Genomic DNA, 49,509 nt, shown 5'->3' on the forward strand with positions numbered 1-49,509 from the left:
CCGCTATGAGAAACGTGCCTACATCTACCTCGGCACCATCACCCTCGCGGCCCTCACCATCTGGCTCCGAACATGATCCGAGAAACAGTGCCTAGCCCTGCTGGCTTTGCAGCTCCCCGACGAGGTGGCCGCCCGCCATAGGGGCAATCACTTCGTCGGCGGTACCAACGCATTCGTCGCAGGCGGCTCCGTGGCGGGAGTTGCCTCGCCCATCTCGGCTGCATCGATGTCGACTTCGCAGCCTTCCGGGATCTTCTCGCTGGAAGTCGCGCAGGCTGAGGGGTCGGCATCGGGTGCGCCCCTGTTCGCCTTGCCCTGGCCCTTGCCCTGTTCGTCCGAGGTCGAGGTGCCGGAGGACGGATTGCCGTCCGAGGTCGACGAGCAGGCCGCCGAGCCCATCACCGTGCACAGGATCAAAACGGCCGAAGCCGCAGCAGTACGAGTACGCACGTAAGTCCCCCCAACACGGACGCGGAGTGTCCGGCCCGTCAATTGATCAACCATGCCACCTTGAGTCCTGCTGCTGGCGTGGCAGGTGTGAAGAGATTGCAGACCTGCTTAGCGGGTCATCTCGTTTGGAACCCTCCCGTGCCGGTGAGTGCCAGCACCTCACATGCCGCGGTCTGGGCCGTACCAAGGCTCGGGACGTTCGCCGGCAGACATCGGGAGGTGCTGAAGTTTCACAGGGCCTGGATAGAAAGCTGAGCTGTTGGGGCCGGTCATGTCATCGCCGACCAGGTAGCGATAGAGCCATTCGGTGAAGCCCATGCGGTGCTCTGCCCAGGTTTCGTCATAGCTGACCACGAGCCTGGTGGCATCGGCGGCCGCGCCGAGGAAGACCGTCTCTCCTCGGTCGGTGCTCGCGATCGGCCACAGACCGTTGAGGGTGCCGAAGCTCAGCTCCTCGAGTCCGAAGAGCTGGCGGGGATCCTCGTCCCCGTCGAGGTCGAGCTCCTCCCAGAACACTTCTGACCAAGCCAGACTGGTGTCCCGGATCCACTGGACCAGGTTCCAGCGCTCGGTCGCAGGGTGGGACAAGTACAGGTGGCCGTTGAGTTGAATCGGGGCGTATGCGTCGACGATCACCTGGTAGTCAGACGGCAGCTGTATGCCGAGATCGGCGTGGAGGCGGTCCCATGCCGACGGGTCTGCGTAGCGGTTTTGTGCCGGTCCGAGCATCGCCATGGTGGCAGCCAGGTAGTCGGTCATGGGATACCTCGTTGGTATGTATCGACGCTGAGCAACGGGCCAGCGGCAGGGCAGGATCGTCCGAATGCGTGTACGGATCATGCCAGCCTGCCGTATTCGCCGGACAGGCCACCATCCTGCGGTAGCAGATCAGGCCGACCACTTCCTGGCCTTCGCAGGCATCGCGGCACCCCTTGTCTGCTACAGCCGTCCGACCAAGGGGCGCAGAGCTCGCTAGCATCGCCGCTCATGATCGCAGTGGTCGTCACCATCGGGCTGGCGTTCGTCGGCTACATCGTCACCTACCTCAACGGCTTGCGCCTGTCGCAGCGCCAAGAACGTCTCGCCCGCGTGAATCGCCAGCTCAGCGACTTCTACGGGCCCTTGTTCGCCCTCACGGAAGCCAACAGCCGTGCCTTCGGCGCGTTCGTGGAACGTCACGCTCGCCCTGGTGGAATGTCGCCGTTCGCTCATGAGACTCCACCCACTACGGAAGAGCTCACCGAGTGGCGGCTGTGGGTGACTACCGTCTTTCTTCCGAATATCCAGGCCATGCGCGACCTGGTGACCAAACACGCGGACTTGTTGAGCGAACCAGAGATGCCGCCGCTTCTGCTCCAACTGTGCGCGCATGTGTCGGGCTACGAGATCACGGCCGCCCGGTGGGCGCAGGGAAACCACGACCAGCACCTCTCGGTGGTGTCGTTCCCCAGCGAGGAGCTCGCCGCCTACGCGCGCCAGGGATTCTCCGCGCTTAAGAAGAAACAAGCCCGCCTGCTGGGGCAACGGCAGGGCAGCTGACCAAGCACGACGACGTCTTCACGCGTACGCGGCTAAATCTGGCATCCGGCACAAGATCGCGTCCCGAACCTGTCGGGCGCTCACGTCATGGAGCGGAGCTGGAGATCGGGTGTGGAGCAGGGCGGCTCCACCGACGCCATCTTTTATGGTGCTCTCCACCGCCTCGCAACGGACGGGGCTGACGGCGCGCAAAGCGTTGCGTATGTCGCGCCGCTGCCAGATCGCGCGAGCCACGCGCGGGTGCTCGCCGCGTCGTCCACGTCCAGGCCGGGGACGGCGGCAGGGCTCGGGTCGGTGGTGGCGCAAAGAGGTGGCCGGACAGCTGGAGATCCCCGCCCGCCACTATGAGATCCTCGCCGTCGATGACCGGCTCTCCCGGCGTGATTCAGGGCTCGGCTGTGGGCGGGGACCGCACTGAGCAAGGACGGCCGGCACGACTAGGCGACGCGCGTCATGACCGCCGCGGCCCGCGACTTCGAAGACCTCACCGCACCGGACGACTGGTCGGTGGCCCACCAGGTTATCGCCCTCGCCCGCCGCGGCGCCGGCGACCTCACCGGGGCCCTGCACCTGATCGACATTGCCCGCAGCAGCGGCGTCACCGACTCCCCGATACAACGCGTGCGACTGGACACCGCTCACGGCCACATCCTGCTTACCGATGCGTCGAAGCGCGATGATGGGTTCCTCGTCCTCGACCGGGCCGCGAAGGTAGCTGCGCGGCACGGACTGGTGCATCAACTGCGCAGCATCGAGGGCGTCAAGGCCATGAGCGGCGGACCGCCCGGACCCCGGCAGCGGTGACCAGGGAAAAGATCGCGTGCCCAACGACCAGCAGACCATCACCGAGGACCAGTGGCACCGGGCCAAGCTGATCTGGAACTACCACAGATGCAGCACGAACTGCGACCCGTCGACGTGGCGATCGGGCTGGGCAGCCACGACCTCGGCGTCGCCGCGCATGCCGCCGAGCTGTATCGCTACGGGCTCTTCGCGGGCCTGGTGTCTACCGGCGGCAAGAGCCCCACCACCGCCAAGGTCTTCCCCCGTGGGGAGGCCGTCCACTTCCGTGAACATGCCATCAACCTTAGCGTCCCGACCGAGGGCTCCTCGGCGGGTGTGATGGCCATGCTGGCCGCCGTAGCGACCATCTTCCGGTGGTGTAGCGCCGGCCGGGGGCTCTCTGCCGGGTGCTCTTCCTACGGGTGCTGTTTCAGGCCGGGTCAGTCACCTGAGGGCGGGTGGCGCGCACGATGAGGGCGCCGGTGACCGCTAGGCTCGTCAGGATGATGGCGAAGAGGGTGGCGCCGTAGGTCAGCCCCACGGCGTCGCTGAGGTAGCCGGCTGAGACGGGCAGGATGCCGGCGAGGAGGTAGCCGCCCACGTTGAGCGCGGCGTTGGCCTCGGCCAGACGCTGGGGCGCCACGGTGGAGTTAAGCAGTGACAGGCCGCCGAGCTGGCCCATGCCCTGGCCGGCGCCGGCCAGCAGCGCGGACAGGACCAGGACGGCCACCGTCGAAGTGTGCACGGCAACGATCAAGGTGATCATGCTCAGCGTGGTGCTGGCCGCGCCGGCCGTGAGGATGGTGCGGCGGCTGTGGCGCTGCACGGCGAACTGCACGCCGGTGGCGGCCAGGAACATCACAAATGCCATGGCGCCCGCGAGGACCCGGCTGGTGGTGCCCAGCAGCCCCGACAACAGCGAGGGACCCAGGGAGAGCACGAAGGACGTGGCCGTGATGCCGGGAGCGAATACCGCGATCCCCAGCGTGAGGTGGCGCCCGTTGCCGGCGGGCACGCCGGGCACGCGCACCCAGGCGCCCGTGGTCCGCGCCGCAGGGCGGCGCACCGGCATCTGCAGCACCACGAGCAGGGCGGTGGCCAGGAGTACGGCTTCCACGATGAAAACGGTCACGGTCGGCGCGGGTGCCACCTCGGAGAGCACGCCGGCGAGCAGCGGGCCGACACCGGCCCCGAAGACCATCGCGCAGGAAGCAAGGAGGGCGGCGAGCCGTTTGCGTGCGGGCCCCGCGACATCGGTGACCGCGGCCATACCCGCGGAGACGACGGCGCCGACCGCGATCCCGGTGAACAGCCGGGCCACGATCAGTGCCATCACACTGCCGGCGGTCGCGAAGATCAGGCAGGCGGCCAGGGCGAGGGCGAGTGCGGGCACCAGGACCGGCTTGCGGCCGATGCGGTCGGACACCACGCCGCAGACGAGCAGTGAGCCGATGAGCCCGACGATGTAGAAGGCGAACACCACGGTCAGCGTGCCCTTGGAGAACCCGATGTCCCGCTGCCACAGCACATACAGCGGGGTCGCCGCATTGGAGAGCACGAAGACAGCCGTGACCGGCCAGGCGGCCAGCCAGACCCACCACAGCGGCGCGACAGGCCGCCGGCCGGCCTGCTCGCCGCCTTCAGATGGCCTTGCGTCAACGGCGTGGACGGTTGCGGCCTGGGTCTCGGACATGACAGTTCCTCCCGGTCATCCCTGCCGAACACCGACAGTACGAGTCGAGTCGAACTTAACATGCAGTACGATCAGAGTCGTACAGAGGAATCACGTGATGAGGTCCCGCCAATGCCCCAGCAGCAGACCGCCGCGCACCCGTTCAAGGTGCTCCCGGAACCGCCCGACCTGCCCGAACCCCTCCCGGAACCGGCCACGCAAGAACTCCGCCTGGAAACCGTCCTCGCCGCCCTCAGCGACCCCCTGCGCCTGACCATCGTCCGCAAACTGTTGCTCGAGTCCGAAGAGTTCGACCACACCTGCAGCTGGTTCGGCCTCGACCGCCCCAAGTCATCGCTGACCCACCACTTCAAGGCGCTACGCGAAGCCGGAATCACCCGACAGCGCCAATACGGCCTGGAACGCCGAAGCCACGTCCGCATCGACGACCTCAACGCCCGCTTCCCCGGCCTCCTGAACCTGGTCGCTGACTGGACACCCCAGGCCTGACACCTCTCCCACGGCCACGCAGCCCGGCGGTTTCCTCAGCCCCGCCCGAGCCTGACCGGCTCCCGCGCCCAGGCCGAGAAGGATGCGGCGCGCCAGCGCACCGCGGCACGATCGCGACGGCCCTCAAGCGCGTTACCCCGGCTGGCAGTTGCGCATCTTCGGCGTGCCCGCAAGGACGCCATGGCCCTGCGCGATCTTCTGACCAGCCGCGACTGCACCATCGACAAGATCGCCCAGCTCCTGCGCTCCTGCGCTCCTGGCCCACCTCCAGCTGACGACGCCACGGGCACGCCGCCGCCTACACCGCCCCGGCGTAGCCTCCAAACCAGGCACGCCCATCCGGCTCCTGCGCCGCACTACGTGGGCGTCGGCGCATTCCCGCAGCGTCGACGCCCACGAGCGGGACGTACCGGCCGTGGAGGGGAGCGCGTCACGGCGATACGCCCAAACTCCACCCTCCTCCATCAGTGGGGCGCAAAGCGGAACGGGGGTAGCGCATTTCGCCTACGCCAGGAGGCTCTCCGGCGCCCCTTCGAGACGCGTCCCAATCTTCCCAGGAGAGCGAATCCGTGCGCGGGCCCGAACTCTAGGGATATGTCCCGGCGTCGGTGCAGGTACCACCTCGCATCGTGGGCACCCGAACCATCACGGCCTGGCTCGCATCACGGTGAGGGCCACGGACGAGCAGATTGCTCTGGCCGTCGCTCACGGCTCATTGTCAGTCACAACACCACCAGCGTCTTCCAGCCCTGACGGGGGCCCGGTGAGGACGCTGTTCTCGTGTGCACGTACGGGGCCGCGGAGCCTTTGTCCGCATACTCCGAAACGGTCCGCCCCGACCAGCGAGTGACGGGCCGATGTGATCCAGCGGGCCAAGGCCGGGATCGCGATCCCGAGTGCCTTTCGGGAAGCGCCGTGGCGAAACCCGCCTGATCAGGTGCGGGTCTGGGTGGGAACCAGCGGATGGGCGACTGGGCCTGAAAATCTGCGGGTCGTCAGCACCTGCCTTGCACAACGTCGTCGGCGGCGTCGCAGAATCCGACGCCCGTCTGCTCCGATGACGGGAGGCGGCTGGTCTTCATGCCGGTCCTCGGCCGGGGCCCGTGCCTTGCGCCAGGACGCCTTCACGCCCCGGCCCCGCATCGTCATCGGCCGCAAACATGCCCGCGGCGTCCGGCGACCGCAACTGGCTCGACCAGATCGGCGCCGGCCTGTCGACGGTCGCCGCCGACCCGCCGAACGCGCCGCTGTACGGCAGAAACGGGATGTTGCGCACCGCCCCCGATACGCCGGCCCCCGGTCGCCCCAGATCACATCGCGCAACGTGCGCCGCGCACCGGCCACTGGGCACCGTATTGCGCATTGCGCAGCGTTCACCGTGTGTGGGTGCGTGTGATGGCCGTCAGGGCGCAGCGACCGTCTGGTGCGCAGTCATCGTACGGCCCGCTCTGGGTGGGTGCGCGGGGCGGCGGTTGTCTGCGCCGGTCGGTGTACGTGTGTGCTGCTGCGGTGAGTTGAGGGTGGTTGCGCAGTGGGCTGACCTGGGTGGTCGGGGTAGCGGCAATGGCGGTGGTCGGTATCTACCACTCGGCGGTTGCACGGGGCATCGCCTGCCAGGGGCGCGTTGCGCAGTGCGGCCGCGGGGTATCGCCCGTCGGCCGAGCGGCGGTGGCCGCGCACGGTGGGGGTGATTGCGCAGACCGTGGGGGATCGCTGCGCACCATGCCGACCAGGCCCCTCTCGCCGTCGTCGGACAGCGCCGACGCGCTGGCTCATCAGCGTACGGTGGCGTGTCGCACACCAGCCCATCGTTGTCACGGCCTCGTCGAAGGTCCGCGCGCGGCGGGGTCTGGTGGCGCTGGGTAGGGGGTGGTGGTCGGGTCCGACCACCGACGTCTGATGCGTTGTGACGTCATCGTTACCGTGGTCGGGGAGAAGTGGTCGACTAGGGCGTGTGTCGAAAGTGGATCTTGGGCTGTGAATGATGGCAGTTCATGGGTCGGGGAGATCTCACGGACGAGCAGTGGGTGGTGTTGGAGCCGTTGTTGCCGAAAGGGATGAAGGCGGGACGGCCGCCTGTCTGGCCTCGGCGGCAGTTGATCGACGGCATACGGTTCCGGGTCCGGACCGGTGTTCCGTGGCGGGACGTGCCCGTCGAGTACGGGCCGTGGGGCCGGATCTACGACTTGTTCCGTCGCTGGCAGCGGGACGGCACCTGGCACCGGGTCCTCGCCCGCCTCCAGTCCCTGGCCGACGCGAAGGGCGCGATCACGTGGCACCTGAGCGTCGACTCCACGGTATGCCGCGCCCATCAGCATGCAGCCGGGGCTCGCAAGCGGGGTGACCTGCAGAAGGAACCACCGGGCGGCGTTTTTGACGAGCCCCGCGATCACGGGCTGGGACGCTCGCGCGGCGGGTTCACCACCAAACTGCACCTGGCCGTCGAGCAAGGTCAGAAGCCTATGTCGATCGTGGTTACGGCAGGACAGCGCGGTGACTCTCCGCAGTTCGAACCCGTGCTGGAGAAAGTCCGCGTGCCCGCACCGGGCCGGGCCGACCACGCGTCCGCCCCGACCGCGTGCGGGCCGACAAGGCGTACGCCTCCCGCAAGAACCGCGCCTATCTGCGCCGCCGGGGAATCCGCTGCACCATCCCGGACAAGGCCGACCAAGTCTGCAACCGCAAGAAGCTGGGTTCCCGCGGCGGCCGTCCGCCGAAGTTCGACCCGGAGGATTACAAGGCCCGCCACGCGGTCGAGTGCGGAATTAATCGCCTCAAAAGGCACCGCGCTGTGGCCACGAGGTACGACAAGCTCGCGGTCCGTTACGAGGCGACCGTCCTCGTAGCAGCCATCAACGAGTGGCTGCGACCAGGGGCATAGGAAGTCGGCCAGGATGGCGCGTAGGCGTCAGGAACCCATCGCGGCTCGGTCGGACTCGCTGCGAAGAACGCAGAATTCATTTCCTTCGGGATCAGCAAGGACCGCCCAGCCAGAGCCATCGGGATTCCGGTGATCGGTGACAAGGGTGGCACCGAGACTGAGCAGCCGTTCCATCTCCTGCTCACGCGAGGTCTCGGGGCGCAAGCACAAATGGAACCGGTTCTTGATCGTCTTAGCCTCGGGCACCTGGTTGAAGTACAGCACAGGGCCCTCCGCCAGCAGCACCTCAGCAGTCCGGTCACCCGGTTTGTCCTCGGGATGCTGGGGACGGCCGGTCACCGCGCTCCAGAACCGGGCCAGCTCGTAGGCATCCGCACAGTCAATCGCCACGTTCTGCAATACCGAAACCATGCGCGCGAGCATTCCTCACTTCCACACCAGACGCCACCGAGTTGCGTTCAGCGTTCGCGCACACAGCTCAGGCGCAGAGCAGCACTTTCGATACACGCTCTAACTGAGCGTTTGGTCCTGTCTGTTGGCGACCTGGTGCGGTTTTCTGGCCCTGGAGTTCTGGGACTGGCGTGAGCGGTGAGGTGCCCGTCTAGCCGGTGACAGCAGAGGCTTGTTTCGCCCGAACTCCTCCAGTCTCGTCCCAACGCGCCCCGCCTCGCCTTCTTTTGACCGCTGGCCAGGGCGGCCATCGCGCAGTACATCCAAGACATGACCGGGCAGCGCGGCTACCCCAGCGACCTCTCCGACGCCCGCTGGGCACTGATCGAACCCGTCCTCACGGCCTGGCGGGTCCAACGTCGCCAGTACGCCCTGGACATCGGGCGCCCGCCCGAACACGACCTGCGGCAGATCCTGAACGCCATCCTGTATGTGGACCGCACCGGGATCCCCTGGCGCTATCTGCCGCACGACTTCCCGCCCCACCCAACGGTCTACGGCTACTTCGCACGGTGGCAGCAGGACGGAGTCTTCACGCAGCTCACCGGGCTGCTGCGAAGGCTCGCCCGCCAAGCCGAGGGCCGAGACGGCGAGCCGTCGGCCTGCGTGCTGGACTCCCAAACCATCAAGACCTCCGCCAACGTGCACCTGGCCGACCAGGGCACCGACGCCGGGAAACGGATCATCGGCCGCAAGCGCCACCTGGGCTGTGACACGCTGGGCCTGCTGCTGACGGTGCTGGTCACCGCCGCGAGCGTCTCGGACACCGCGGCCGGCGTGACGCTGCTGTCCCGCATCGCCGCCGCCCACCCGCGGGTGACCAAGGCCTGGGTAGACGCCGGTTATCGCACCACCGCCATCGAGCACGGCGCCCGCCTGGGCATCGACGTCCACCCGGTCCAACGTCCCCCGGGCGCCCGGGGGTTCATGGTCATTCCGAGACGCTGAACCATCGAGCGGAGCATCGGCTGGCTCATGCACCACCGCAGACTCGCCCGCGACTACGAAACCCACCCGCACCGATCCGAAGCCATGATCCACCTCGCGATGATCGACCTCATGACCCGTCGCCTCACCGGCGAAACCACGCTCAATTGGAGGGGCACCTAGCGTCAGCAGGCCAGAAGTTGATGGCATTCACTTGTTCGACGGGAGTGGCATGACAGATGAAGGGCCCCCGAGGGCGGGATTGGCGCCACACGAGGTGGCGCTGTGGCTGAGGGCGCAACTGATTCAAGGGGTCGCACTAGTGAGCGTCCGCAAGGTCAGGTTCCGGCGATCTGCCGCACTTATCAGGATATGCTCCCTGACCCTCTCGTCCGCCTCGACAGTACTGCTAGGACTTCAGGATCTCGGCCTGTGGGCGAACGTCGCTTTTGCGATGGTCGCCATCGCGACTGCGGTCAGTGCGGTTGAGGCCTTCTTCAACTGGCGGGCTCGCTGGCAGGCCATGGAAGAGGCCCAGTATCGACTGCTCGGGCTCCGAGACGAGCTGGACTTCCTCCTTGCCCGCACGCCACCGAACGATCTAGGCCAAGCCGACCTTGATCCCATCTTCACGCAGTGGCAAGCCGTGTGGAGTGATATCAACCGACAGTGGATGGCACTTAGACCGGGGGAAGAAGCAATCGGATACCCATCCTCCCCGTGAGTCCACGTGGTCGCCGAGAGCGCAAAACGGGTGGCCACCGCAAGTTCAGATGAAACGTGTCTTGGAGGACCAAACGCTCAGTAAGCGGTCGGGGGCAGCGGGGTGCCTTGGGGCATGGATCTCACGGACCGCGTGGCGTGGCGGCTGGCCTAGCACCAGGTCTTGACCGAAAGCGCGGAGAACAACGGGTCGCCATCGCCTCCAACGAGTCCTTTGACGGGTGGACCATGACCTTCACGGGTCCCCGCCTCTGCGCGGCCTCATCGACCGCCTCATCTTCAGCACCCTTATCGAGACCGGCCCCGTCTCCTGCCGCCTCGCCAACACCCGAGCGCGAGCCGAAGATCCAGCGACGGCCGGCTGACCACCGCAGGCTCATACCCGACGGCCCTCCGCCCTCAGTCCTCCGCCCTCCGGCGCGGAGAGTCGTCGCCGGTACGCACTTTCTGCGCTCGTGAGTCCCGGTCAGTCCTGGGCTCTTTGCCTCTACCAGGCATTCCAGAGCACACCATGACGGTGGCGAACCGGCGGTATATCCGCGTCGTCCAGGTCGTGGCCAGCGCGGTGCAGCCCGCGGATACGCTGGGCCTCGAGGCGCCCCTGGAGCCGGGCGCGGCCCTCAGCCGAAGCAATCTCACCGGTGAACGAGCCCTTCCTGCAGTACAGCACCATCCATTGCCAAGAGGTGATCTGGCGCAGCGTCTTCGCCGGGGCAGGGCGACGGCCTTCACGGGCTGCTTGGGCCAGTTCAGCGTTCGCGTAGCGCAGGTCATACAGGGACATGGCCTCCGACGTGCCCTCTCGGACGCGGAGCTGTCTGGGAGTCGTGCGGACGGTTCGGGACATCAGGAGCCTCCGTCAGGCCCTCTGGGCTTTCCAGAGGCGTCTACGGCGGGTGCGCAGGGGTCAGCACCACCCAGCTCCCTTCCTCGGGCGGGACGATCTACCAGCAACAGCACAGTAGTCGCGCGGAGATGTGGAAGCCGAGATTTTGCGCTCGCCCCTACTGCCGGGTCAAGCCGCTCCAAATTCCTTCACGGAACTGCGGTCAGACCCTCTGCCGGATGACGTCATCTCCCGTGAATGTTCACGGTGCTCAAGATCGTCATCTGCTGCCCAAGTGCTGACTAATCGCTGCTCCTCATGGGTTCTGGCTCAACTTCTGTGACGGACCTCCGTAAATGATCATCGGGTGTCCCTTCGCTCTGGGAAGCAGCAGCGTCCCTTGCCGCCGTTCGCGTGCGTCCTTGTGGTCTGCCAAGGCGTTGAGCGAGCAGGGAAACTTGGTGGTAGCCCTACAGGCCGTACGAGATGCTGCCAAAGTGATCGAACGAGAAGCAGCGGTTCAGACCGTTGAGGAAGAGCTCGAACGCAACTACCAGCGAGAGCTGTCGCTTGGGCTTGACCCGATACACCTGGCTGTGTCGCATGTAGAGCAGCATGAGCTGGTATGGATTGTTTCCTGGACATCTGAGGAGTATCTGTGCACCCGGAACCCGGACTTCGCGCTGGTCGGGAATGGGCCGTACCTTGTTGACCGCGTCGACGGAAGCCTGCACCAGATCGGTGTGGTCTCCGCAGTATCCAACGCATGGGAGACGGACTACCGAGTCCGCATTCGCGGGCAGGTCACACGGACCGCAGTGGACGATCTGCACGATGAGGTCCGGGCGGTGGCAGGCGCTCGTGGGAGGGTTCACGCGATGCACACGCTGCGCCAGAAAGTGCCAGCGCTCTCCCACGCTCAGATCATCGAGTACGTGAACGCCTTGCAGCATGGTGATGTTCCGGCGCGCCTTGTGGAGGTCTCCTCCAGGGAGCTGGTGTCGCCTATCGACCCGTTCTTGTCCGTGGTGACCATCCGCAGAGCCGCGAACCGTTCAGGTGCCTGACAGCATCAGTTGCCCTCACGCAGTGAGGAGAGCACCCAGTACGGCTTTGTCCCGTGGCGTCAATGTCGCCTACTGGGGCTCAGAGGCGTAGCAGAAGGGGCATGTGCGAGAAGCGAGAGAGACATGACTGAACTCAGTGCATTTATCTCGAATAGCACACCAATGATGATCATAGCGCTGATAGTCGGCGCGGTAGTCTTCATCTTGGTGACTGTACGTTCAAAGAGGAAATAGTAGTCCGAGATGTTCGCATCGGACCTGCAGAGCGTCGGCTGCCGAAATCTTCATCGAGCTCGTATTACGGCTCATCAATTTGCTTCATCGATCTCCAGGTCGGCCCCCTTTGCGAAGAGTTGACCCGCCAAGACGCTTTGGTGGCGGTCGGCCTTCGGGGTTCCGACCGCAAGACGGACAGCGAAGGTTCCACCCTCATCGCTTAGCAGCAGTGCGAGGTCCGTGCTCCGGCCGGGGCGGATGCCTCCCTCAGAGATGCTCCTGACAGCGCTCATCTCCCCGTTCCCCCCCGTGCGCGCCGTCACGAGCCGTGCGCGCCCTCACGAACCGGGAGAACCACATGAAGGTCGTCGTCAGACTCGCCCCCGAAGTGGAGACGCTGGTGGAGGGGGCCGTCACGGAGGCGCTTCGCGACGGGCGCGGCGAAGCGGTCCGCCTGTATGTCGCCGCCTGTGCGGAACGCATGGCGCCCCTGTTCGTCGGCCTGCGGGCGGGCGTACCGGGGCGGGAAGCCGACCTGGACCTCTATGTGGAGTCCGTGAGCGGTCTTTGGGTTGCCGACAAGCCACTCGCCGATGCCGCCGAGCGAGTGCGCTGGCTTGAGCGGTTTCCGGAGTTCCAGCCGGACGACGAGGAGATCAGCGGAGTCGCCGACACCTACGCGTTCTTCGCTGCCCTCTGCCTGCGCTATGCCCTGCTGGCCCACAACTCGGGCAACGCTGATGACGCGGTGTCCTGCGGCCATACGGCACTGACTGCGATGGGCATGCTTGACCAGAATGTGGCAGGTGCCAGCCTTCTGGCCGACGAGCAACGGCTCCAGTCCCTCTCGCTGAGCGGTGACGCCGCAGGTCTGTGGGACGCGAGCGTCACCGCAGGGCGAGAGAGGTTGCGTGCCGTGCTGGGTCGCCTGCCCCGATAGGCGTCCTCCTGATCGCTGCCTGTGCGATGTGGCCTCTGACTACGCGGCTGTGACCAGGTCGTCGGGTGGGCAACCGCTCCGCCTGGACGGCTGCGTTTGCCCGTGGGAGGGGTGCGGGGCCGGCTGGTCAAGGGCGTCGGTTGGTCGTCGCTATGGGGAGCGGGTGTAGGTCAGCCCGCGGTCGGTGCCGTCGTTGGTGCGGTGCAGCTTGTCTTCGCCCGTCAGGGTCAGTGTCGAGGCTTCGCCCGGCTTGCACGCCGTGGCCGGTTTTGCCGAGGCCACCGTCGACTCCCTCAGCCGGATGGCGCCGATGGTGACGGAGTCCAGCCGTGCCTCGAACACGCAGTGGTATGTCCCTCCTGTGTCCGACGGTCCGTCCGCCGTCAAGGTCATCACCGTGTCACCCACGTCGCCCTGTCGGATGACCATTCGCCGGGGGTTGTCGCCGAGGTCGTTGTGGATCGTCGCTTGCCAGGTGCCGAGGTAGCCCTCCGGCCATGCTTGCGTCGGGGGCTGCTCGTCCACGGAGGTTTCCTCGTGGTAGACATAGGCACCGATGGTGATGGCTGCCACGGCTGCGGCCGTGGCCAGGATGACTCCGCGGCGCGGGCGTTGACCGGGCGCAGGCCTGGGGGGCGTCCCGAGGGTCACCAGCGGGGACAGGGTGCAGGAAGCGATGTCGCCGGCACTCTTGGCTTCTGCTTCTGCTTTTGTTCCTTGTACCGGTGTGCCGGACTGTGCGGTGGTGGGCAGGCGGTGCACGCGGATGCCGATGACCGCGGCGGCGGCCCGGCGGACCAGCGTCCGGCCCGGTGCCCGGATCAGGACGCGAGCGCGGCTGGGCCGCTGGTCGACTCCGATCGTGGCTGCGGCGGCCCGGCGCAGTAGCGTGGGCCGGGTCATTCGGCGCCCCTGGGACCCGCGGCCGGCCGCGGGGGCCCGCCTTGTGCGTCCGGCAGCCCGGGCACCGGCGGTTGAGGGGCCTCAGGCGCGTTGGGATCGCCGATGACGGCCTCGGCCAGCCTGGAGTGCTTGAGCTGGACGAGGAGCACAGGCGCCGAGGCGCCGACGGCGAACGTCGCGAAGCCCCCGCTGATTTGACCCCAGGACGCCATGAGCAGGGCCACCCCGGCCCCCAGCGTGATGTGCACCACGGCTGCGATGCTTTCGCCTGCGACGTCATAGAAAGAACTGAACGCGGGCGGTTTCTCGGCCTCGGGCTGCTCGGCGATCCGGAATTCCTGCCGCCGCACGAGCCATTCGGACATGCAGTCGTATGCGTGCACGATTCCACGCACCGCTCCGCCTGCCGCGCCGATCAGAAGCAGACTCGCAGTGTCCACGTGTCCTCAGCTTATGCAGAAAGACTCAGACGGTCGGTACTTAAGGCTACGGACGTCCACTACGCGTGAGAAGAGGAGCACCCGAACCAAGCAGGTCAAAGACCTTTGCCCAGAGCTTTGCTGCCGGGCCTGCGTGAGGGCTGGTCGGCGCCCCGACGGTGCCAATGGACAGTTCGCCGCGCTGTTTCGTATCAGAGAGTTTCGCCCCTTCGGTCCGTGCGCGACAGCCTCGACCGCAGCGGCCAAGCCCAGGGCGGCGGCGGGAAACGGACGGCCGCCGCGGTGGTCCCGCCGCCCGCCCCGGTGCGGGCCGCTGGGCACGCACCGGGGGGGGCGCCCGCTCAACGCAGGGTGCGCACGAAGACATCCCCGATCAGATTGTTGTCGTCGGGCACCAGGCCGGGGTGGTAGGAGTCGAAGACGGCCGTCGACTCGTCCGCGCTCAGTGCCGCGCGGCCCACGGTGACGGGCTTGCCGTCCTGACCGGGCGAGAGCAACTCCTCGTGACCGGTGCGCGCCTCGCGCAGGATCAGACCCAGGGAGACGTAGTTCGCGTCGGCGGTGTTGAGGAGCAGCTTCGAGCCGTCCGCCGACAGGTCCGACACCAAGGTGACGTCGGTGGGGGAGTGGCCGTCGTAGCGCTGAAGTGTGCCGGTGCGCAGATCGCGGACGAAGGCGTTCCAGGACGTGCTTGTGTCTCCGTTGGGGTCGGTGCCCGGGACCAGGTTCGTGGCCACCGAGTTGAAGGCGACCTTGGTGCCGTCGGCGCTGAGCACCGGTGCCTGTGCCGACCTGTCGGCCGGTGTCCCGTCGTGGGTGACATCGGCCTGCACGGTCTTCCCGGTCACGCGGTCGTAGACCAGGATGTCGGCCTTGTCTTCGTCGGACGGCCCCGTATAACCGACCTGATAGGCCACCTTGCGGCCGTCGGCACTCAGGGAGATGTCCTGGCAGCCACGGGTCGTGGACGGTCCCGCCCGCCACAGCCGCTGACTTTGGCGGTCCAGGAGCATGATCCGGCAGCGGGTCACCCCGTCCTCGTCGGCGGCTGTCTTGGCCACGAAGGCGAGGTAGCGTCCGTTCGCGCTGAGCGGGGCCGGGCCCCCGTACGCGCGATAGCCTCCCGGGAGTGCGGGCGCGACGGGCTGGATGCGCCCCGTGCGCAGATCCATCACGTGCACGGAGTACTTCTGGCTCGCGGCGGACCACGAGGTGAACGTCAGATGCCGCCCCGACTCGGACACCCTGGGCATCATCGTCGATTCACCGGGCACCTCCACACGCTGGAGGGGCGCGCCGGGAGCCGTCCGGTAGAAGACGTTGTTGGGCATGTTCGTCCCGGGCAGCAGGTTGTTCGCCGAGGACATGAACGCGACGACTCGCCCGTCCGCGCTGACGGTCGGATCCACCGAGTGCCAGTTCCCGCCGGCGCCATCGGGTGCGACGCTGATCCGTTCGGTGCGCGGAGCCGGGTCGTCGCTCGCCGCCCCCGCGGGAGAGGCAAGACAGGTGAGGACGGCCGTGAGGCCGACGGACATGCAGATCCCTAACGCGGGTCTCATCAGGTGTCTCATCAGGTAATTCCCCCTTCGGCCCGAGCGCGGCCACCGCCGCCCTCCAGCCCTCGTGCCCGATGACAAAGGTCGCCCCGGCACTGTGGTGCGCGGGACTCACGCGATGAAAGCGCGGAGTGCGGAGCGGGTCAATGCATCCGCAGACGACTTTCCGATGCACGGGCTCCGGGCAACTTCCTCTGGTGGTGTACGCCGACGCCGCCCGCACCCGGGCGCGTCGGGTGCCCGGCACCGGCGCCAAGGCGGCCGTGCGATCCGGCAGGATGTGGGCATGTCCCACACCCCGATACGCCCCGCACAGCCCTGCGATGAGAAGTGGATCGCCCCGGCCCTCAACGGTTTCATCGAAGGTTCCGGACACTGGAGGCCTGGCACGCTCGCCGTGTTCAGTGAGGTCGGCGACTACTTGACCGGAAGCGGCGAGGCGGCGCCCGCGCGGTATTTGGGCTGGAACTGGTACCGGTTCATCGGCCGGTGCGGGGCTGTGGCCCTGCGGGCGAGTTCCTTTCACGTGCAGGACCATCTGCGCGCGGTCCAACTGGCGATGCTGGAAGTCTGGGCAGAAACCCCCTTTGCCGACCCGCAGGTTCGCAGCCGGATGCGTACGGGCGTCCTCGAACTCGCCGACACGGGCCGGCGTGCCGTTCGGACCGGTGAGGGTGCGGTGGTCGCTCTGCACGGGCTCGGCGCCGACCAAGACGGGCAGCGTTTCCTCGAGGTGCGTACCAGCACCGCGCAGCCGCCGGCCCCCGGTCGGATCACGGCCGCCGAGCCGGTGCCCGCGGCTGGTTGGGACACCCCCGAGCGGCTGCGGCGCCTGGTGCAGCTGGTACGGCAGAAGGGCCCCGCGCCCTGGGACCGTGCGGCGGCCGCGCTGCTCGCCGAGCGGACCGGGCTGAGCCGGGCCGGCGCCGCGCTGCTGCTCGCCGGGATCCCTGATGTGAAGTACGGGTACCAGGGCCTGGATGCCGAGGCGCGCAAGGTGATGGGGCTCAAGCAGGCCGAGGCGGAGGCCGGTGAGCGGGAGTTGGCGACCCTGCGGGTGGCCGAGCGCCTCGACCTGCTGGCTGACGTACTGCCCGCCGACCCCGAGCAGCTGTGGCTGGAGGGTGGGCAGTTGGCGCTCGCCGAGCGGATCGCCGAGGCCTGGCGCAGGCAACAGGGCCTGCGCCCCGCCGTGCCGGAGGCGACGCTCGCCGTCGCCGCCGAACACAGCGATATACGGATGGCCCCGGCAGCCGTGTGCGCCGTGTTCGCCGATCCCGGACGCGAGCCGCGGCTGACCCGCGACCCGGACACCCGGCTGCGGGTGAACAGCATCAGCGGCGGCGGCTGGGAGGGCGAGGAGGGGTTCCGGTTCAGGGAGCTGCTCGCCGTGGTCTGCGACGCCGTCGACTGGGTGTACGCCGAGCTTCCCGAAGGAGATCCCGTACGCCGGGGTGTCCCCGAGACCCTACGGCTGTTGCAACAACGCCTGGCCCAACCGGAGTTGCTGCTCTCCGCCCGCGGCCGCAGCCTGCGCGGGCGCACCGTGGCGGAACTGCTGCCGGCCTTCCCCGGCGCCCTGCCCTACCTGGACGCCGCCGAGCCGCTGGCCCATCCCACCCTCGATGACGGCCTGGTCGTCGTGTCCGAGGCCGGGTTCGACCGGCGCGGTGAGCGCGAGGCGCCCGGCGTGTACTTCCGGCCTGGCCGCTACGGGGCCGACGAGCGCTCGCGCCGCCTGGAAACCGTCGTCGACGCGGAGGACTCGCATCTGGCCTTGGTGAGACGGCTGCGCGGCCCGGAGTTCGAGCGGATCGTGCAGCGCATCACCGAGGGGTCTTTGCCGCCGGGCGGCTACGAAACCGATCCGCGGCTGTCCGCACCCTCGGTGGTGAAGGAGGCGGCCGCCGCCACCGGGCTGGATACAGACGCCGCCACTCTCTATCTGCAGCTGCTGGCCCTGCCCGTGCCCACCGATCGCCGTGTCCGCCGCTTCAACCGGTGGACTGCCGCGCACCACAAGGACGTTGTGGCCGCACTCCTTCAGACTGGTCTGGTCGTCGCCGACCGCAGGGCCCGGGCCGGGCGGGGGATATTCCTGCCCGGCGACTGGGCGAGCGGGGACAAGTTCTACCCTCCGATGGAGACCTGGAAGGCCGGGCTGCTCGGTGTCCGGATCATCGGGAGCAAGGTCTGCTCCCGACCCAACGCAGGCCCCCTGCCCGAACTCTTCGCCCGGGCCTGGCGGACGCATTCCCACTGACTGGGTGTTTGGTCCGCCTGACTGGGGTGTTTGGTCCGCAGATCTGCGTTTGGTGACGGGTTGTGCGGTGAATCCACATCCATGCGCAATTCGGTGATCCGTAAGGGTTGTCAATGCGCGTTCGGCGCCACTTGGTGCGCGGCCTGGCGTTGTCTGACTAAGGCCTCATCACTGCCGAGCGAGGAGCAGCAATTGCTGGATACCGCGGACCACGTCACCGACCTGCTGATCAGGATGTACCGGCTTTCGCCCACCTCCGTGGTTCCTGAGGTGCCGCTGCACCAGCTGCGCATCGACTCTCTCGCTCTGGAGGAGTTGCGGCTGGTGCTGGAGGACGAACTGGACATCGACCTGGAGGACGTGAACCTGACGTCCCGCAGCACGGTAGGGCAGCTGGTGGACGTCGTAGTCCTGAAGTCAGGGGTGGCGTGATGGCCGGCGCGCAGCACGGCGCTGCCGCAGTGACGGGGCTGGGCCTGGTGACCGCCGCGGGCAGCGACGCCAAGAAGACCTGGAGCGAGATCACTTCCGCCGGCTCCCCCCGGGGAGTGCGCACCCTGGAAGGGCTGCAGGGCCTGCCCTGTGACTTCATGTACACGGTCGAGGGACTCGACCTGGAGGCGGAGCTGGGCCGGGCCACGCTGCTCATGGACCGGTTCGCCCAGCTGGCGGTGGTCGCGGCCCGACAGGCCGTGGCCGATGCGGGGCTCGACCCGGCCACCTGGGACAACTCCCGCGTCGCCGTGGTGGTGGGCACGGCCCACGGCGGCCTGCACTACTACGACCAGCAGCAGGCCGTCCTCGATCAGCGGGGACCTCGCAAGGTCTCGCCTAAGGTCGCGCCGCTGAGCGTCAACAACAACGCCGCCGGCAGCATCTGTCAGGACCTCAGCGCGTGCGGGCCGAGCCTGGCGGTCAGCACGGCCTGCGCCTCGGGCACGGACGCGATCGGCACCGCGCTGGGCTGGCTGCGCGCCGGCCGCTGCGACATCGCTGTCGCCGGCGGGGCGGAGGCCCTGCGTTCGCGGCTGTTGTTCGCCAGCACCTGCCGGATGCGGGCGCTGTCGACCCGGGTGAACGATCCGGCGGCCGCCTGCCGGCCGTTCGACGTGGCCCGGGACGGCTTCGTCGTCGGCGAGGGTGCCGGGATGCTGGTGCTGGAGCGCCCGGAGCACGCCCGGGCCCGCGGCGCCACCGTCCGGGCGCGCCTGGCCGGGTACGGGTCGTCCAACGATGCCTTTTCCCCCGTGGCCAGCGACGAGGAGGGGGCGGGCATCGAGCGGGCGCTGCGGTCAGCGCTGGCTGATGCCGGCGCCGCTGCCACGGACATCGGGCACGTCAACGCTCACGGCACCTCGACCGTCATGAACGACCTGGTCGAAAGCGCCGCTCTGTACCGCGTCTTCGGCGACCGCCCGCTCGTCACCTCCACCAAGGCCATGACCGGCCACGCCCTGGGCGCCGCCGGCGGCATCGAGGCCGCCCTGACCGTCCTCGCCCTGGAGGAGCAACTGGTCCCGCCGACGGTGAACCTGGACGTGCAGGACCCGAGGGTGCCCGTCGAGGTGGTGGCCAAGACCGCCCGCCCCGCACGGCTGGAATGCGCGGCCTCGTCCTCGCTCGGCTTCGGCGGCCACAACGCCGTGCTCGTTCTCACCCGGCCCTGACCGAGAGGACCCCTGCTCATGGAGTCTGTTCGCACCCTGACCACGGACGGACTGGCCTTCACCTATCGGTCGCTGCGGCCGGCCGAGTCACGGACCGAGCCCCTGGTCGCGCTGGGCGGCGCCTTCCAGGGGATGTACGACTGGCCGCAGTTGGAGGACGCGCTCACCGGCGTGACCGGCCTGGTGACCGCCGACCTGCCCGGCTCCGGAAACTCAGACCTGCCGAGACCCGAGCACACCGTGGAGACCCTCGACGCGGCGCTCGACGCCATCGTCGACGACCTGCGCCTGCCACGCATCAACCTCTACGGCTACTCCTACGGTGCGGTCCTCGCCTTCCGCTACGCGCAACGCCACCCCGAACGCTGCGCCCGCCTGCTGCTCGGAGGCGTCCCCGCTCACCTCTCCGAGGCCCCCTTCACGCGCTACAGGCAAGCCGGAGCGCTGCTGCGCGCCGGCGACACGGAGGGCTTTGTCACCCGGGTCACCGCGGAGATGTTCTGCATGGACGAGAGCCGGCACGTCCACCGCCGGGAACTCGCCCTGCGCTACTTCCGGCGCTCACTGCTCAAGACCGCCCAACAAGCGCATGCCGCCTACCTGTTGGAGCGCGCCCTCGGCACGCGCACCGCCCTCGCGGGCGGCCTGACCGGCGTACCCACCCTGGTCTTCGCCGGCGAACACGACACCCTCACCACTCCCGAACTGCAACGTGCCTTCGCCTCGACCATCGATGGGAGCGACTTCGTGACGATCGCCGACTGCGACCACATGATGCTCCTCGAACGCCCGGACGCCGTCATCCGCCTCATCACCTCCTTCATCACTGACAGCCGGTCACTTTCATGCCACGTCGACGGCCACTTCACGGCAGCGCCTTCTGCCAATGAGCGGAGGGAAACGTCCCGCACGTGAGCAGTAGCGGAATACGCGGGTTCGTGCACCCTGCGCAGGTGGGGCTTCTCGGCGGATCGCACCTGCAAGACCAGTAATGAACGCAGGAGTTGGGCTGGTTTCGTCATCGGCCCCGCGTGCTGCGGAGCCGTGCAGCCAAGCAAGATCGTTCTCGCCGGTATTTCCTGTGCGCCAACCACGTGCCCGCGGAGCAGCCGAAGTCCAGCGTTCCGGAGGGCTTCGGCGAGGGGGTGGAAGCCACCGGTGGTGGTCACGAGGTGAGCGTGGTGCGCACACCCAGTCACGCCACGCCACCGCATTACGCAACCGCTCTACGTCACCAAGCTAGGTTGCTGAGACTGGCGGTATGGCTGTGATGACACTGCGGATTCCTGATGATGTGGAGCCCGCGATCCGGGCGGCAGCTGAGGCGGCCGGCCTCTCCCTGAACGCCTACATCGTGCGTGCGGCCCGCCGTCAGGCCACCCTGGACGCCGCGCGCCAGCTCTCCGAACTCGGTCTCGGCGGGGACCTGGCGGGCGAGGGCGACACGCCGTGAGGCGAGGCGAAATCTGGACGCTGGCCGATGGCCGCAACGTCCTTATCGTCTCGCTGGACGGCCTTGAGGACGCGTTCGGCGCCGTCCTTGCCATCGTGCTGCACCCCAGCGGCCGCTACCCGGACACAGCGATGTCTGTCGTGATCGACGACCCGATGCCATGCACCGCGGTCGCGGTCAACATGCATCAGCTGCGCACGACTCGCTTCAAGGGGGCGACCTGCGTCGGTACGGTGCCGACCGAGACGATGGCACACGTGGACCAGGCACTGCGCTCCGTTCTGGATTTGCAAGGCCCTGGCGCTCGCGGCGCCCGGCAGCGCTGCGCGGCCCCGGACACGTTGCTGTACCCGGGGCTCGCGTCGGCAGGTGTCTGCCTGGCCCGCTCATCGCCTTGGCTCATGGGGCCCGGCCCTGCTCGGACCTGGTAAGGCCGCCGGGGCGAGCACCCCGGCGGCTGCGTGCGCGTCTCGTCAGCGGCACGGGGGCGGTGTATGGGATCAGTCGTCGGCGCGGCTGCCCAGGCCTGCTCCCTGGACCCCCGCGGGGGTGGATGCGGTCGTACGCTGTGGCCGTTCCTTGGCGGCGGGCGGAGGATCAGGAGGGCTGGGGGGGTCGGTGACTGCCTGGAGGGGGAGTTTGCTACTCGTACGGACGGCAGGCATTGGGTGAGAATCAGCCGGGCCGGTGCCGTGACGTAGCGTCACTCGGGGCTGTGGTGGCTGGTGATGGTCAAGCGGTAAGGGCAGCGAAGCCCACCTCGCCTGGGCCCGCCCGCCCCGGGATCCGCGCACCACGCCGAGTGCGCGAGGCCGAGGACCGCCCGCAAAGCGTCACCCGTCGGCCGCCGCGCCGGATGGCGGGTGCACGACGATCGGGCCGCTCGCCATGCCCCAAGGGCGAAGTGCCAGCCCTGCAGCAGCTGTCGATCACGCCATGCCACGCTCAGGCGGTGGGTTGCGGGGGCGTCGCGATAGACCGGATGGCAATGGACAGCCCCGTCGCGATGCCGCCGGCACCCGCCAAGACCGCCGCAGCCGCGACCCAATGTCCCAGGCTGCGACCGCCGCTCAAAGTCACGGCCACACCGATGACGCCCCCGACGGGCAACCCCATCAGTGGCCTCCAGTCCAGCCAGCGCACAACGAGCACGAAGCCAGGGGTGAGAATGATGGCGCTGATGAACAGCATCATCATGTACGTGCCCGCGTCTGGGGCAGCGGGACACCCTCGTCCCTTTGAACACGGGGGTGCATCCATGAAGCCGGATATCGCCCATGCCAGGCCCACTGTGCCGATGAAGAAACTCACCGAGACTGCGCTCTTTAAGAACATCCACGGATCTTACGCAGCAGCATCCTGGTCGCGGCAGGCCTCTACCCCAGCACGCCGAGTTCGGTGTCGGGCCCACAGTGCGGGCACAGATCGACCCGCTCAGGGAGCGCACGCCCGTGGCCCCATGACGGTCCCTCACGACTGGCTCGCCGAGATGGGTTGGGGTGCGCGTGTTTGCTGTGGCTGCATGCTGACCTCACTGCGCTCTGCGGTCGACCAGAGCGCGTTCGGGTCTGCCGCACGATCGGGTGACATCTGAACTGGCTTGCCCTGTGGGGCAGGTGGGAAGGATGTCGCTGTGCCCAAGCCTTATCCCCTGGAGTTCCGCGAGGACGTCGTGCGGGTCGCGAGGAACCGCGGCCCTGGCGTCACGGTCGAGCAGGTGGCCGCCGACTTCGGCGTCCACGCGATGACGTTGTGGAAGTGGATGCGCCGCGCGGACATCGACGACGGCGTGAAGCCCGGGACGACGAGCCAGGAGAGCGCGGAACTTCGGGAAGCACGTCGGCGGATCAAGTTGCTGGAGCAGGAGAACGAGGTCCTGCGGCGGGCGGCGGCCTATCTGTCGCAGGCGAATCTGCCGGGAAAAGGATCTACCCGCTCGTGAAGGAGCTGGCCGGGGACGGGGTGCCCGTCACGGTGACGTGCCGGGTGTTGAAGCTCGCCAGACAGCCCTACTACCGCTGGCTCGACGACCCCGTGACCACAGCCGAGCTCGCCGAGGCTCATCGCGCGCACGCCCTGTTCGCCGCCCACCGCGACGACCCGGAGTTCGGTTACCGCTTCCTGGCCGACGAGGCCCGCGACGCCGGTGCCGGCATGGCGGATCGGACCGCGTGGCGGATCTGCCGGGACAACCGGTGGTGGAGCGTGTTCGGCAAAAAGCGCGCCCGGGCCAGGAAGGCGGGCCCGCCGGTCCACGACGACCTGGTGAACCGGGCCTTCACCGCGACCGGCCCGAACCGGCTGTGGCTCACCGACATCACCGAACACGCCACCGGCGAGGGCAAGCTGTATCTCTGCGCGGTCAAGGACGTCTTCAGCAACCGGATCGTGGGCTACTCCATCGACGCACGGATGAAGTCCCGGCTGGCCGTGACCGCCCTGGACAACGCCGTCGCCCGGCGCCTGGACGTCGCCGGCTGCATTCTGCACAGCGACAGAGGGTCCCAATTTCGATCAAGGAAGTTCGTCCGGGCACTCGGCCGCCACCAGATGGCCGGCTCGATAGGAAGAGTCGGGGCGGCAGGCGACAACGCGGCCATGGAATCCTTCTTCAGCCTGCTGCAGAAGAACGTCCTCGACCGCCGCACCTGGGCCACCCGCGAGGAACTCCGCATCGCGATCGTGACCTGGATCGAACGGACCTACCACCGACGCCGCCGACAAACCGCCCTCGGCCGGCTCACCCCCGTCGAATACGAGACCGTCATGACCACACCGGCGCTTCAGGCCGCGTGACTGAACCTGTCACCCAACGCTGCATCAGACCCTTCCGCTGTGGAGAACGTAGGAACTTCCGTCTTGCCACCATGCTGCCTGCGCCCGCTTTGTCGCGGGCCGGCACAGGCCGGGCCGACCCTTCGGCGCTTCACGTCCTATCGGCGTCTCAGGGGCGGAAGATATCAGCGTGTGCATCGGCCCATTGGGCGAAGGTCCGCGGTGGATGGCCGGTGACTTCCTCGACCGCTGAAGTCACCCTGGCCACTGTCTCGGGCACGGTCGCCCACATGTGCAGCATGAACTCGATGCCCTCCTCGGGCCAGCCCTGGGCCCGCCATTGCCGGCGCGCCTGATCATCGGTCAGTTCGGTGAAACGGATCTCTCGGCCGGTCGCCGCCGCGATGGCAGCCACCTTCGCGGCCGGGGTGAGCGCTTGGGGCCCTGTGACGATGAGGCTTCTTCCCGCGTGGCCGCCCTCGGCGAGCACGGTAGCGACCACGTCGGCGACATCTGTCTCGTCGGCCGAAGCGGTCCTGCGATGTGCATAGGGCTCGCGGACCTCGCCCGTCGTGCGAATGGCCTCAGCCCATCCCAAGGCGTTGGACATGAAGTCGATCGGCCAGATGAACGTCCACTCCAGATCGCTGTCACGCACGGCTTGTTCCAGCTCCCCTTCTTCGCCGGCCGACAGGACCGTCAGCCGCTGCACTCCCGCCTCGGCGGCCATCGCCATGATCTGCGGTCCTGTACGCAAGGGAGTGTGGTCGTACCCGGTGGCTGCGAGCAGGTGCACGGCGCAGACTCCCTCGAGAGCCGCCGCCAGCGTCTGCGGCTTGGTGAGGTCGCCCCCCACTACTTCGACGTCGTCGGGCAGAGCAGTCGCCTCGGCCGGGTTGCGCGTGAGCGCGCGAACGGTGTGTCCGGTGTGCCGAAGTCGCTCGACCACGTGGCGCCCCAGAGTCCCTCTCGCACCAGTGACCAGAATGGTCATGTCGCTCCCTCCTTGCCTGCCTCTTGTCGCGGGGAGGCACCACGTGTGAGTAAGGATCAGGCCGTACGGTTGCTCGGCCGCAGACGACAGTAGGCGGTATATAGGTCATAGTCTGTCCGCGATCTGACGCCCGCCTTGCAACCTGTCTGTCCTACGGCAGGCAGTGCCGGATGTACTGCAGCGCCCGTCCGGGGCCTTTCCGGTGTCAGAGCCGCCCCAGTTCTGAACGTGCAAGCCAAGGGCCCACCGTCCGACGTTGGCGGGCCCTTGGCTGGCGTATGGTCAGGTGAGCGTCGGCTCCTCCCGGCGCTTGCCGAACAGGACCGCTGCCGAAGCGGCGGCGCCGATTATCTCGGCGCACGCGCTCACGTTCTCCGGCGGAAGCACCGCGGTGACCCCGACCGCGACGACGCCGATGACTACGAGCCTGAGTCGAGGCTTGCGGTGGAGGGGGAGTCGGGGGTCATTATGGACAGAGGGCGTCCGCATGGTTGTCGTCCTGTCAGCCGCGCAAGCGGCGGTCTGCCGCCGGGCGTCCTCATGATGCTTGCGAGGCTAGGGGCGTCCGGTGGCCGCTGGATGGATAGTTGAAGTCTCGCAACAGGGTTGTCGCGCCGTAAGGGGGGGCGAGACAATACGCGCACAAAACGCGCTCTACGCGAGACAACAGGTGTAGACCAGATGCCACGTCGTGCAACGCCGCTCTCTGCAGACGATGGTCCTCAAGCCCGGTTTGCTCTCGCCCTGCGAGAGCTGCGCGACGATGCGGGCTTTGGGGCCAAGACGATTCATGCCATCGCGGCTGAGAACAACATGCCGCGCTCGACGCTGCATGCCGCTTTGCGGGGCGAGCGGATTCCAACCGTCCCCGTCCTGGCTGCTCTCGTACGCGCCTGGGGAGGTGATGAGGCGCAATGGATGCGGAAGCGAACTCTTGTTGAGGATGAGCTTGAGCGCCAGCGCCTGCGGGAGCAGGCCGAGGTGCGGCGCGAAGACCGCTCCGTGCGGCGCGATGGGACGACTGGCTACGTCCACAGCGTCATTCCGATGCAGGCAAACGGAGGATCGCTGACTCCCGAAGAAGCGTGCGAGGCGAAGATCAGAATGCTCAGGGCCCTGCGCGACGCGGACCTGATGGACAACGAGGCCTACCAGGAAGTGTTGGAGAGCCTTCTGCTGGGGGCCGAGCCGAAAGCGACACCGCGAGCCATCGTGCCGGCCTCACTGCCGCGAGCCCCCCGCCAGGAGAATCCCTTCGCGGACATCGAGTGGAATCAACTCCTCGAAGAGCTCAAGGTGCGTAACGACATGGGGCCTACGTGGGACCTCCTGCGAGAACGCGCAGGGGCCCCCACGATCCGCGACATCGCAGGCTCCGTCGGGGCCGGACAGACGGCGGTGGCGACCGTTCTTCGGGGCGGGCGAGGAGACATCAAGCTCCTGACGAACGTCTTCGCCTATCTGGTAGGACGCGTGGAGTCCTACCAGGCCCGTCCGGAGCGTGACCACCACCGTGCAGAGGAATAGGCAAGCCGGCGGACTGGGCCGCATGTCCATCAGGGCGACAGGCTGATCGCAGCGGAAGTCGGCCGTCTGGTTTGGGTCGCATCACTCCAAGATCGACGCGTGGGTACAACGGCCGCCCGAGCGGCTACTCCAACCTGGCACCTGCAACGAGGGCCGGGGGAGCCGGCAGGTTCCGTGTCACCAGCCGCAAGCGAACAGGCGCCGGGTAAATCCGTTTGCGTTGCCGGCTGGCTGGCCTACTCTGTCGGAGGTCATGTGCGGCGGGTTCCCTGCCGCACCGTTCGGCGCGTTCGGCGTCGATGCGTACAAGCGTGCCCGGCCGGGAGGAGGTGGGAAACATGGACTGGAACTGGACAACGAGTGTGGCGGCCATAGTTGCCCCCGGCCGTGTGCCCCCGTTCGGCGCGCGGTAGGACTCTTAGCCCCCTTTGCGGCACCTCATGGTGGTGTCCGCTGCTCTCGCGATCCCTTGTGTCGCGTCCCGGGGTGTAGGACCGCGCGTCTGCTCCTACACCTCTGACACAGAATGTGATCGCTTTGACCAAGCAGTCTTCCTCCGGGGACGCCGGGCCCACGCCGGTCCCCGACACCACCACGAACTCGGCCGAGTTGCCCGATCCGAAGCGGTGGTGGGCCCTGGCCGTCATCGCGGGCGCCCAGCTCATGGTGATTCTCGACGGCACGATCGTGAACATCGCCCTGCCCTCCGTCCAAAGGGGACTGGGCATGTCGGATGCGAACCGACAGTGGGTGATCACCGCCTACTCCCTGGCCTTCGGTGGCCTGCTCCTCCTCGGCGGCCGAATCGCCGACCTGGTCGGCCGCAAACGCACCTTCATGATCGGCCTGGTCGGTTTCGCCGCCGCCTCGGCGCTCGGCGGCGCGGCCGACGGTCCCGGGACGCTGTTCGCGGCGCGGGCCCTGCAAGGGGCTTGCGCGGCCGTCCTGGCCCCCTCCGCACTGTCACTGCTGACGACGACGTTCACCGACCCCGCCGAGCGAGGCAAGGCGTTTGGGATCTACGGCGCGCTCGCCGGGGGCGGCAGCGCCATCGGGCTGCTGGTGGGCGGCCTGCTCACCGAGTACGCGACCTGGCGCTGGTGCCTGTACGTCAACGTCCCCGTCGCGCTGGCCGCCCTCGGCGGCGCGTTGGTCCTCCTCAAGGACCATCCCGGCCAGCGCGGGGTGCGCCTCGACGTCCCCGGCGCGCTGCTCGCCTCCGGCGGGCTCGTGGCGATCGTGTACGGCTCCAGCGAAGCCGAATCCGCAGGCTGGGCCGACCCGTTGGTCCTGACCCTGTTCGCGGCCGGTGTGGTCCTGCTCGCCGTCTTCGTGTGGTGGCAGTCCCACGCCAAGCATCCGATGCTGCCGCTGCACATCGTCAGGGACCGCACCCGTGCGGCGGCGTTCGTGACGATGGGCCTGGCCACTGTCGCCATGTTCGGCGCCTTCCTGTTCCTGACCTACTACCTCCAGGTCATCCTCGACTACTCACCCCTACGGACCGGACTGGCCTTCCTGCCGATGTCCGTCACGATCGTCATCGGTGCGACGCAGATCGCCGCCCGGCTCCTGCCCCACACCGCCCCCCGCAACCTGATGGCCCCCGGCATGCTCCTCGCGGCCGTCGGCATGCTGCTCCTGACCCGCCTGAGTGTGAACTCCGCTTACGCCACCGGGGTGTTGCCCGCGCTGGTGCTGCTCGGCCTGGGCATGGGACTGACGTTCATGCCGGTCTACGCGACGGCGACCGCCGGGGTCGCCCCGAAGGATGCCGGGGTGACCTCCGCGACCGTCTCCACCTTCCAGCAGATCGGCGGCTCCCTGGGCACCGTCCTGTTGAACACGCTCGCCTCGTCCGCCGCCACCCGCTACATCCACGCCCACCCGTCTGGGAGAAGGGTCCTGGGGGAGGGCATGGTGCACGGCTTCACCGTCGCGGCCTGGTGGTCGGCGGGCGTCCTGCTCCTTGCGGCGTTGGCCGCGTCCATGGCCAAGACGCCTGAGCGCTCCTGACGACATGATCTCCGAGGTGGTGGGACCACTGCGGACCGGATGGTGTTCCAGGGCATCTTGTTGGCACTGCACACCGGGCCCACCGCCGGGGAGTACTTTCCGCAGGTACCCGGTTTCGGCTCCGGCATGACCTGCTGGTGCCGCTTGGCCGAGTAGTCCCAGGGGGCTGGCGCGGGAGGGTGGCCCCGGCTGCACGAGGTCCTCCTCGCCGAGGTCCGCAGCGCGAACACCGCGGATTTCCTGGGCCGTGGTCGACGGCTCGCCCGCCCCCGCTTTGAAGGGCGAGCCGTCGACCGGACGAAGTCCCGTTGACCGGGGAGGACGGGCAGCACGCATTGGCAGAGCCTAAACAGTCGCCGTTCAAGAGGTCGTGCATGACCAGGGCATCACTGTGTGGGTGGACGCCGGGCGTGACGCCCGAGGTCTTCGACAAGAACTGTGACCGGTGACATGGTGCCGTGCGGGCATCAACCGCTTGCCGAGGACTCTATTTGAGGCTCCCCACCTGAAAGCCGCTGATTTGGCGGCGGGCGCATCAGGTGAACACGGTGAGCAGGTCTGTCCCACCCCAGAGCGCAGGGTGGGGAAGTGCGACGAGCCTCATCACGGGCCTGCCGGATTTGAAGCTCCTGGCGCCCACACTCCGTGTGGCGATTCTGAAGCCGGCGGAGAAGGGCAACTGACCGGCGCGTCACATGATCGTCACCCCTGGTGGATCACGTCGTGGTCCACACGGTTAGGGTGTGGCGCCGTACTCGGCGGATCACTCCCCTGAAGAGATGGGACTGGGGCTCATGGACGCGGATCACGTGAGGCTGGTCGTCGCGGCGCAGCGCGGTGACGAGCGGGCGCGCGAGGAGCTCGTTTCCGCGTACCTGCCGTTGTTGTACAACATCGTCGGACGGGCGCTGAGCGGCCATGCCGACGTGGACGACGTGGTGCAGGAGACGCTGCTGCGTGCGGTACGCGACCTGCCCGCCCTGCGGGTCCCGGAGAGCTTCCGTTCGTGGCTGGTGTCGATCACGCTCCGGCAGGTCAATACGTACTGGCAGCGGCAGCGCACACTCGCCGACCGGACCACGCTCCTCGATGAGGCGCTCCCGGTGCCGGACGCCGCCGCCCCTTTGGAGGACACGACGATCCTGCGGCTGCGCATGTCGGACGAGCGCGGACAGGCGGTCGAGGCCGGCCGTTGGCTCGACGCGGAACACCGGGTGCTCCTCTCGCTGTGGTGGCAGGAGTGCGCCGGGCTGCTCAGCCGCCAGGACATCGCCGACGCGACAGGCGCCAGCGTCTCCCACACAGGGGTTCGCCTGCAGCGCATGCGCGAGCAGCTGGAACTGAGCCGGACGATCGTCGCCGCGCTGGCGGCCGACCCGCGCTGTCCGGTCCTGAGCGCGACCGTCGCCGGCTGGGACGGTGCGCGAACGTCCGTGTGGCGCAAGCGGATCGCCCGGCACACGCGCGACTGCGCGACATGCACGGCGACAGCTGCCGAGCGGGTACCGGCCGAGTTGCTCTTGTCCGGACTTACGCCGCTGGCCGTGCCGGCGGCACTCTTCGGGGCGCTGGTCGCGAAGGGCTTGCTGTCGGGTACGACGGTGGCGACGGCGACCACCGCGAGCGCCACGGGTACGGCGGCAGGGGGCGGCGCTCTGCTCGGCAAGCTCCAGGCGGTGACCGCTAATCCGATCGCGACCCTGGCCACCGGCGCGGTGCTCGTCACCGGGACCGCCACGTACGTCACCTGGCCCGAACCGGAGCACCGGCCGCCCGGTGCCGCCGCATCGCCGACGGCCGGTACGACCACCCCGACTCCGTCGACCACCCCGGCTCCGTCGGCCACGGCGTCGCCGTCAGGTCCGGCCGTGGTTCCGCTGGGCGTGCGGTCCCTTGAGTCTGTGGACCGGCCCGGCCAATTCCTCACGTACGACGGCGACTTCGCGACGCTCAGCAGCGGTGCGGCCACCTTCACCGTCAGCAAGGGGCTCGCCGACAGCCGGTGTGTCACGTTGCGGGCGGCCGATGGCCGGTATCTGCGCCACCACTATCTGCGGCTGCGCCTGAGCGCCGACGACGGCAGCCCGTTGTTCCGGGAGGACGCCACCTTCTGCCCGCGCCATGGGACGGTCGACGGATCGGTGACTCTGTACGCGCACAACTACCCGGGCTCCGCCCTGCGCCCCCGCGACGGTTCGATCCGCCTCGACGGCTCCAACGGCACGCGTACCTTCACCGGCCAGGCCTCTTTCGTCGTCCGCGCGCCGCGGACCTGAGAGCCGGGATCCGCCGACTTCGCAGCCGGGTCCCGGATTACGTTTTTCCGCCGCGAGATTCGTCACCACGCCTGCGCGCACATTTTTCGTTACGCCGTCCCACCCTCCCCAGCCTCCTCTTCAGGGGTGCCGCTTCACAGGCGTCCCCCGCTGATCTGTCCCCTGAAGAAGGCCACTCCCCATGACCAGACACACCGACGAACCCCGCAAAGGCCTGCACCGCCTCCGCAGGCCTCGCCGGACGCTGACGATCGGCCTGACAGCCTCGGCGCTGGTGGCCGGTGCCGTGACGTTGCTCCCCAACTCCGCCGGGGCCGCGAGCCTGGAGGCCGAGGCGTCCTCGTCGGGCCGGTACTTCGGCACGGCGATAGCCGCGGGGCGGCTGAGCGACTCGGCGTACACGTCGATCGCCGACCGGGAGTTCAACATGATCACCCCGGAGAACGAGATGAAGTGGGACGCGATCGAGCCCTCCCGCGGCAACTTCCGGTTCGATGCCGCCGACAAGATCGTCAACCGGGCTCTGGAGCGCGGCCAGCGGCTGCGCGGCCACACCACGGTGTGGCACTCGCAGTTGCCGGACTGGGTAAAGGCGATCAACGACCCGAGCACGCTGCGCAGCGTCACGAACAATCACATCAAGACCACGATGGGCCGCTACAAGGGCAAGATCTACGCCTGGGACGTCGTCAACGAGGCCTTCCAGGACGGCGGCAGCGGTGCGCTGCGCGAGTCGGTGTTCAAGAAGGTGCTCGGCAGCGGCTTCATCGAGGAGGCGTTCCGCACCGCCCGCGCGGCCGACCCGGCCGCGAAGCTCTGCTACAACGACTACAACATCGAGGACTGGTCGGCCGCCAAGACCCAGGGCGCCTACCGCCTGGTCAAGGACTTCAAGGCGCGCGGTGTCCCCATCGACTGCGTCGGCTTCCAGAGCCACTTCGGGGCGGGCGGCCCGCCGGCCAGTTTCAAGAAGACCCTCGACAGCTTCGCCGCCCTCGGCGTCGACGTCCAGATCACCGAGCTGGACATCGCCCAGGCGTCTCCCACGCACTATGCGAGTGCGGTCAACGCCTGCCTCGGCGTGCAGCGTTGCACCGGCATCACGGTGTGGGGCGTGCGTGACAGCGACTCGTGGCGCGCGGACGAGAAGCCGCTGCTCTTCGACGCGGCCGGCAAGCCGAAGCCCGCGTACGACGCCGTCAAGAAGGCGTTCGGCGCCGGGTCGGGTACCACCCCGGCCGACCCGGGCGACGGCACCGGCAAGATCAAGGGCGTGGCCTCCGGCCGCTGCATCGACGTCCCCGACTCCTCGACGGCCAACGGCACGTCAGTACAGCTGAGGGACTGCGACGGGCAGTCCAACCAGAGCTGGACGCACACCGCTGCCAAGCAGCTGAAGGTGTTCGGCAACAAGTGCCTGGACGCGAAGGCGAAGGGCACGACGAACGGCACCGAGGTGGTCATCTGGGACTGCAACGGCGGCACGAACCAGCAGTGGAACATCAACACCAACGGCTCGATCAGCGGAGTGCAGTCCGGTAAGTGTCTCGACGCGATCGGCGCGGGAACCTCCAACGGCACCAAGATCCAGCTGCACACCTGCGCCGGCGTCGACAACCAGAAGTGGACCGCCCCCTCCGGGGCGGCCGGTGGTACGTGCGCGCTGCCGTCCACGTACAAGTGGAGCTCGAGCGGCCCCCTCGCGCAGCCCGCGAACGGCTGGGCCTCGCTGAAAGACTTCACCCACGTCCCGTACAACGGCAAGCACCTCGTCTACGGGTCGATGTCGACGGGCACCGCGTACGGCTCGATGGCGTTCGCCCCCTTCACCGACTGGTCCGGCATGGGGACGGCCAAGCAGACGAAGATGAGCCAGAACGCGGTCGCGCCCACCCTCTTCTACTTCGCGCCGAAGAAGATCTGGGTCCTCACGTACCAGTGGGGAGCTTCTCCCTTCAGCTACCGCACCTCCGCCGACCCGACCAACCCCAACGGATGGTCCGCGCCGCAGCCCCTGTTCACCGGAAAGCTGCCCGACCCCGGGACCGGTCCCATCGACCAGACGCTGATCGGCGACGACCAGAACATGTACCTCTTCTTCGCCGGTGACAACGGCAAGATCTACCGGGCATCCATGCCGATCGGGAACTTCCCCGGCAACTTCGGTTCGTCGTACACGACGGTCATGAGCGACACCGTCAAGAACCTCTTCGAGGCACCGCAGGTCTACAAGGTCCAGGGCCAGAACCAATACCTGATGATCGTCGAGGCGCGGGGTGCCGGCGAGAAGCGCTACTTCCGCTCCTTCACGGCGACCAGCCTGAACGGTACGTGGACCCCGCAGGCCGCCACCGAGTCCAACCCCTTCGCGGGCAAGGCCAACAGCGGTGCGACCTGGACCGACGACATCAGCCACGGTGACCTGATCCGCTCCAACCCGGACCAGACCATGACCGTCGACCCGTGCAACCTCCAGCTGCTCTATCAGGGCAAGGACCCGAAGTCGGACGCCCCCTATGACGCCCTGCCCTACCGGCCGGGTGTTCTGACCCTGAAGCGCTGAGCCGTTCCGCTGACAGCTGTCCTCCAGCTATCCGCCAGTTATCCGCAAGGAGCACACCCCCCCCATGAACACCTCTTCCCCCACCCGTACGGGCTCCCGGCGCCGCGGTCTGCACCGTCGCCGCGGAAGCGCCATAGCCCTGCTGCTCGCGGTGCCCGCCGCGGCCGTGCCGTACCTGCTCCTCACGCAGGACGACTCCCAGGCCGCGAAGGCCCGGACGTCCGCGGCACCACCGTACAAGTGGAAGAACGCGCAGACCGTCGGCGGCGGTTACGTCCCGGGCCTCGTCTTCAACCAGCGTGAGCGGGGTCTGCTGTACGCCCGCACCGACATGGGCGGCGCGTACCGCTGGGACGCCCGCGCCGAGAAGTGGATCCCGCTGACCGACTGGCTCGGCGAGAAGGACTGGAACCTGCTCGGTATCGACTCCCTGGCCACCGACCCCGTCGACCCCGACCGGCTCTACCTCGGCGCGGGCACGTACACCAACGACTGGGCGGGCAACGGCGCCATCCTGCGCTCCACCGACCGCGGCCGCACCTTCCAGCGCACCGCACTGCCCTTCAAGATCGGAGGCAACGAGGACGGCCGCGGCGCCGGCGAACGCCTCGTCGTCGACCCGTCGGACCACTCGAACCTGCTCCTCGGCTCCCGCAAGAACGGGCTGTGGCGGTCCACCGATTACGGTGCGAGCTGGCGGCAGGTCGAGTCCTTCCCGGTCAAGGACGGGGCGGGCAGCGGCGGGGGCATCTCGTTCGTGACGTACGGGCCGAAGGGCAGCAACACCGTGTACGCCGGTGTCGCCGACAAGTCCAAGCCCCTCTACCGGTCGACCGACGCCGGTGCCACCTGGCAGGCGGTCGCCGGGCAGCCGACCGGCCAGCTGCCACAGCACGGTGTCGTCACGGGCAACGGCACGCTGTATGTGACGTACACCGACAACCTCGGGCCCAACGGCGTCACCGGCGGCTCGGTGTGGAAGTACACGCCGAGCGGCGGGGGTTGGAAGGACGTGTCCCCCTCGCAGGGCTCGTACGGCTTCTCGGGGCTCGCGGTCGACCCACGCAAGCCGTCCACGGTGATGGTCACGACGCTGGGCCGCTGGTACCCCCAGGACGAGATCTACCGCACCACGGACGGTGGTTCGACCTGGAAGGCCCTCTCCGGCAAGTCCGTACGAGACGCCTCCGGCGCGCCGTACGTCGGCACCCACACCGGTCACTGGATGACGGCCCTCGCCATCGACCCGTTCGACTCCGGGCACGTGCTGTACGGCACCGGCAACGGGATCTGGCGGAGCGAGAACGCCGACGCCTCGACGAGCCAGTGGACCGTGGGGGCCAAGGGACTTGAGGAGACGGCGATCCTTGACGCCATCGCCCCGCCCGGCGGCGCGAGCGTCCTGACCGCCATGGGTGACCAGGGCGGATTCCGCCACACCGACCTGACGCGGGTGCCGTCCGGGCGGATGAAGAACCCGCTGATGAGCAACAGCACCGCCATCGACTATGCCGAGTCGAAGCCGTCGGTGATGGCGCGGGTCGGTACGGGCGGCAAGCAGGACGGCGCCTACTCCACCGACGGCGGCGTCACCTGGCGGGGCTTCGCCGCCGAACCGGTGGCCGGCGCCCACAGCGGCCGTATCGCCCTCGCGGCGGACGGCTCCACGCTGGTGTGGACCCAGTCCGGGCAGTCCCCGTACCGCTCGACGGACAAGGGAGCGACTTGGTCGAAGGTGCGGGGGCTCGGCACGGGGGCAGAGGTCGTCGCCGACCGCTCCTTGGCCCGCACCTTCTACTCCCTGACCGGCGGCACCCTCTACGCCAGCACCGACGGCGGCGCGACCTTCTCCGCCCGCGCGACCGGCCTGCCCGCCGACGGCCGCCTCAAGGCCCTCCCGGGCCGGGCCGGTGACCTGTGGATCACGGGCGGCGGCAAGGGGTTGTTCCACTCCACGGACGGTGGCGGCAAGTTCACCAGGCTCACCTCGGTGACGTCCGCCTCGGCGGTCGGCTTCGGCAAGGCCGCGCCGCGCGCCTCGTACCAGACGCTGTACCTGATCGGCACGGTCAAGGGCGTCACCGGCGTCTTCCGCTCCACCGACAAGGGCGCCACCTGGACCCGCGCCAACGACAAGGCCCACCAGTGGGGCGCCATCGGCAGCCAGGGGGTCATCACCGGCGACCCCGACACCTACGGCCGCGTCTACATCGGCACCAACGGCCGCGGCCTCCAGTACGGCGACCCGTCCTGATCCCCGTGCATCACCCGTGACAGCGGGCCGCCCTCCTGGCCGAGGCGACATCACGGTCAGGAGGGCGGCCCGCGGCGTAACCGACCCGTTGTGCCACGGGGATGGGCGGGGGAGGAGGCGAGGAGCCAGACGAGGCTGATCCGCCCGGCGGTGGCGCTACGCCGGGCGGCGATCTCGGCAAGGCGGCTGCTGCACCTCCGTAGGAGCGATGCGAGCGCCCGTCCCGGCCCGCCTACCTCGGAGGCCGAGTGTGGGAGGAGCCAGACCGGGTGAGGCAGGCCGTGCGGCGGGTGGGCAGGCGTTCGGCAAGCCTCTGCCCTCTGCCTCTGCCCTCTGTCCCCGTCCGCGAGCCGCTCGCCGGGCCGCGGACCAGCAGCGCCGGCGTCGAGGGGGTCAGCTCGCGAGGCAGGACGTGTCCGTCGCGGGCATCTCGCCTTCGACGAGGGAGCGCGTGGTGGTGTTCACCGCGCAGGAGTTTTTGCCCAGGACGTATACGCCGTGCCCGCTGTCGTCGACGCTGACCCACCGGGTGCGGTCGCCGAACTTCTCGCGCAGCATCTTCCCGCCCCGGTGCGGGGTCGACGCGTCTTGCCGGTTCTGCAGGAGCAGCACGTTGCGCGGGCCCTGGGCGTCGATGCGGCTGCCGGGGCGGTGCGTGCCGGTCGGAGATTACTGGGTGTCGCCTTTCTTGCTGTGGCCGGTGTTGGCACCGGGGGGATGGTCAGGCGGGCTGGGGGCGACCGAAGAGCAGGTCGTAGCCGGCGGGAAGCTGGAGCAGGATCTGGCCCAGCAGGTCCTCGCCGGCGGCGTCGGCGGCGGTGGACAGCACGGCGCTGACGTCCCAGGTCGCGGTCTGCTCGGTGGAGCCCTCGATCCACGCCGCGGTTGCGCGGACGAACCGCTCCGGAGACAGCGGCTCGGCGCTGGTCAGCGGGTTGAGCAGGATGAGGGCGAATTCCTCTGGCAGACGTGCCGCCAGCTGGGCGCGGACCTCTCCGACCAAGTGCGCGCCCAAGAGGGCGAGCACCACCCGGGCTACGCGATCGGCTTCCTCTGCGGTGTCGTACTTGCCGCGTTCCTTCACGTGGCCGAGGAACGCTTCGCGTCGCCAGGTCATCTCAGCTGTCACCTCAAGTTGCTTTCGCGCCCCCGACAGGGGCGGAGGGCGGGGCGAGGGGGAGATCAGGTGCCCGTCCTCCGCACCTGTCCCGCCCGTGTCAGCGGGAGATCTCGTTGCGTCCGGAGCTGACGCCGACGGAGATCTTGCGGGGCTTGGCGCGCTCGGCGATCGGGATGCGCAGGGTGAGCACGCCCGCGTCGTAGTCGGCCTGGATGTGCTCGGTGTCGAGAGTGTCGGCGAGCACGATCTGGCGGGAGAAGACGCCCAGCGGCCGCTCGGACAGCTCCATCTGCACATCGTCGGCCTTCGCCACCGGCAGCCGCTCGGCCTTGACGGTGAGCATGTTCCGCTCGACGTCGATGTTGATCGCGTCCGCGGTGACGCCCGGGAGGTCGAAGGCCACCACATACTCGTCACCCTCGCGGTAGGCGTCCATCGGCATCACCGACGGACGGGACCAGGTGCCCGGGTCCATCAGCTGCTGCGCCATCCGGTCCAGCTCACGGAAGGGGTCAGTGCGCATCAACATCGTGAAACACCTCCAGCGGGTTCGGCGGTAGCTGCCAATGCGCTGCACTGAAACCGTTGTAACACGTCGTCCAATAGACGACAACCATGATGTCGTCGAATAGATGACATCTGGCTGGATGTCTCTCGAGGGCCTGTCGGTGCATTGAGGTGCCCACTCCCATTCAGCCAGAGCGGGCAGATCCTCGTCCAGAAAAGTGCGTGCCGCGCATAATTGCGTACCACGCATGTTCTGCTAACGTGAACGGCATGAGCGGTCTTCGGGAACGGAAGAAGGAAGCCACGCGTGCAGCGCTGAGCTGGGCCGCAGTCCGGCTCACCGTCGAGCGCGGGTTGAGTGCGGTCAAGGTGGAAGACATCGCCGCGGCGGTCGGGGTGTCTCCGCGCACCTACAACAACTACTTCTCCAGCAAGGCCGAAGCGATTGCGTCTCGCTACCTTGAGCGCTCCTTGCGGCTCGCGGCCGAGCTGCGTCACGGACCGCCCGGCGAGCCCTTGTGGGAGGCAATCACTCGGGCGGCACTACGGCAGCTGGAGCCCGGCCCCGAGGTGGAGCACATGCCACCCCAGGAGCCCGATGCGTGGGCGGCCGGTCTGCGGGTGATGTTGGCCGAACCCGCGCTGCAGGCCGAGATGCTGCGGGCGAGCAAGATCGCGGAGAAGGAGCTTGCCGCGGCGATCGCTGACCGCACGGGCACGGATCCCGGCTCCGATCTCTACCCTCGCCTGGTGGCCGCGAGCGTGATGGCCGCGAACAACGTCGCCCTCGAGCTGTTCGTGCAAGGCGGCACGGGCGAGCCGATGGAGGTTCTGCTGCCCCGGGCTCTGCGCATGGTGGCCACCGGACTCCCCACGCCGTAGGCCCCCTCCCTTCCACCCCGCACAGGGGCTGCTGCTTGCAGCTCCTGTGCCGTCATGCCCCAAAAAGGAGAATTGTCATGCTTGATGTAGTTATTGTCGGTGGCGGCCCGAACGGATTGATGCTCGCCTGCGAGCTGGCACTGGCTGGGGTGCGTCCGGTTGTGCTGGAGCGTCTCGCCGGCCCGAAGACCGAGCCCCGGGCGAACGGTCTGGTCGGACAGGTGGTGCGCATCCTCGACCGACGTGGTCTCTACGCACGCATCAGCGGATCCAGCGAGCCGCCGCGGCCCGCGCCGCGCTACATGTTCGGCGCATTCACGCTGGACCTCACAGGACTCGACAACAACCCCGTGAGCCTGCTCCCGGCGCCGCAGGAGCAGATCGAAAAGGTCCTCGCCGAACGCGCCGTGGAACTCGGCGTCGACCTCCGCAGGGGGCAGGAGGTGGCCGATCTGCACCAGGACACCGACTTCGTCCGGATCACCCTCGCCGACGGCGAGGCCCTCACCGCCCGTTACCTGGTAGGAGCTGACGGAGGGCACAGCCTGGTGCGACGCCTGTCCGGCATCGGCTTCCCCGGCGTGACCACCGACGACTTCGTCACCCGCTCCGCGAACGTGTCCGTGGCCGACCAACACCTGGGCCCGGACGGCAGCCTGCACGTTCCCGGCTACGGGAGCTTGCCACCCCTGCTGTACGTGCGCACGGAGCGCGGCACGATCGCATGGGGCCTGCTGCCTGGCCGAGTGCCAGTCCTCAACACCACCGAAACCGGCAGGCCGGACGAGCGCACCACCCCGATGACCTTCGAAGAGATGATGGCGAGCGCCCAACGCGTGCTGGGTGTACCCGTCCCCCTGGGACCGCCGCAAGGAGAGGGACCGCACCTGCTTCGACGACTTGTCGGCGGAAACACCCGACTGGCAGACCGCTACCGGGACAGGCGGGTACTGCTGCTGGGTGACGCGGCCCACGTGCACTCGGCGATCGGCGGCCCGGGACTCAACCTCGGCCTGCAGGACGCGGTCAACCTCGGTTGGAAGCTGGCCGCCACAGTGCGAGGGTGGGCCCCCGAAGGTCTGCTCGACACCTACGACGAGGAACGCCGACCTGTCGCAGAACACGTCGTGGCCTCGACCCTGTCCCAGTCGGCACTGATGCGCCCCGGACCGGAAGTCAGTGCCCTGCGGACCGTCTTTGGCGACCTGCTCGCCTCACCTGGCGGCACTGAACGCATCGCCCACCTGCTCGCTGGAACCACCGAGGACTTCGCGCCCGACCTCGTGATCCACACCGGCGCAGGCACCTGCCGGCTGGCCGACTTGACCACCACCGCCCGGCCCTTGCTGCTGGACCTGTGCGGCGACTTCGCCGAGGCCGCGAAGCCCTGGCACGACCGGGTCGATGTCATAAGCGGCAAGACAGAGAGCACGAGCATGACCGGCCTGCTGCTGCGCCCCGACTCCCACATAGCGTGGACCGGACACGAGCCGGAAGACGCCGGCGGTCTGCGAGCCGCACTGCACCAGTGGTTCGGCGCGCCGCTGAGCGGAGCCCGTGAGCCGGAGCAGGTCAGCGGTTGACCTGGGCCATCAGCTCGCGGTTCGCAGCGCGGGCGGCTGCAAGGTCCTCGTCCCGTTCGGCGAGTTCGCCGCGCAGATCGCGAATCGCGAGCCTGCAGCGGCAAGTCCCGTTCGCCAGCGACCTCGTAGAGCTGGGACAGCACGAACGTCGGCACCATGCCGAGCGTCGTGCCGTGGGTCAAGAACTCGTGGACGCCGGCCAGCACGGTATTGATCCGGCGCACCGAACGGGTTCACTGCTCCGGCCCGGCCGCCACCGGATTCCCGTCACCGGTCGAGTGCCGCGGCCAGAACATAAAACTGCCCAGCCGCCCCGCCGCCGTCGTCCAATTTCGGCCGGTGCAGCGGCACCACGTCAGAGAGAGCACGACCGCCCCGGCATATGTACGCGTAGTCGACTCCGCCTGATCACGGCCGAAGCGCAGCCGCATGAACTCGGCCGCTTCCGGTAAAAGCGTCAACCGATCGTCGTCCAACACGGTCCAGTACCGGGGCCCGACGGCATGTGCACCGGGAAGGGCCGCAACCCTCTGGAGATCACCTGATGAGTCACGAGCCTTCGACGACAACTACGACGTGCACGACACCGCGACGCGAACCGTCGCACACCGCACCCCTCTTGAGGGCGACGCGACAGTGCACGACGCAGTCACAGACCCGAGAGAATGTGGCCACCCTCGAGAGGGCGCTGAGGCAGGGCCGTAGGGAGACCTTCGGTAGCGCGGCGTGAACCGGGTGCAACGTTCATTGAAGGTGCCGGACACTGAGCACGTCCGTCGAAAGCCTGGAGCAAGGCTGTTCCTGCTGGGCATGCGGCGCAGAGAATTGCGCCCGGCAGGCTGTGGTTGGGCCCTCCCGCTGCCTGGCTCGGAGAAGACTGGAAGGTGGCAGTGTCGGCCGCGTTGAGACCCCGTGTGATGCTGCCTGCCGTCTTGTCCGCCAGGTGACTGCTGCCGGCGTATACGCACACCGGGTGCCCCTATGAAGCTTCTATGTCCCGGTGAAGAGGAATAGGCCATCGCTCTGAGCGGGTCCCGTGATCCCCACACGCGACTTGGTCAAGCTGCCCATTACCTTCTGAGTAGAGCCCGCACTGGGCTCGTGGCCTCCGGGGCCGGTATGGCTCCTTGCCCCTGTCGTTGATGATCCGGGGGGTGCTGCCGCCGGTCCTGGCGGCACCGGATGGTCGCTGATAGAAGCGTGTCCGCCCGTCGGCAGGGCTGCGTAATGTGGCTGCCGGCCTCCGGTGCCCGGTGGGCCACCGGCCGTGACTCCGGGGAGGGAAAGCCCGGTGACCAGCACAGACTTCACCTCGATCGACGTGTTCTGCGCCCTGGACGTGGGCAAAGCCGAGCATCACGGCACGGCCCTGCTGCGCGATGGCCGCACCGCTTTCGACAAGCCGCTGCCCAACGGCGAACCGGCACTGCGCCAGCTGTTCGCCCGTCTGCAGCGCCGGGGAAACGTCCTGGTCGTGGTCGACCAGCCGGCCTCCATCGGCACCCTGGCCGTGGCCGTCGCACGCGCCAGCGGCTGCGAGGTCGCCTACCTGCCGGGCCTGTCCATGCGCCGCCTGGCCGACCTGCACCCGGGCAGCGGCAAGACCGACGCCCGCGACGCCCACGTCATCGCCGACGCCGCCCGCACCCTGCCCCACCTGCTGCACTCCCTCGACGTCGCCGAGGACGTGCGGGCCGAACTGACCATGATCCTGGGCCACGACGACGACCTCGCGGCCGACGCCACCCGCACCTCCAACCGGCTGCGCGGCCTGCTCACCTCGATTCATCCGGCCCTCGAACGGGTCCTGGGCCCGCGCCTGCGGCACCCCGCCGTCCTGGCCCTGCTGCAGACCTACTCCTGCCCAAGTGCACTGGCCCAGGCAGGCACCGACCGGGTTGCCGAGGTCATGCTGGCCGCCGCACCGCGGATGCGCAGTGCCCGGCGCCTGGCCGGACAGATCACCGCCGCGCTGGCCGAACAGACGGTGACCGTCCCCGGGACCGACTCGGCCGCCGAGATCGTCTCCGGCCTGGCCCAGTCCCTGGCCCTTGTCCTCAAGCGCCGCGAGATGCTCGAGACCCGCATCGCCACCCTGCTGGGGGCCCACCCTCTCGCGAAGGTCCTGACCTCCATGCCCGGGGTCGCGGTCAGGACCGGCGCCCGCATCCTGGCCGAGATCGGCGACGCCGGCGCGTTCCCCACCGCCGCCCACCTGGCCTCCTACGCGGGACTGACCCCCACCACCCACCGCTCGGGAACCTCCATCCGCGGTGAAGGACCGCCCCGCGGCGGCAACAAGATACTCAAACGGGCCCTGTTCCTGGCCTCGTTCGCCTCGCTCAGCAGCCCTGAATCCAGGACCTACTACGACAAGAAACGCGCAGAGAACAAGCGCCACAACGCAGCCCTCATCTGCCTCACCCGCCGCCGCGTCGACGTGCTCTTCGCCATGCTCCGCGACAAAACCCTCTACCAACCGCGACACAAACAAGCAGCCTGACCACGCCCACACACCTTGACCGAACAGATAGAAGCACCCCCCATATCGGCTCCCAGGGCCCTGAACCTACGGCAGGAAGCCGCCCGAGGCCTCAAGCTGACAGATCCGAGGACCGGGCCGACAACACTAGGGCAGGCCTCGGTCAAGGACGGCGACGGCCTGCGAGCCCGCATCGGACGTCGAAAGAACAGGGGCGGGGGCACGGATTGCCCAGGGCCATACCGCATTCGGAAGGTGAGCGAGTAGCGTCGATACCAGCGACAAGGAGGACACCGTGACCGCACAGCCCGACCCGGCCGAACGGCCCGGCTTCAACCCGCCCATGGGCACGCTCGCTGAGCTTCGCAACGCACTGTCGACGTGGGGCTTCCCCGGTGACCGGCAGCGCTTTGAGGAAGAACTGGATGCTGCCAACCTCGATGATCTGACGGCGGTCCGCGAGCTCACCCAGGCCTACCGGCACCGGGTCCTGCTGCGGTTCGACGGCCAGGGCATGGCCGCGCTCGCCCGCAGCACGGAGGACGTCACCGCTGAAATCCGCCGGAAGATGGACGAGGCCGGAGCCCGGTGACCCACGCCTTCTACTCCGATGCGGCCGCGAAGATGCGCGCGGAGTTCAGCAGATCCGAGCAGGCTGCTGTCGAGGCCGTTCGCCGAGCACTCGAAGAGAACCCCGAACAGGGGCGGGGATTGCCGGATGCTGACCCGGATTCCGTGTCCTACGTGGTCGAGCTGCTCCCCGAGCAGACCGGCGGCCGTGGCATCTCGGTGGTCTACCGCTACTCGCGCGACCTGGACGCCGCGCTCATTCTCTGGCTTCTTGCCGGTCCCTAGCCGGGCCGATGACGCCGACGAGCCCGCCACCTGCGCGGTGGCGGGCTCGCGCGCGTTCAGCGTGGGCAGGGCAGCCAAAGGGTTCAGCAGTTGGGTGTACTAGGCCATTTCGTTTGGATCAAGCGGTCGTTGGTCCGGGTGTGCCGTTGACTGATGCGCAGGGGGTGCGGATCGAACCGTTGCTGCCGGACCGGGCGCCGAAGCGGGGTGGCCGCTGGCGAGACCATCGTGAGGTGATCGACGCGATCGCCTTCAAGTTCCAGACTGGTACCCAGTGGGTGCACCTGCCGGATAAGTACGGCAACGGGCGGGGCGTCTACAACCCTTGGCGCGCTCGGCCGCGCTGAGCTGTCCGTGCAGGCGCAGGCCATCACGGTCTCGCTGGTGCCCGGAGGGGGGTTATGAGTACGCCGGTCATGAGCGGCTGGGTGATCAGGTTGCCGAACTGCCGTTGCCAGCTGGCCAGGGACATCCGCCCATGGCGTCACGCGGCAGTGCGGGGCCGAGTTGGCCGAGGAGGTTGGCGGGGCACGCGGGCGCAAGGGGCGCGCCCCTGCCTGCTGGCTCATCCGGATCTGTTTCGCCGGCCCAAGGATGCTGATTCGTCAGCAGAATGTGCCCCTGGGCGAGCGGGAAGGGCGGTCGCGCCGTTCGCGAATGTCGAGCAGGGCTGCCGCCGGCCTGGGGGACCTCAGCGCGCTCGGGGAAAAGCCGCTCGACAGCGGTCACTACCGCTGCACGGCGGGCGGCGGTGGTGGGGCCCACGGCGTGTGCGACGGCGGCCTCGCGGAGTTCGGGTTGTGCCGCCCAGGTCATGGCGATCTGATTGACCAGGGCGAGGACGTCGGCCGGGTCCCAGGCGGGGGCGAGCTGTCCAGCCTGCTGCACCTCGCGGAGCTGGCCTATTTTGCGGGCGATCACTGCCTGGGTGGGATCGTCGGCAACGGCCGCGGTGCACGGCAGTTCGAGGCGGCCCCAGGTGATCAGGCGGTGGTGGTCTGGTCGGGCGACGAAGTAGTCGAACAGGCGGCCCGCGTAGCCCGGGAGGTCGCACGGGTCCATCTGGGTAGCGTCGGCGATGACGACGTACTCCCGTGCAGCCACGGCGGCATAGAGCGCTTCTGCGGTTCGGTAGTGGTGGCAGGGAGTATCAGGTAGGAACGGGGAGGCCGATCTTCGATCGGGGCGTTCCCTGCGCGGACGGCAGAACCGTGTGGGCCGCCGCCAGGTCACCGCCGACCCCGGTGCCCCTATGGATCCGCGGCAGCCCTCGTCATCGTCTACCGTCCGGACCTGCACTGTTCAGTCACGTGAGCATTCTGGCCGTCCGGTTGCCGTGCCGGGCGAGACCGGCCTATTGACCGGACTATGGAAGGACACACCGTGCGGGAGCGCATCCCCGCTCGGGTGTCGACGGCTTGTTTCTACGACCGGGGTCGGTGGCGTCGGACCGCCGCTCTGCCGGGATGCGCCGGTCTCCGCACGGGGTCTGACGGGTGGTCAGTCCAGTGCGGGGCGTGTACGGCGTGCGGTGTGAGCGGGCCGCCCGACTGCGGCGTACCAGACCAGGGCCGCACATATGAAGGCTGTCGCCGCGGAGACCAGTGACCTTGTGAGGGTGTCGGGCCGTGCGGCGGAAACGAGGGCGACGGCCAGTGCCAGCGTCAGGGTGATGACATGCAGCGCACGAGGGTTCCGCGTGGCGCCTGGCGCGGCGGCCGGCGGCAGCAGCCAGGTTGCGAGGCCGTAACAGGCACAGGCGAGCAAGGTGGCTCCCAGCACTTCGCTGGGCCGGTGGCCGCCCATGGTCGCCGTGGCGGCGGCGATGCAGGCGAGCCACAGCACACCGGCCGTGGCGACGTAGGGGCGAATGCGGGGGGAAACCACGAGGACGACGGCGAGGGTCAGCGCGGCGGGGATGACCGTGTGCCCGCTGGGAAAACCCTGATCAAGGAGATTCTCGGGCGCGCCCACCAGATCGGGGCGGGGCACGGTCGATTTGAACACCTCCTTGCCTCCGATCGCGAGAATCGCGACCCCCAGCGCCGCGAACCCCTGCCTCCAGCACCGCCGCACCAGGGTTATGAGCACGATGACGGCCAGGCCCGCCATCACGGTGGGCTTGGCGCTCAATTCCAGCGGCGGGATGGGCGTCGAGCCGTAGGCCGATCCTGACAGGGGGTAGATCCATGCTGCTTCGCCACCCTGCATGCCGAGGTAAAACCACGGGTTCTCAGCTCGTTGCCCCCACGGGGTGCAGATGGCGAGCAGATAGACCGTCAGGAACCCCAGGGTGTACAGCAGGGCCGGCATCCACGGCCGCGTCATGCGGGACGGGCTGGGGTCGTCGGGGGCCTCGGGCGCCTGCTTTGTGGCCCCTGGACGGTGCGCGGGCAGGGACGGAGAATCGTGCTGGGTCATCGCTCTGTTTCTTCCGTTGGGGGGTGGGTCACGCGCGTCTTGCGGCACTTCGGGGCCGCCGGGTTCGGTCGGCCCGCCGGGGGTCCGCTCCTATTCGGTGCGTGCCAGTCCTTGCCGGCGCTGGGCGGTAAACGCCAGGGCGGGGAGGGGCGCGGTCAGCAGGGTGAGGACGACCAGGTCCGGGAAGGACTGCATGAAGGCGTCCGGCCGGACGACGATCGCCTGCGTACGGATGATCGCGACCGCTGCGACGGGGATCAGCCACCGGTGGTCGCCGGTGGCGTCCGTCGCCACCCATGCCGCGATCAGCGCGATGACTTCGAAGGCGAACAGGCCGCGCTGGAAGGTCGGACTGACGGAGATGATGTGCAGGCTCCCGGCCACGAACAGGGCGAGCACGAGGGGGAAGAGCCAGCGGTACGAGCGGCGTCGCAGACGGCCGGGACGGCAGAGTGCCAGCACAGCGCACGCGGCGCACAGTGCCCCCGAGAGCGCCAGGTCACGGGCCGTTATCGGGGTGCCGAGACCGTAGTAGCCCAGGCCCGCCTTGCCCTCGTCGCCGAAGAGGGTGCGGCCGTGGGACGTGGCGCCGGCCCAGATCATGGCTGCCGCGGCCGGCAGCGCGATCCACGCTCTGCCCCGCAGCAGAGCGATCAGGCAGACCATCGGGAGCAGCCCGTAGGGCAGTAGACGTATCCGCGTGGGACCTTCGGCCCACGGGTACCAGCCGGAGAAGCGGAAGGCGATGGCGTGCTGTCCGGGGTCGATGTGCAGCGCCCAGTGCCACACATCCTGCAGGTACGGGACCAGCGCCAGCGCGGCGAGAACGAGGGCGGCCATGTGGATGCCGTCCAGCCACCACGGCCGAGTGGTGTCATCAGCGGTGGCCCGGGCGCGGGCCTGCACCCCGGCACGCACCAAGGCGGCAACTTCCCGCGGCGGGGGCCAGGAGCGGCCGGGATACGCCTCGGCCAGGCAGGCCAGCACCTCCTCTCCGTGCCGGGAACGGTAGGGCTCGGGATGGGCCGCAAGCAGCAGGCGATTCATGCCGGGGCCGCTCCGGCATCCCGCGAGTGTCCGATGACGACGGCCGCCGCCTGCTGCATCCGCAGCGCCTCACGTCCGAGCGCCTCGGTGCCGGGCTCGGTGAGGCGGTAGTAGCGCCGCGCCCGCCCATCCACGATCTCCTCGTCGCCGGGGGCCACCAACCCGGCCCGCTCCAACCGCTCCAGCGCGCCGTAGAGAGTGCCGACAGCGATCCGGAGCCGCCCGTCGGTGGCCTGCTCGGCGGCCTTGATGATGCCGTAACCGTGCAACGGGCCATCCATAAGCGCAGCGAGGATGAAGTACTGCGCTTCCGTCAAAGGCGGATTCTGTCTGGTCATGCGTCGAGCATATATCGAGCTGCGAAATATATCTGCCAACCATGGATGGTAGGGCAGGGTCTCCCCGCTTGCGGCGAGAGTCCCCCTCTCCCGGCTGGCGGGCGCGGGGCGCGACGGCTGTCTCCTCGGGGGGTGTCCGGCGGAACATGTCCCTGCCGGACGGTTGCCTCGTCGTATCTCCGACGAAGGGCTCAGACGGCTTCGGGGCGGCCTGGCCTGCAGCATTTCACCTCCCATGTGAAGGCGGCTGCTGGCCCATGGCCTTCCTCGCCACGCCCGGCCAGTGAGTCATGCGGCCCCCGGACCGCGTCAGAGCTGATTGCTCAAGGCAGAGCCGAGAGGTGATCTGCGCAACCGGCTCGGACGACGAACAGCAAACCGCCCGGCGGCCGCAGACGGGCCAGTTCGCAGCAATAGGACCACTTCGAGGCCCAACAGACGGAACTGATCCTCAATACGAGCGCTCATGCCCAGGCTGCTGGGCGCGAGCCAGCCTCGTCTTGTCAACAAGGCCCTCAGGCCCGGGCATACTCGAAGACTCGGCTCGCGCCCCTGAAGGTCAGCTTCCAGCGGCCTTCACTCCCGTGAGGCATCCCCACGCGTCACCGCTCCCGCTTTTGGCGAACCCTCCTACGGGCTGGCTGTGTTCCCCGCCCTGTGGGAGATCCTGGGCCACTTGATGAGCCGGGCCGCGCCCGAGCACGCCACCGGTCTGCTGCGCGGATGGGGCAGCGATCAGGATGCCCGGAAGATCTACGCTCGCGTTCTACCGCTGGCAGAACAGCGGTCATGGGGAGACCGACCACGAGCATCAAGACGACCGAGCAGGCCCGCGACCGGCTGCGCGTCCTCGCGGAGGAGGCTGGCACGACCATTGCCGACCTGGTCGAGGAACTTGCCCTCTTGCGCCCGACGGCCGCCCGCCGCGGCCTGATCATCGCCCCGGCCCTGTTGATCCTGATTGCCGAGCGCGAGACACGCGGGCCGGAACGGACGCGGCCTCTCGCTCCTTCATGACGATCGCGCCCTTCGAGACGGGCGGCTGGCAAGGCGGCGCGAGCTTAGCGGTGTTGCCGCTGCTGCATCCAGCGGACGACATCGTGTCGGTGCGTCACCGGCACCAAGGAATCGATTCTGACGCCCGGTTCTGTCTCAAGGGTAAGGGCTTTTCTCTGACGGAAGCTGATGCGCTTGCCTGCGTGCACATCTGCTCTGGGGCGCCTGGTGAACACCTTCCAGGTGATCAGCCCGGCCGCGTCAGCACGTGTCTGCAGGCCGGTGAGTACTTCCGCCCACACACCGCTGCGCTGCCAGCGGCGGAAGAGCCCATGGACGGTCTGCCACGGCCCGTACTCGGCCGGGATGTCCCGCCACGGCGCCCTCGTCGGCACCCGCCAGCGAATCCCATCGATCAGCTTCCGTCGATGTCAGGACGGACGGCCCAGCATCAATACCGGCAACAACGGCTCCAAGGCGGCCCATTGGCCATCCGGCAGATCTCCTCGCCCTACACCGGGATCATTGCGGCGCAGAGTGAGGTACAGCAGCCACTTCCGTAAACGGCCTAGCTGGGAAGCTCCCACACGGTCACTTTCAGGCGCACCGGCCCATTTGAGGGGGCAGTGACGGTCCGTAGGTAGGCGGTGCGTCCTTCGGTGGTCTGCGCGCAGAAGCGTGCGCCCCTGATGAGTTCGGCGGTGTAGGCCCCGTTCTTCTTGGCCTGTTCGGCGCATTCGGCCTCGCTGGGGGCCGGTCCGCTGGAGGGGAGCGGGGCCAGGGAGAGTGCGGAGTCTTCCGTGTCGATCGTGGGATTGTCGGACGTGGCACCGATGATGAGGTCTTTCCCCCTGATGTCAGATTCCGATGCGAGCGGGGGCGTGGAGTCCAGATCAATGTTGAATCCACCGCTGGTTAGGAGTTGTCTTCAAACGTCACGTCCACATCAGGAGCGAGGCGAGGGTGACGGCTGCCTGGTAGGACTCGGCGGTCTTGTCGTAGCGGGTCGCGATGCCGCGCCACTGGTCGGGTCGTGGATGTCGTCGCGCCGTTCCCAGCGGACGCGAAGGCGGCGGAAGCCGTGTAGCCAGGCGATCGTGCGCTCGACGACGTAACGGAAGATGCCCAGGCCAGAGCCGTGTGGCTGGCCTCGTTCGGCGATGACTGGGCGGATACCGCGGTGCCAGAGCAGACGGCGGTACAGGTCGAAGTCGTAGGCGCGATCAGCCACGAAACGGTACCGCTGCAGGGAGCCTTGTGGTGGCATCCCCTCCAGGGTCGAGCGCGGCCCCGTCGCCAAGTCACAGGTCGGCAGGACGCGCCGCGCGGTAGCCACCGTGACCCGCATCCGCAGCGACATCGCGACCTCGGGCTGCGTACGCGCTTAGCTCCGGGTCTGGCCGCGGCCACGGACGCCTGTGGGGACTGGCAAGACTCCGATGGAGTGCGGGTCAAGCTTGACGCCGGGTGGCAAACGACATGATGCCGCCAGTGCTATGACGTCATGATGGTCTTACTGATCGTTTCAGAATGAATTGAACCGCGGGTCTTGCGTCTAGCGATCTTGGTGGGCAGGGTGTCCGGGTGCGTGCTGATCCTGTTCC

The 49,509-nt window shown here is 68.4% G+C and carries 43 protein-coding genes and 6 pseudogenes; 29 read left to right on the forward strand and 20 right to left on the reverse strand.

Features of this window, described 5'->3' with window-relative positions; genetic code table 11:
* Positions 1–147 precede the first annotated feature (147 nt).
* Both ACWFRU_RS38605 and ACWFRU_RS38610 read right to left on the reverse strand, forming a co-directional pair.
* Positions 148–450, reverse strand: coding sequence for a hypothetical protein (locus tag ACWFRU_RS38605; RefSeq protein WP_453692897.1), 303 nt, complete (start codon positions 448–450; stop codon positions 148–150).
* A gap of 159 nt (positions 451–609) precedes the next feature.
* Positions 610–1,209 (reverse strand): SMI1/KNR4 family protein, encoded by a 600-nt coding sequence (locus tag ACWFRU_RS38610; protein ID WP_453692899.1) that lies wholly within the window; start codon positions 1,207–1,209, stop codon positions 610–612.
* 228 nt (positions 1,210–1,437) lie between these two features.
* On the opposite strand from ACWFRU_RS38610, the gene ACWFRU_RS38615 reads away from it, so the two are divergent.
* The 3 genes and pseudogenes from ACWFRU_RS38615 to ACWFRU_RS38625 all read left to right on the forward strand — a co-directional run.
* Complete coding sequence (locus ACWFRU_RS38615) at positions 1,438–1,989, forward strand: hypothetical protein (protein WP_453692901.1); 552 nt, start codon at positions 1,438–1,440, stop codon at positions 1,987–1,989.
* Between the two features lie 307 nt (positions 1,990–2,296).
* Positions 2,297–2,793 (forward strand): annotated as a pseudogene (locus ACWFRU_RS38620) (hypothetical protein); the annotation flags it as partial.
* A 16-nt stretch (positions 2,794–2,809) separates the two neighbouring features.
* A pseudogene (locus tag ACWFRU_RS38625) lies at positions 2,810–3,093 on the forward strand (YdcF family protein); the annotation flags it as partial.
* A 109-nt stretch (positions 3,094–3,202) separates the two neighbouring features.
* On the opposite strand, the gene ACWFRU_RS38630 reads toward ACWFRU_RS38625, so the two are convergent.
* Positions 3,203–4,465 carry an MFS transporter gene (locus tag ACWFRU_RS38630; RefSeq protein ID WP_453692903.1) on the reverse strand — a complete coding sequence of 421 codons (1,263 nt, stop codon included), beginning with the start codon at positions 4,463–4,465 and terminating at the stop codon, positions 3,203–3,205.
* Between the two features lie 111 nt (positions 4,466–4,576).
* Here ACWFRU_RS38630 and ACWFRU_RS38635 point away from each other — a divergent pair, with 111 nt between their 5' ends.
* Entirely contained in the window at positions 4,577–4,954 is a 378-nt protein-coding gene (locus ACWFRU_RS38635; protein WP_453692905.1) for an ArsR/SmtB family transcription factor, read from the forward strand.
* Positions 4,955–6,948: 1,994 nt separating this feature from the next.
* Positions 6,949–7,835, forward strand: a protein-coding gene (locus tag ACWFRU_RS38640) for an IS5 family transposase (RefSeq protein ID WP_453692907.1) whose coding sequence is annotated in 2 segments (ribosomal slippage) — positions 6,949–7,498 and positions 7,498–7,835 — 888 coding nt in all. Because the reading frame shifts where the segments join, the coding sequence is not laid out codon by codon here.
* A gap of 27 nt (positions 7,836–7,862) precedes the next feature.
* Here the strand turns inward: ACWFRU_RS38640 and ACWFRU_RS38645 are convergent.
* Complete coding sequence (locus tag ACWFRU_RS38645; RefSeq protein WP_453692976.1) at positions 7,863–8,246, reverse strand: VOC family protein; 384 nt, start codon at positions 8,244–8,246, stop codon at positions 7,863–7,865.
* Positions 8,247–8,555: 309 nt separating this feature from the next.
* On the opposite strand from ACWFRU_RS38645, the pseudogene ACWFRU_RS38650 reads away from it, so the two are divergent.
* The 3 genes and pseudogenes from ACWFRU_RS38650 to ACWFRU_RS38660 all read left to right on the forward strand — a co-directional run.
* Positions 8,556–9,395 (forward strand): annotated as a pseudogene (locus ACWFRU_RS38650) (IS5 family transposase).
* Between the two features lie 139 nt (positions 9,396–9,534).
* The gene (locus ACWFRU_RS38655) at positions 9,535–9,936 is read left to right on the forward strand and encodes an SLATT domain-containing protein (RefSeq protein WP_453692909.1); all 402 of its coding nucleotides are present in this window, start codon (positions 9,535–9,537) and stop codon (positions 9,934–9,936) included.
* A 156-nt stretch (positions 9,937–10,092) separates the two neighbouring features.
* Positions 10,093–10,300 (forward strand): annotated as a pseudogene (locus ACWFRU_RS38660) (ATP-binding protein); the annotation flags it as partial.
* 122 nt (positions 10,301–10,422) lie between these two features.
* On the opposite strand, the gene ACWFRU_RS38665 reads toward ACWFRU_RS38660, so the two are convergent.
* A complete protein-coding gene (locus ACWFRU_RS38665; RefSeq protein ID WP_453692911.1) occupies positions 10,423–10,719 on the reverse strand; it encodes a hypothetical protein in 297 nt (98 codons plus the stop codon).
* Between the two features lie 539 nt (positions 10,720–11,258).
* Between ACWFRU_RS38665 and ACWFRU_RS38670 the strand changes: the two genes are divergently transcribed.
* Together ACWFRU_RS38670 and ACWFRU_RS38675 are read left to right on the forward strand one after the other, a co-directional pair.
* The gene (locus ACWFRU_RS38670; RefSeq protein ID WP_453692913.1) at positions 11,259–11,828 is read left to right on the forward strand and encodes a YrhB domain-containing protein; all 570 of its coding nucleotides are present in this window, start codon (positions 11,259–11,261) and stop codon (positions 11,826–11,828) included.
* A gap of 574 nt (positions 11,829–12,402) precedes the next feature.
* Entirely contained in the window at positions 12,403–12,984 is a 582-nt protein-coding gene (locus ACWFRU_RS38675; RefSeq protein WP_453692915.1) for a hypothetical protein, read from the forward strand.
* Between the two features lie 150 nt (positions 12,985–13,134).
* Here ACWFRU_RS38675 and ACWFRU_RS38680 read toward each other — a convergent pair whose 3' ends face one another.
* From ACWFRU_RS38680 to ACWFRU_RS38690, 3 genes are all read right to left on the reverse strand, one after another.
* Complete coding sequence (locus ACWFRU_RS38680; RefSeq protein ID WP_453692917.1) at positions 13,135–13,887, reverse strand: hypothetical protein; 753 nt, start codon at positions 13,885–13,887, stop codon at positions 13,135–13,137.
* Complete coding sequence (locus ACWFRU_RS38685; protein WP_453692919.1) at positions 13,884–14,327, reverse strand: hypothetical protein; 444 nt, start codon at positions 14,325–14,327, stop codon at positions 13,884–13,886. The genes ACWFRU_RS38680 and ACWFRU_RS38685 overlap by 4 nt, the downstream gene beginning before the upstream one ends.
* Before the next feature lie 341 nt (positions 14,328–14,668).
* Positions 14,669–15,865, reverse strand: a complete 1,197-nt coding sequence (locus ACWFRU_RS38690) for a TolB family protein (protein WP_453692921.1) — start codon at positions 15,863–15,865, stop codon at positions 14,669–14,671.
* Between the two features lie 307 nt (positions 15,866–16,172).
* Between ACWFRU_RS38690 and ACWFRU_RS38695 the strand changes: the two genes are divergently transcribed.
* From ACWFRU_RS38695 to ACWFRU_RS38720, 6 genes are all read left to right on the forward strand, one after another.
* Positions 16,173–18,149, forward strand: a complete 1,977-nt coding sequence (locus ACWFRU_RS38695) for a hypothetical protein (protein ID WP_453692923.1) — start codon at positions 16,173–16,175, stop codon at positions 18,147–18,149.
* A gap of 234 nt (positions 18,150–18,383) precedes the next feature.
* On the forward strand, positions 18,384–18,581 hold the full coding sequence (locus ACWFRU_RS38700) for an acyl carrier protein (protein WP_453692978.1): 198 nt from the start codon (positions 18,384–18,386) through the stop codon (positions 18,579–18,581).
* The gene (locus ACWFRU_RS38705; RefSeq protein WP_453692925.1) at positions 18,581–19,816 is read left to right on the forward strand and encodes a beta-ketoacyl-[acyl-carrier-protein] synthase family protein; all 1,236 of its coding nucleotides are present in this window, start codon (positions 18,581–18,583) and stop codon (positions 19,814–19,816) included. Before ACWFRU_RS38700 ends, ACWFRU_RS38705 begins: the two co-directional genes overlap by 1 nt.
* Before the next feature lie 18 nt (positions 19,817–19,834).
* Positions 19,835–20,731, forward strand: coding sequence for an alpha/beta fold hydrolase (locus tag ACWFRU_RS38710; protein ID WP_453692927.1), 897 nt, complete (start codon positions 19,835–19,837; stop codon positions 20,729–20,731).
* A gap of 346 nt (positions 20,732–21,077) precedes the next feature.
* Complete coding sequence (locus ACWFRU_RS38715; RefSeq protein ID WP_453692929.1) at positions 21,078–21,269, forward strand: toxin-antitoxin system HicB family antitoxin; 192 nt, start codon at positions 21,078–21,080, stop codon at positions 21,267–21,269.
* A complete protein-coding gene (locus ACWFRU_RS38720) occupies positions 21,266–21,700 on the forward strand; it encodes a hypothetical protein (RefSeq protein WP_453692931.1) in 435 nt (144 codons plus the stop codon). The genes ACWFRU_RS38715 and ACWFRU_RS38720 overlap by 4 nt, the downstream gene beginning before the upstream one ends.
* A gap of 514 nt (positions 21,701–22,214) precedes the next feature.
* On the opposite strand, the gene ACWFRU_RS38725 is transcribed toward ACWFRU_RS38720, so the two are convergent.
* Complete coding sequence (locus ACWFRU_RS38725; protein ID WP_453692933.1) at positions 22,215–22,604, reverse strand: hypothetical protein; 390 nt, start codon at positions 22,602–22,604, stop codon at positions 22,215–22,217.
* 298 nt (positions 22,605–22,902) lie between these two features.
* Between ACWFRU_RS38725 and ACWFRU_RS38730 the strand changes: the two genes are divergently transcribed.
* A protein-coding gene (locus tag ACWFRU_RS38730) for an IS3 family transposase (RefSeq protein ID WP_453692935.1) occupies positions 22,903–24,065 on the forward strand; the annotation gives its coding sequence in 2 pieces (ribosomal slippage) (positions 22,903–23,187 and positions 23,190–24,065; 1,161 coding nt in all).
* A 148-nt stretch (positions 24,066–24,213) separates the two neighbouring features.
* Here the strand turns inward: ACWFRU_RS38730 and ACWFRU_RS38735 are convergent.
* Positions 24,214–25,038 carry an NAD(P)H-binding protein gene (locus ACWFRU_RS38735; protein WP_453692937.1) on the reverse strand — a complete coding sequence of 275 codons (825 nt, stop codon included), beginning with the start codon at positions 25,036–25,038 and terminating at the stop codon, positions 24,214–24,216.
* 282 nt (positions 25,039–25,320) lie between these two features.
* On the reverse strand, positions 25,321–25,527 hold the full coding sequence (locus tag ACWFRU_RS38740) for a hypothetical protein (RefSeq protein ID WP_453692939.1): 207 nt from the start codon (positions 25,525–25,527) through the stop codon (positions 25,321–25,323).
* 192 nt (positions 25,528–25,719) lie between these two features.
* On the opposite strand from ACWFRU_RS38740, the gene ACWFRU_RS38745 reads away from it, so the two are divergent.
* The 5 genes from ACWFRU_RS38745 to ACWFRU_RS38765 all read left to right on the forward strand — a co-directional run bounded on the left by ACWFRU_RS38745 (position 25,720) and on the right by ACWFRU_RS38765 (position 35,674).
* Complete coding sequence (locus ACWFRU_RS38745) at positions 25,720–26,565, forward strand: hypothetical protein (RefSeq protein WP_453692940.1); 846 nt, start codon at positions 25,720–25,722, stop codon at positions 26,563–26,565.
* A 537-nt stretch (positions 26,566–27,102) separates the two neighbouring features.
* Positions 27,103–28,581, forward strand: a complete 1,479-nt coding sequence (locus tag ACWFRU_RS38750) for an MFS transporter (RefSeq protein WP_453692942.1) — start codon at positions 27,103–27,105, stop codon at positions 28,579–28,581.
* A 779-nt stretch (positions 28,582–29,360) separates the two neighbouring features.
* On the forward strand, positions 29,361–30,857 hold the full coding sequence (locus ACWFRU_RS38755) for a sigma-70 family RNA polymerase sigma factor (protein ID WP_453692944.1): 1,497 nt from the start codon (positions 29,361–29,363) through the stop codon (positions 30,855–30,857).
* 181 nt (positions 30,858–31,038) lie between these two features.
* A complete protein-coding gene (locus ACWFRU_RS38760; RefSeq protein ID WP_453692946.1) occupies positions 31,039–33,420 on the forward strand; it encodes a non-reducing end alpha-L-arabinofuranosidase family hydrolase in 2,382 nt (793 codons plus the stop codon).
* A gap of 64 nt (positions 33,421–33,484) precedes the next feature.
* Positions 33,485–35,674, forward strand: a complete 2,190-nt coding sequence (locus ACWFRU_RS38765; RefSeq protein WP_453692948.1) for a WD40/YVTN/BNR-like repeat-containing protein — start codon at positions 33,485–33,487, stop codon at positions 35,672–35,674.
* A 393-nt stretch (positions 35,675–36,067) separates the two neighbouring features.
* Here the strand turns inward: ACWFRU_RS38765 and ACWFRU_RS38770 are convergent.
* The 3 genes and pseudogenes from ACWFRU_RS38770 to ACWFRU_RS38780 all read right to left on the reverse strand — a co-directional run.
* Positions 36,068–36,328 (reverse strand): annotated as a pseudogene (locus ACWFRU_RS38770) (alpha/beta hydrolase); the annotation flags it as partial.
* A gap of 67 nt (positions 36,329–36,395) precedes the next feature.
* Positions 36,396–36,791 carry a DUF2267 domain-containing protein gene (locus ACWFRU_RS38775; RefSeq protein ID WP_453692950.1) on the reverse strand — a complete coding sequence of 132 codons (396 nt, stop codon included), beginning with the start codon at positions 36,789–36,791 and terminating at the stop codon, positions 36,396–36,398.
* A 100-nt stretch (positions 36,792–36,891) separates the two neighbouring features.
* Positions 36,892–37,323, reverse strand: a complete 432-nt coding sequence (locus ACWFRU_RS38780; protein ID WP_453692952.1) for an Hsp20/alpha crystallin family protein — start codon at positions 37,321–37,323, stop codon at positions 36,892–36,894.
* Between the two features lie 248 nt (positions 37,324–37,571).
* On the opposite strand from ACWFRU_RS38780, the gene ACWFRU_RS38785 reads away from it, so the two are divergent.
* The 6 genes from ACWFRU_RS38785 to ACWFRU_RS38810 all read left to right on the forward strand — a co-directional run bounded on the left by ACWFRU_RS38785 (position 37,572) and on the right by ACWFRU_RS38810 (position 43,450).
* Positions 37,572–38,183: an acyl-CoA-like ligand-binding transcription factor gene (locus ACWFRU_RS38785; RefSeq protein WP_453692954.1), complete on the forward strand. Its 612-nt coding sequence runs from the start codon at positions 37,572–37,574 to the stop codon at positions 38,181–38,183.
* 77 nt (positions 38,184–38,260) lie between these two features.
* Positions 38,261–39,766 carry an FAD-dependent monooxygenase gene (locus ACWFRU_RS38790; RefSeq protein WP_453692956.1) on the forward strand — a complete coding sequence of 502 codons (1,506 nt, stop codon included), beginning with the start codon at positions 38,261–38,263 and terminating at the stop codon, positions 39,764–39,766.
* Between the two features lie 1,291 nt (positions 39,767–41,057).
* The gene (locus ACWFRU_RS38795) at positions 41,058–42,269 is read left to right on the forward strand and encodes an IS110 family transposase (protein ID WP_453692958.1); all 1,212 of its coding nucleotides are present in this window, start codon (positions 41,058–41,060) and stop codon (positions 42,267–42,269) included.
* A gap of 274 nt (positions 42,270–42,543) precedes the next feature.
* A complete protein-coding gene (locus ACWFRU_RS38800) occupies positions 42,544–42,840 on the forward strand; it encodes a hypothetical protein (protein ID WP_453692960.1) in 297 nt (98 codons plus the stop codon).
* Positions 42,837–43,103, forward strand: coding sequence for a hypothetical protein (locus ACWFRU_RS38805; protein ID WP_453692962.1), 267 nt, complete (start codon positions 42,837–42,839; stop codon positions 43,101–43,103). The genes ACWFRU_RS38800 and ACWFRU_RS38805 overlap by 4 nt, the downstream gene beginning before the upstream one ends.
* Positions 43,104–43,111: 8 nt before the next feature.
* The gene (locus ACWFRU_RS38810; RefSeq protein ID WP_453692964.1) at positions 43,112–43,450 is read left to right on the forward strand and encodes a transposase; all 339 of its coding nucleotides are present in this window, start codon (positions 43,112–43,114) and stop codon (positions 43,448–43,450) included.
* A gap of 85 nt (positions 43,451–43,535) precedes the next feature.
* Here ACWFRU_RS38810 and ACWFRU_RS38815 read toward each other — a convergent pair whose 3' ends face one another.
* The 4 genes from ACWFRU_RS38815 to ACWFRU_RS38830 all read right to left on the reverse strand — a co-directional run bounded on the left by ACWFRU_RS38815 (position 43,536) and on the right by ACWFRU_RS38830 (position 46,909).
* On the reverse strand, positions 43,536–44,207 hold the full coding sequence (locus tag ACWFRU_RS38815) for a hypothetical protein (protein ID WP_453692966.1): 672 nt from the start codon (positions 44,205–44,207) through the stop codon (positions 43,536–43,538).
* Positions 44,208–44,603: 396 nt separating this feature from the next.
* Entirely contained in the window at positions 44,604–45,524 is a 921-nt protein-coding gene (locus ACWFRU_RS38820) for a phosphatase PAP2 family protein (protein WP_453692968.1), read from the reverse strand.
* A gap of 90 nt (positions 45,525–45,614) precedes the next feature.
* Complete coding sequence (locus ACWFRU_RS38825; protein ID WP_453692970.1) at positions 45,615–46,571, reverse strand: hypothetical protein; 957 nt, start codon at positions 46,569–46,571, stop codon at positions 45,615–45,617.
* Entirely contained in the window at positions 46,568–46,909 is a 342-nt protein-coding gene (locus tag ACWFRU_RS38830; protein ID WP_453692972.1) for a PadR family transcriptional regulator, read from the reverse strand. The genes ACWFRU_RS38825 and ACWFRU_RS38830 overlap by 4 nt, the downstream gene beginning before the upstream one ends.
* Positions 46,910–47,698: 789 nt before the next feature.
* Here ACWFRU_RS38830 and ACWFRU_RS38835 point away from each other — a divergent pair.
* On the forward strand, positions 47,699–47,926 hold the full coding sequence (locus tag ACWFRU_RS38835; RefSeq protein ID WP_453692974.1) for a hypothetical protein: 228 nt from the start codon (positions 47,699–47,701) through the stop codon (positions 47,924–47,926).
* A gap of 44 nt (positions 47,927–47,970) precedes the next feature.
* Here ACWFRU_RS38835 and ACWFRU_RS38840 read toward each other — a convergent pair whose 3' ends face one another.
* On the reverse strand, positions 47,971–48,324 hold the full coding sequence (locus ACWFRU_RS38840; protein WP_453692980.1) for a transposase: 354 nt from the start codon (positions 48,322–48,324) through the stop codon (positions 47,971–47,973).
* Between the two features lie 527 nt (positions 48,325–48,851).
* Positions 48,852–49,133 (reverse strand): annotated as a pseudogene (locus ACWFRU_RS38845) (hypothetical protein); the annotation flags it as partial.
* Positions 49,134–49,509 lie beyond the last annotated feature (376 nt).

This window comes from Streptomyces sp. NPDC055099, from assembly GCF_053607685.1.

Bases quoted from the DNA above. Each gene is read 5' to 3' on its own strand.
- ACWFRU_RS38610 (WP_453692899.1), bottom strand. From the start codon at position 1,209: ATGACCGACTACCTGGCTGCCACCATGGCGATGCTCGGACCGGCACAA.
- ACWFRU_RS38615 (WP_453692901.1), top strand. From the start codon at position 1,438: ATGATCGCAGTGGTCGTCACCATCGGGCTGGCGTTCGTCGGCTACATC.
- ACWFRU_RS38630 (WP_453692903.1), bottom strand. From the start codon at position 4,465: ATGTCCGAGACCCAGGCCGCAACCGTCCACGCCGTTGACGCAAGGCCA.
- ACWFRU_RS38635 (WP_453692905.1), top strand. From the start codon at position 4,577: ATGCCCCAGCAGCAGACCGCCGCGCACCCGTTCAAGGTGCTCCCGGAA.
- ACWFRU_RS38645 (WP_453692976.1), bottom strand. From the start codon at position 8,246: ATGGTTTCGGTATTGCAGAACGTGGCGATTGACTGTGCGGATGCCTAC.
- ACWFRU_RS38665 (WP_453692911.1), bottom strand. From the start codon at position 10,719: ATGTCCCTGTATGACCTGCGCTACGCGAACGCTGAACTGGCCCAAGCA.
- ACWFRU_RS38675 (WP_453692915.1), top strand. From the start codon at position 12,403: ATGAAGGTCGTCGTCAGACTCGCCCCCGAAGTGGAGACGCTGGTGGAG.
- ACWFRU_RS38680 (WP_453692917.1), bottom strand. From the start codon at position 13,887: ATGACCCGGCCCACGCTACTGCGCCGGGCCGCCGCAGCCACGATCGGA.
- ACWFRU_RS38690 (WP_453692921.1), bottom strand. From the start codon at position 15,865: ATGTCCGTCGGCCTCACGGCCGTCCTCACCTGTCTTGCCTCTCCCGCG.
- ACWFRU_RS38695 (WP_453692923.1), top strand. From the start codon at position 16,173: ATGTCCCACACCCCGATACGCCCCGCACAGCCCTGCGATGAGAAGTGG.
- ACWFRU_RS38700 (WP_453692978.1), top strand. From the start codon at position 18,384: ATGTACCGGCTTTCGCCCACCTCCGTGGTTCCTGAGGTGCCGCTGCAC.
- ACWFRU_RS38705 (WP_453692925.1), top strand. From the start codon at position 18,581: ATGGCCGGCGCGCAGCACGGCGCTGCCGCAGTGACGGGGCTGGGCCTG.
- ACWFRU_RS38710 (WP_453692927.1), top strand. From the start codon at position 19,835: ATGGAGTCTGTTCGCACCCTGACCACGGACGGACTGGCCTTCACCTAT.
- ACWFRU_RS38715 (WP_453692929.1), top strand. From the start codon at position 21,078: ATGGCTGTGATGACACTGCGGATTCCTGATGATGTGGAGCCCGCGATC.
- ACWFRU_RS38725 (WP_453692933.1), bottom strand. From the start codon at position 22,604: ATGTTCTTAAAGAGCGCAGTCTCGGTGAGTTTCTTCATCGGCACAGTG.
- ACWFRU_RS38735 (WP_453692937.1), bottom strand. From the start codon at position 25,038: ATGACCATTCTGGTCACTGGTGCGAGAGGGACTCTGGGGCGCCACGTG.
- ACWFRU_RS38740 (WP_453692939.1), bottom strand. From the start codon at position 25,527: ATGCGGACGCCCTCTGTCCATAATGACCCCCGACTCCCCCTCCACCGC.
- ACWFRU_RS38745 (WP_453692940.1), top strand. From the start codon at position 25,720: ATGCCACGTCGTGCAACGCCGCTCTCTGCAGACGATGGTCCTCAAGCC.
- ACWFRU_RS38755 (WP_453692944.1), top strand. From the start codon at position 29,361: ATGGGACTGGGGCTCATGGACGCGGATCACGTGAGGCTGGTCGTCGCG.
- ACWFRU_RS38760 (WP_453692946.1), top strand. From the start codon at position 31,039: ATGACCAGACACACCGACGAACCCCGCAAAGGCCTGCACCGCCTCCGC.
- ACWFRU_RS38765 (WP_453692948.1), top strand. From the start codon at position 33,485: ATGAACACCTCTTCCCCCACCCGTACGGGCTCCCGGCGCCGCGGTCTG.
- ACWFRU_RS38775 (WP_453692950.1), bottom strand. From the start codon at position 36,791: ATGACCTGGCGACGCGAAGCGTTCCTCGGCCACGTGAAGGAACGCGGC.
- ACWFRU_RS38780 (WP_453692952.1), bottom strand. From the start codon at position 37,323: ATGTTGATGCGCACTGACCCCTTCCGTGAGCTGGACCGGATGGCGCAG.
- ACWFRU_RS38785 (WP_453692954.1), top strand. From the start codon at position 37,572: ATGAGCGGTCTTCGGGAACGGAAGAAGGAAGCCACGCGTGCAGCGCTG.
- ACWFRU_RS38790 (WP_453692956.1), top strand. From the start codon at position 38,261: ATGCTTGATGTAGTTATTGTCGGTGGCGGCCCGAACGGATTGATGCTC.
- ACWFRU_RS38810 (WP_453692964.1), top strand. From the start codon at position 43,112: ATGACGCCGACGAGCCCGCCACCTGCGCGGTGGCGGGCTCGCGCGCGT.
- ACWFRU_RS38820 (WP_453692968.1), bottom strand. From the start codon at position 45,524: ATGACCCAGCACGATTCTCCGTCCCTGCCCGCGCACCGTCCAGGGGCC.
- ACWFRU_RS38825 (WP_453692970.1), bottom strand. From the start codon at position 46,571: ATGAATCGCCTGCTGCTTGCGGCCCATCCCGAGCCCTACCGTTCCCGG.
- ACWFRU_RS38830 (WP_453692972.1), bottom strand. From the start codon at position 46,909: ATGACCAGACAGAATCCGCCTTTGACGGAAGCGCAGTACTTCATCCTC.
- ACWFRU_RS38835 (WP_453692974.1), top strand. From the start codon at position 47,699: ATGGGGAGACCGACCACGAGCATCAAGACGACCGAGCAGGCCCGCGAC.